Origin of the sequence: Novosphingobium profundi (assembly GCF_018491765.1) — a bacterium.
GTDB lineage: Bacteria > Pseudomonadota > Alphaproteobacteria > Sphingomonadales > Sphingomonadaceae > Novosphingobium > Novosphingobium profundi.
In genome coordinates, this window is record NZ_JABWCU010000002.1 from 115,344 (window position 1) to 168,954 (window position 53,611).

Genomic DNA, 53,611 nt, shown 5'->3' on the forward strand with positions numbered 1-53,611 from the left:
GCGCAGGCGGGCTTTTCCGACGGCTACAAGTTCCTTGAATCGGTCAAGAAAAAGGAAGGCGAGGAAGTCGAGCAAGCGCTCATGAAGGCGCCGCTCATCGTCAATTCCAAGGACGTCACCACCGGGGAGACGGCGCTTCACATCGTCGTTGAGCGCCGCGATCTGACCTGGCTTCGTTACCTTGTCGAGCATGGCGCGAAAGTGGACCTCGCCGATGATCATGGGCGCACGCCCTTGCAGGAAGCGGTCAATCTGGGCTGGCGCGAAGGCGCAGTCTACCTGCTCGAGCGGGGCGCGCGCACAAACGACTCGAACGACGCTGGCGAAACGCCGCTGATTTCCGCCGTCCATCGCCGCGACACCGAACTCATGAAGGCGCTTCTCCAGGCCGGCGCAGACCCTGACCGGGCCGACAATTCGGGCCGCAGTGCGCGCGACTACGCCAAGCAGGACGGGCCCACCAGCATGCTCGTGCGCACCATCGACGAGAACAAGCGCGCCGATGCCGGCAAGAATTCCAAGCCGGTCTACGGTCCGACGTTCTGAGGGAGTGCACGATGGCTGACGTGGAAACTCTCGCGCAACTTCGCTGCGTCCTCGCCCCGGCCGTGGCCGAGGCGGCCGCCTTCGATGGCTGGAGCGCGCAGGCGGTCGAACAGGCCGCACACCAGAACGGCGTCGACCCCGAGCTCGCCGCCTTCGCCTTCGGCGGCAAGCAGATGGCGATGATCGAGGCCTGGGTCGATGCGATCGACCTGGCCATGGTCACTACGGTTCCCGCCGAGTCGCTCAAGGGCGTGCCCGTGCGCGAGCGCATCCGTCGCCTGGTCATGGCGCGCCTCGACGCCGCGGCGGGCAAGGAGGAGGCGCTCCTGCGCGCGCTGACGATCATGGCAATGCCGCAAAACCTAGCGCGTGCCACGCAACTGGGCTGGCGCAGCGCGGACCGGATGTGGCGGCTCGCGGGCGACACCGCGACCGACTACAACCACTATACCAAGCGCACCACGTTGGCGGGGATCTATGCCGCGACGCTCCACGTCTTCGCGCGCGAGAAAGACCCCGAGAAGCCGGAAACCCGCCGTTTTCTCGAACGCCGGATCGACGGGATCATGCGCTTCGAGAAGGTCAAGGCGCAGTTCACGCGCCGGCCCGAGGAGCGTTTCAGCGTGACCCGGCTGCTGGGGCGGCTGCGCTATCCCGCACGCTGAAGCGTAAGCCCGAGGCGCGGCTGCCGTGCCTCGGGCCTCGCCCGCGACAAGGTGATACGCGATTGCTTATTGCGAAGCAGTTGCAAAGGCGCCCCTAATCTGGCAGCGCAAACCCATGACTCTCGATCAACAACCCATCGACCGCAAGGTCCGCATCGTCTCGGTCGACTGGAGCAGGCTGGTTCCCGAAGAGGCGCGGCGCCTCCAGGCGCTCGGGGTCGATGCCGGTGCCCAAGTCTCGGTGTCGCAGCGCGGGGTGTTCGGCGGCTGTGATCCGATCGCGATCCGCATCGGGCGCATGATTGTCGCGGTCCGCCGCGCGCATGCCCAGGCGATCGAGGTCGCCGACGCGGAGACGCTTTTCGCATGAGCCGTCCCCGCAAGATTGCCCTCGTCGGAAATCCCAATGCCGGCAAGAGCGCGCTGTTCAACGCGCTGACCGGTGCGCGCCAGAAGATCGCCAATTATCCCGGCGTGACGGTCGAACGCAAATCGGGGCGGCTGGTCCTGCCCACCGGCGAGCCGGTCGAACTGACCGACCTTCCCGGCGCCTATGGCCTCGATCCGACCAGTCCCGACGAGGAAGTGACCTCCAAGGTCATACGTGGTCAGTTTCCGGGCGAGGCCGAGCCCGACGTGCTCGTCATCGTGCTTGACGCCTCCAATCTCGAACAGCATCTCGTTTTCGCACAGGAATTGCTGGCTCTGGGCAAGCCGAGCGTGATCGCGCTCAACATGGTGGACCTTGCCGAGCGCGACGGGCTGGTGCTCGACCCTGCCGTGCTCGAGGAGGAACTGGGCGTGCGCGTGGTGTCCACCGTCGCGGTGCGCCGGCGCGGTCTCACCGAACTGGGCGAGGCGGTGGCATCGGCGACGCTGCGTGCGCCGGGACCCAGTCTGACCGAAATCGGCGCCGTCGAGCGGCGCGTGGCCGCCCATGCGATGGCGGGTGCGGCGATCCTTTCGGAAACCCGCCAGCGCCGCATGCACGCGCGGCTGGACGCCTTGTTGCTCAACCCCTGGCTGGGGCCGCTGGTGCTTTTCGCGCTGCTCTTCGTGATCTTCCAGGCGGTCTTCGCCTGGGCGACGCCGTTCGCCGACGCGCTCGAGGCCGGAGTGGGCGCGCTGCACGATGCCGTGCGCCAGACATTGCCCGACAATTTCCTGCGGGACCTGCTGACCGAAGGCATCATTTCGGGCGTGGGCGCGGTGGTTGTCTTCCTGCCGCAGATCGTCATTCTCTTCGCCTTCATCCTGGCGATGGAAGCCTCGGGCTACATGGCCCGCGCGGCCTTCCTGATGGACCGGATGATGGCGAGCGTGGGCCTGTCGGGACGCAGTTTCATTCCGCTCCTGTCGAGTTTCGCCTGCGCGATTCCGGGCATCATGGCGACACGCTCGATCACTGACCCCAAGGACCGCCTGACAACCATTCTGATCGCGCCGATGATGACCTGCTCGGCGCGCCTGCCGGTCTACGCGGTGATCATCGCGGCCTTCATCCCGAACGAAACCGTGGGCTGGGGCATCGGCCTCCAGGGTCTGGTCCTCTTCGCGCTCTACGTCGCGGGCGTGTTGGGGGCGATGCTGGTCGCGCTGATCCTGCGTCGCTCGATCACCAAGGGGGCGGCTTCGGGCTTCATCATGGAACTGCCCAAGTACCAGTTGCCACGCCTGGGCGATCTGGCGCTGGGCCTGTGGCAGCGCGCCTGGATCTTCCTGCGCCGCGCGGGCACGATCATCTTTACCGTCACCATCGTCTTGTGGATCATGCTCAGCTTCCCGCGTGCCGTGCCGGGCCAGAGCCAGGTCGACGCCTCGTTCGCGGGCAAGATCGCCAATGGCCTTGCGGTCGTCGTCGAGCCGATCGGCTTCAACCGCGACATGGCGCTGGCGCTCATCCCCGCCATGGCCGCGCGCGAAGTGGCGGTCTCCTCGCTCGCGACGACTTATGCCGTGGATGCCACCGACGAGGACAGGGAAGCGGCCGAGCTGGGCGACCAGCTCAAGGGGCACTGGACGCTACCGATGGCGCTCGCCTTCCTCGCCTGGTTCGTCTTCGCGCCGCAGTGCATGTCGACGATCGCGGTGACGCGGCGCGAGACCAATGGCTGGAAGTGGCCGGCGTTCATGCTCGCCTACCTCTTCGGCCTGGCTTACGTGGCGGCGGGCGCGACCTACTGGCTGGCGGTCTGGGCAGGATTGTAGAAAACCCTTAGCTACGACTCGCGCGTCGAGGGGCTATTCGCTAGGTCCTCGGTTCGAAAGTGCAGAGGAAAGCGATTCAACCATGGCAGGCAGCGTCAACAAGGTCATTCTCGTCGGCAACCTCGGGGCCGATCCCGAAGTCAAGTCGTTCCAGAACGGCGGGCGCGTTGCCAACTTGCGCATCGCCACGTCGGAAAGCTGGAAGGACCGCGCGACCGGCGAGCGCAAGGAGCGCACCGAGTGGCACTCGGTCGTGATCCAGAGCGACGGTCTCGTCGGCGTCGTCGAGCGCTTCCTGCGCAAGGGCTCCAAGGTCTACATCGAAGGCCAGCTGCGCACCCGCAAGTGGCAGGACCGCGACGGCAACGATCGCTACACCACCGAGATCTCGGTCGGCGGCATGGGCGGCGTGCTGACCATGCTCGACGGTGCGAGTGGCGGTGGCGGTGGCGGTGGCCAGCGCGGCGGCGGTTCGGGCGGGAGCTCGGGCGGTGACTGGGGCCGCGGCGGTGGCTCGTCGGGCGGTGGCGACGATTGGGGCCGTTCGGGCGGCTCCTCCTCCTCGGGTGGCGACAGCTGGGGCAGCAGCGGTGGTTCGTCTTCGGGCGGCAGCGACTGGGGCCGCAGCGGCGGCAGCTCGTCGAGCGGCGGCGGCTTCGGTGACGATCTCGACGACGACATCCCGTTCTGAGATGCACCTTGCAGAGTTTTTGTAGTTCGAAGGCTCGTCTCCGGCAGGAGGCGGGCCTTTTTCGCAACGGCTTCAGGCGCGCGCACCCGGTGCAGGAGCGGGGTGCGCGCAATGTGTACCGGGGCCGTGGCTGGCTGCTCCTCCGGAAGGTGGGCAAACTCCTGGCATCTGACTATTGTGGGCTGGACGCTGAAATAGTCGGCCCATTTCCGCCAGGTCTGGAGTATTGCGTTCGCGGCGCCCGGCTGGGACGATAGGCCTGGCGATTTGGATTGTATGGGTGTTCCAAGATGACGACTGGTAGATGTGTTCTCGTCACAGGGGTGGCTGGCTTCATCGGTTCGGCTGTCGCCGAGGCCTTGATGGCGCGCGGACAGGCGGTTGTCGGCATTGACAACCTCAATGACTATTACCCCGTTTCGCTCAAGCGCGATCGGCTTGATCGCCTGAGCCGGCAGTACGGCGCGGCCTTTCGATTTCTCGAGTTGGATTTCGCCCACGAGGAGCCCCTGGAACGCTCGCTTGCGGAGTTCGACTTCGAGGAAATCGTGCACCTCGGAGCTCAGGCGGGGGTGCGCTATTCACTGGAAAATCCCCGCGCTTACGTCGCCTCGAATCTGGCGGGCCACGTCAATCTGCTTGAGATCGCGCGCGCGCGCGGCGTGCGCCACATGGTCTACGCCAGTTCAAGCTCGGTCTACGGGGGCAATACCAAGCTGCCCTTCGCGGTCGAGGACAGGGCCGACCATCCGGTCTCGCTCTATGCGGCGACCAAGCGCGCCGACGAACTGATGAGCGAGACTTACGCGCACCTCTTCCGCATTCCGCTGACCGGCCTGCGCTTTTTCACCGTCTATGGGCCCTGGGGACGGCCGGACATGGCGCTGTGGAAGTTCGTCGAGCGCATGTTCGCGGGACGCGCGATCGATGTCTACAACCATGGCCAGATGCAGCGCGACTTCACCTACATCGACGACATCGTCGGCGGGGTGCTGGCGTGCCTCGATCGTCCTCCCGCCGACGATGGGGCGTTCAAGGCCGGCGGAAGCGTCAAGCCCCACGCGCTCTACAACATCGGCAACAATCGCTCCGAAGAGCTCATGCGTCTGATCGCGGTGCTGGAAGAGGCCTGCGGGATCAAGGCCAAGCTCAACATGCTGCCGATGCAGCCGGGCGACGTACCGGCTACCTATGCCGATATTTCCGCACTTACCCGTGACACCGGCTATGCGCCATCGACCCCGATCGAGATCGGCGTGCCGCGCTTCGTCGACTGGTTCCGGGCCTATCACGCGATCGGGTGACGGGCCCGGCTCGCAATAGAGCCCGGCCGCTGCGGGCTTTCGATCACTTGTGGAAGATCCGCTCGTGGAAGAAGCGGCGATAGGGGTAGCGTTCGAGCGAACGGTACACGCCTTGGGTGAACAGCAAGGTCAGCGGGATCGTGCAGCCGAGGAAGAGCGCCATCGAGCCGACCCAGTTCGCGGTGAAAAGCCCGGCTTGCACGAACAGCGCGCGCAAGGCGAAGTAGGTGTAGGGGTGGCACATGTAGAGGCTGTAGCTGACCGTCCCGAGATAGGCTGTCGCGCGGTTGGCGAGAATGCGCGAGCTCAGGCTGGCGGGGCCGATTGCCATGTAGAAATAGGCGATCGTGCTCAGGAACAGGCCATAGGTGCGCACGTCCCGCAGGTCCTCGTGCCCGAAGGTGTAGTGCCGCACGGACGCCAGGACGAGGCAGCATCCGAATGTCCCGATTTCAAGCCAGGGGCGCAGGCGCTCGGGCGGCCAGGCCCGGCGTTCGTGGAGCAGGCGCACCGCGATGCCGCCCAGGAAGAAGGCCATCGCCGGGTAGCGCCACACGAAGGCCAGCGAGATGACGCACAAAAGCAGCGTTATCGTCCGGTTGCCCGTACGCAGGCCCGCGTGGACGATGAGGCAACACAGCGTGTAGAACACGACCTCGTAGCTCAGGCTCCAGGCGTTGGGCGTGAGCTGTTCGGTCTGGGTGACCAGGTTTATCATCAGCAGCGCGGGAATGATCGTGCGCCAGTCGTTGAGGGCCGGATAGGCGTTGGTCAGCGCGTTGGTGAGGATGAACACGAGCGAGAAGGCGAGAAACAGCGGGTAGAGGCGCAGCAGCCGGCGCAGCGCGAATTCGGATGGCGAATAGCGCAGCACGCTGGGCAGGATCACGAAGCCGCTGATCACGAAGAACAGCCACACGCCCCACCGACCGAAGTTCCAGGGCGCCAGCGTCAGCCTCAGGTAACCGGGAACCTCTGCGTAAATATGCTCACCCACGCCGCCAAGCATATGTGCGAGGAAGACCAGCATCGCGGCAATACCGCGCAAGCCGTGGACGGTGGCATTGAAGGTGCGCTCGTTCGAGGCCGGGCGTTCCCGGGGGCACGTCGCCTTTTTGCGCGCCAAGCGTTCGGTCGCAGCATCCGTGGCGCTGGCGTAGAGCCGCGCGTCGTCATACGGCGCAGTGCCGCTGGTCCCATCCTGGATGCCGGGGTCGAAGGGAGGAGGCTTGGCCATGGGCGGATCGGTTTACGTTCATCTCTCAGGTGTGGGCACGAAGGGGATGCTGCCGCTTAGGTGGCCCCGGTGCAGGGGCGCGCGGTCGCGCCAAGCTCGGCCCGATCCGGTACCGGGTCAATTGTCCTGAATTGCCGGACGGCATATCGAAAGACGAAGGCTTCAAAGTGGCGTCGCGACTCTTTGGGCGGCTACCGAAAGGAACGCATAACCATCCCTTTGCGCGCTTGTATCACCACCCGTCAGGGCGCAACCTGTCACCTCGAAGTGGTCCGCTCCAGCCTGGTGGACACCCCCATTCTCGGGAGATTCGCGTTGTCTGCGAGGTCTTCGGCCGGGCGTGCCGCCACGCCGTACTGGCCGGTTCAGGGTTGGCCCCCGTTTCCGGCGGGCGCATGAGCCGGCGGCGCAATACCGACATTCGGGAGGAGGCGTGGCTGGCGCTGCGCTTCGGCCTGGTCGGCCTTGCCAATACGGCGATCGGCTATGGTCTCATCGTGGCCTGCCTGTTCGCGGGGCTCGGGGACTACGGCGCCAACCTCCTGGGTTTCGCGATGGGCTTTCCGATATCCTATGCCTTGCACCGTCGGCTGACCTATCGGCGCCAGGATGCGATGAACTTGCGCGACATGCACGGTTATGCGGCCGCTTTCGCGGCAGCCTACGGGCTCAACCTGGGGGTTGTCGCGCTTGGCCGGGCCATGGGCCATGCCGGCAGCCCCCTCGTACAGGCCCTGGCGGTCATCGCTTATGCGCTCTGCCTGTTCGGGCTTACTCGTTGCTTTGTTTTCCGTTCGGGACGAGCGAGACGACCGGAGGGAAATTGAGCTGGCTTTCCACGATGGGCTTGATCTCGGCCTTGGCCTGCAGGAACAGTCGTCCCACGTACTCGCCTAGGATTCCCATGAAGATGGCGTTGATCGCGATCGACATGAGCAGCAGGATCGTGGTCGTGGCGAAGCCATCGGGCCAGGCCTGCCCGAAGACGAGGCGGCCCACCAGGTAGACGAAGGTCAGTACGAGACTAAGCAGCCCGGTCAGCATGCCCGCGATCGAGGCGAGGCGCAGCGGCACCAGAGAGTGGTTGAGAACCCCGTCCACGGCCAGCGAGATCATGGATTTCAGCGGGAACTTGCTCTCCCCTTCGGTGCGCCCCATCCGGTCGTACTCGAGCCCGACCTGCGAGAAGCCCATCGTGCTGATGAGCCCGCGCAAGTAGGGCGAGGCATCGTGGACTTTCTGCAATTCGACCAGGATGCACCGGTCGACGAGACGAAATTCGCCCACGTTCACCGGCAACTCGTCTTCGCTGATCACCGCGATCAACCGGTAGTAGAGACGCCTGAGACTGGCGACGAGGAAGCCGTCCTGGAGGCTGCGGCGGATGCCGTAGACGACCTGATGGCCGATGCGCCAGAGTTGCAGCATCTTGGGGATCAGTTCGGGCGGGTCCTGGAGATCGCAGTCGAGCTGGATCGCACAGGCGCCCGATGCCGCCTGATAGGCGGTCAGGAGCGAACGCTGATAGCCGTAGTTGCGTGAAAAGCGGATCACCTTGAGAGCGGGATCTTTCGACGCCAGATCCTCGAGCAGGCTGAAGGTCCGGTCGGTCGAGTGATTGTCGGTGACGATGATCTCGTAATCATAGTCGGGCAACTGGCGGAACACCGTGACGATGGTCTCGTAGCAGCGCACGACGTTGCCTTCCTCGTTGTAGGCGGGAACGAGAATGGAAACGAGTGTCTTGATCGACATGCTCATGCGCGCGCCTCCATGCGTAGGGCCGCAGCCAGCGCGACCTCGCGGGCGCGGCGCTCTGCTGCGAGGGTACGGGCCAGACCTTCTTCCAGGCCGATTGCGGCGCGCCACCCCAGGCGCCGCCATGCGAGCCTGGGGTTCATCTGCAATTCGGAGGCGCGACGCGGCACGACCGACGCGGCGCGGCGGACGAAATCCGGCGGCAGACCGACCAGAATACGGATCATCTCGAGCACGTCTTCCATGCGCGGGGCATGCCCGGTGCCGATGTTGAGGACCGGACTGTCGGCAGGGATGACCTGTGCGATCCTGAGCAGACCCGCGACGGCATCCTCGACGTGCATCAGGTCGCGGCGGTCATCGGGATGGGCCAGGGTGACCGCTCGCCCCTCGAGCAGGGCATGGATCGCCTCGGCCACGAGAAACGAAGGGGACTGGTCCGGCCCATAACACAGCGCCAGGCGCGCACTTATGACCGGGAACGGCAGGCTTGGGGCAAGCACGCCGAGCGCGGCGGTGGTCGCCAGCATGCCCGCACCGTAGGCCGTTTCGGGTCGGGGAAGGGTCTCTTCGTGGGAAGCTGTGCCGGTCGGACCGTATTCGGCCAGTGTCGCGGCCCTGACCAGGACGCGTGGCGGGCGGTGCAATGCGGCGAGGGCTTCGACCAGGGTCAGCGTGGCCGAAAGGTTCGCCTGTGTCGCACCGCACACGGCGGTGAAGAGCGAGGTGGCGCGCGGGCGCGTGTCCGCGGCAAGATGGTAGACGTGGCCGGGTGAAACCTGCGCAAGGCAGGCTTCGAGGGCCGTGGCATCGGCCAGATCGAGGCGATGCACCGTAATCTCCTGGAGAACCGGGAACAGTCGGTCGAGCCGGGTAGACGGGCGCACGATGACGTGGACCTGCTTTCCTTGGCGCACGAGCTGGTGCACCAGGTGCGCCCCGATGAACCCGGCCGCACCTGTCACGAGAGAGACACTGAAAGGCACACGCTTCTCCCGCAGGCGACTTCAGATCAGTCGGGGGTATGGCAAGGGCACCAGGAACTTGCCGCCCCGGGCGCGGAACGCCGCCTGCTGTTCGAAGATCTCGTCGAAGAAGTTCCAGGCGAGGACGAACAGGACATCGGGCGCCTCCTCCTCGATCGCGCTGACAGGCTTGATCGGGATGCGCGTATTGGGGGAGTAGAGCCCCTGCTTGAGGGGGTTCTTGTCGACCAGGAAGGCAAGATACTTCGTTTCGATGCCGAAGTGCGTGATGAGGGTGTTGCCCCGGGCGGAGGCGCCGTATCCGGCGACCTTGAGACCCTGCGCCTTCAACTCGTCGAGCATTGCGCGTGTCTGCCGGCCGATCTCGGTAACCCGCGAGGTAATGTCGTCATAGGTCTGGCGCTCCAGCATCCCGGCGCCGATTTCCTCGGCGAACATGGCCGCGACCCTGTCTCCGGGGACCCGCCCGCTTTCCCGGCGCGCCAGGAACACCCGCATGGAGCCACCGTGGATGTCGGGCAGCGAGAGCGCGTCGATCACTTGGAGGCCGAAGCTGTCGGCCAGCCTCGCGATCGAGAGCAGGCTGAATTCGGAGACGTGTTCGTGGTAGATGTTGTCGAATTCGGTGTGCTCGATGTACTCCTTGGCGCGCGGCACCTCGATCACGAAGGTTCCATCGGGGGCCAGAAGCACGTCGATCGCTTCCATGAAGCCGTGCAGGTCGCCGATGTGGTTGAAGGTGTTGGTGGTGACGATCACCTGCGCGGGGCCGCGCTCGTCCAGAACCTGGCGGGCGGTCTTTGGGGTGAAATAGGCGATGAAGGTCTCGACCCCGTTCTCGGCCGCGAGCGCGGCGATGTTCTCGGCCGGATCGAAGCCCAGCGTCGTGCACCCCAGCTTGTTGCAGGCGGCGAGCAGGAGGCCGTCGTTGCTGCCGATGTCCACGATCAGGCCCTCGCCCGCGAGGTCCGCGAGGACCTTGGCGAAGTCACCGAAGTGGGTGTGCATGCGTGCCGCGCCGGAGGGCACGTAAAGATAATGCCGGAAGAAGTCGGCGGGAATCTGGTCGGCGATCTCGATCAGCCCGCACTCCAGGCAGACTTGCGTGTTGAGCGCAAAGGCGGGCTGATCGCGGTCGAGTTCGTCCGGGCGGATCAGCATTTGTGCGGGGGCGTGATTGCCCAGCGGAAGGAAAAGATAGGGATCAGGTGCCTTGCACGCCCGACAGGATGTGAGCAGGGGGGCGGGGGCGAGCTTCTGTGCGGTATTGCTGTCAGGCATTGGATACCTCCCGGTCGTGCAGGTTGGCGAGGGAACGGCTGAATTCCTCGAACCGTTCGTGCATGTAGTCGAGATGCGCCTCCTCGAGGCCGTGGTGGCAGGCCAGGAGAATGCCTCCGCGCATGACATCGTCGGCGATGGGGTAACCGGCCGGATCGCGACGGACATTGACCGACGCCATGGCGGGCTGGCGCAGGATGTTGCCGGTGAAGACCGGGCGGGTCTGGATGTCGCACCTTTCCAGCCAGGTTTGCAACTGGCGCCGGGTGAAGGGCGCGTCGGCGCGGATGGTAAGCGGGAAGGCGAGCCAGCCAGTGCGCGAGCCGGGCATTTGGCGCGGCAGTTCGAACCATTCCTCGTAGGCCTTGAAGAAGGCGTACTGGCGTTCGAAATTGTGCTCGCGCGCGGCGATGTTGCGCTCCAGCTTGCCGAGCTGGACCAACCCGAAGGCCGCGCCGATTTCGGAAGGCTCGACATTGAAGCCCAGCTCTTCGAACACGAACTTGGCGTCATAGCTGAAGCCGTCGAGTTCAACGTTGAAGCGCGTGTCGATGCTTTCGGAATCGACGTAGAGCGAACTCGTGCGGCCCCATGAGCGCAGCAGCAGCGCGCGCCGGGCGAGGTCCGGGTCCGAAACGCACAGCATCCCCCCATTGCCGGCGGCATTGATGACGTGGCTGCCGTAGAAGCTGGTCGTCGAGATGTGCGAGCGGGTCCCGGTGCTGCGTCCGCGCAGCGTGGCCCCGAGCGTGTCGGCGCTGTCCTCGATGACGGTGAGGCCATGTCTATCGGCGATTTCGCGGATGCGGTCCCAGTCGGGCAGGTTGCCGATGAGCGAGGGGATCATCATGGCCTTCGTGCGCGGCGTGATCATCGCCTCGATCCGCTCGACGTCGATGTTGTAGGTTCCCGCTGCGGCATCGACGAAGCTGGGAACCAGGCCAGCGCGCACGATCGGGGCAACCGTGGTTGCGAAAGTCAGGACCGGAGTAATGACTTCGCTTTCCGCCGGAAGGTCGAGCAGCTCGATCGCCAGATAGTTCGCCGAGGATCCGGAATTGACCATGATCCCGTGTTCCTTGGCGAAGAGTTTCGAAACGCGCTCCTGCATCTCGCGCACCTTGGGCCCCATCTGGGTCGAGGTGCGCAGGACGTCGAGCACGGCGGCGATTTCCTCCTCGCCGTGGACGGTCTGGCCATAGTTTACGCGCATGCTGCTGCAGCCCTTTCGATCGATGTTGGAATCGGGAGGAGGGACCTCTGATGATTTGCGTAGCGGGCGATCTGGGCGAGGCTGAAGGCGCGCATGTCCGTGTCTTCGCGACAGGCCTCGCGGTACCAGGCGACGCTCAGGCGCACCGCATCGGCGGTGGTGAGGCGCGGCGCCCAGCCGAGCACGGCGCGCGCCTTGCTGCTGTCCAGCGTGAGGTGGCCCGCCTCGTGCGGGTCCTGCGCACGCTTGCCGAACGTGATGAGGGGAGCGCCTTCGCCCCAGGTCGCGACGACCCGGCGGGCCAGGGTTTCCACATCGATGAAGTCTTCGGCGCTGGGGCCGAAGTTCCAGGCCTGGGCAAAGCGGTGGCCGCCTTCGTCCATGAGACGCGCGCCGAGCAGCAGATAGCCCGCAAGGGGTTCGAGTACATGCTGCCAGGGGCGTATGCTGGCGGGATTGCGGATCGTGACCGGGCGGGCGGCCAGCGTCGCGCGCACGATGTCCGGGAGCAGCCGGTCGCGCGAGACGTCGCCACCGCCGATGACGTTGCCTGCGCGTGCGGTAGCGATCTGGCATCCGCTTGGCGCGCTGAAATAGGAGCGGCGAAAGGCCTGCGCGACCAGTTCGGTGCAGCCCTTCGAGGCGCTGTAGGGATCCGCTCCGCCCAGCGCGTCCGTCTCGCGATAGGGCCAGTGCCATTCGCGGTTGTCATAGCACTTGTCGCTGGTCACCACGACCACCGCGCGCGCACTGGCCATGCGTCGGACCGCGTCGAGGACGATCGCGGTCCCGGTGACGTTGGTGGCGAACGTTTCCACCGGCACTTCGTAGGACGGGCGGACCAGCGCCTGCGCGGCGAGATGGAAGACGATCTCGGGAGCGATGCCCGAGCAGCCCTTCGCGAAGGCGCTTTCGCTGCGGATGTCGGCAAACCGGCTATCGATCAGCTCGGCAAGGTCCACGCAGGTGCCGAAATCGGGGCCTCTCGCATCCGTCGGGAGGGCGATCCCGGTGACCTCGGCGCCCAGTGCCCGCAGCCAGAGGCACAGCCAGGCGCCTTTGAAACCGGTATGCCCGGTGACCAGCACCCGTTTGCCGCGGTACGCATCGGCAAGCGCCTGTCCCAGGGTGGGGGACTCAGACATTGAGGAGCTTCGTTGCCACGTCCGAGGTCAGCACCGCCTGGCCGTTGACGAAGTCCATCCAGGGCGGAATCGTGCGCGCGGCCAGCGCCTCGAGCGTGTCGCGGTCGCGCACGGTGTCCATGGGATGCCAGAAGCCCTTGTGCTGGTAGGCCATGAGTTCGCCATCGTGGGCGAGCCGGGTGAGCGGCGCCTGTTCGAGGGGTTCCTCGTCGCCCAGCAGGTAGTCGAGCACGCCTGGTTCGAACACGAAGAAGCCGCCATTGATCCAGGTTTCGTACTTGCGCACCTTTTCGGTGAATTCGATGACCTGCCCGTCCTCGATCTCGAGATTGCCGAAGCGGGCCGGCGGGCGCACCGCGGTCACGGTCGCGAGCCGGCCGTGCGAGCGGTGGAAGGAGAGGAGTGCCTCGATGTCGATGTTGCCCACGCCATCGGAGTAGGTGACCATGAAGGGTTCGTCGTCGAGCCAGGACCTCAGGCGACGCAGGCGTCCCCCGGTCATGGTGGAAAGGCCGGTGTCGACAACCGAGACCCGCCAGTCGATCTTGGTGGTGGGGCGCAGTGCCATCTCGCCGTTGCCGATACCGACCGTGAAGTCGTTCGACATGAGGTGGAGATCCTGGAAGAAGCTCTTGATTGCCAAGGCCTTGTAGCCACACGCGACGATGAAGTCGTTGTGCCCCCAGTGGTCGTAGATATCCATGACGTGGAGCATGATCGGCCGCCCGGCGACTTCGACCATCGGCTTGGGAACGCGGACGGTTTCTTCGGCCAGACGGGAGCCCAGGCCCCCTGCGAGCAACACGACTTTCATCTTCCAAAACTCCGATCAAGGTGCGGGGGAAGCGCTCCGGAAGGCCTCGCTTCGGGAATGGGAGAAGACTAAGGCCTGCGCCGGATGCGGAGAAATGGGCATCGGGGGTAGGCGGGTTTAGCCAGGGGGGCTACCAAACGGTTAGTCATTGCCCCGGTCGGAGCATTCGCGCGTCCGCGTGCGGGCGTCGGAAGAGTTCGATGCGCGCGCGCTTGCGAATGCGCTCGAACCTTTCGTAGCCGTGCGATAGGGCATAGGCCTTGAGCGGCTCTTCCAGGCTTTCCTCACCGCTGATGAGAATGGCGGGCGGCGGTGCGGCGTCGAGATAGCCGACCAGCTCGGCCGGTGACGTCGTGGTGTAGACGTCCCGGTCCGCCGGAGGAATGAAGGGGGCGACGCGGTACACGAACTGTCCGGCGGCGAATTCGGGGGGAACCGCGAGGTTCCCGGCCAGCGCGAGGGCGGGGGTCAATGTCGCCACGCGCTCGCCCCCGCGGAGGCCCGCTTCGCGCGTCAGTGCGCGCATGTCGCGATAGAGGCTGATGGTCTCCCACTGGTGCGGCCGCGCGAGCTGGACGAGCCCCGGCAGGATGCGCGAGGCGGAACCTGCCAGGGCGAGCAGGGCCATGGCGGCGAGAACCGCGTGGGCGCCCGGCAGGTCGGGCGTTGCGCTGCGGGCGCGCAGCAGGATCACGGTCAGGATCAGGAACGGGATCGGGGGCGCGAAATACTGCGGAAAGGAGGGCGAGGGCACGAAGGAGACTACACACCCCATCGCGGCGATCGCGATTGACAGGACGATCGGCCAGGCCCTGACGAGATTCAGGCTTTCGCGGGCATTCGAGCGCATGGCCGGAAGTAGCGCCAGCGTGGCCAGCCCGAGCAGGCTGAGCAAGGTGGTGCCCGCCCCCCAAATGCTTTCGGCCAACAGGAACTTGGCCGCGGTCGTTGCGACCTTGGGTTCGCTCGAAGCGGCCCAGAAGGCGGGCTGCAACTGGGTGAAGTAGCGAAGGGTATGGGCAAAGAAGCTTCGGCTATCGAAAACGACGTACCACAAGACAGGGAGCCCGGCCAGGAGGCCCCCTGCGGCCAGGGGCAGCGTGCCGAGCAGCAGGCGCGCGGTGATCGTGCGCGCGGACGGGGCCAGAAGCGTTGCCAGCGCAAAGAGCGGGGCGAGGAAAATGTAGTTCGCCTTGAGTCCGATCGCGCAGGAGACGAGTACGCCGGCCAGAAAGCACGGCAGAGCGGACGGGCGCGGCGATCCGAGCCCGCAGACAAGCGCGTGGAAGGCGAAAAGCGCGGGCGCGATCGGCAGGAGGTTGTTGGTCGCCAGCATTCCGGTCGGCCCCAGCAGCAGGACATTGCCCATGAACAGGCTGGCGGCCGTGAAGAAGGCGAGGAAGCCGGCCTCGGTGCGCCGGGCGATCAGCCAGAACGCCGCGAGGGCGGCGATCCAGCCGCCCAGCACGAGAAGGCGCGCGACCAGGAGAAAGTGTTGGCTTCCCAGCAGCTCGAAAAGACCGCCCAGCAGCCAGGGTAGGAAGGGAAGGTGGTTGTAGCCCAGGTCTCGGTAGATATCCTGGGTTTGGCCGAGGCGAGCGACGGTGATGAACAGGTTCTCGTCGCGGTTGAGGGGAAACGACATGAGCCGTCCCGCAAGGCCCGCGAGCATCACGCCCAGCACCGCGAGGCCCGCCAGCTCGGGCCCGGTCAGGGCCTTGTAGCGCGGCCGCACGTAAGTCGCGTATTCGTGATGGGGACGCAGCTCGAACGTGTCCTCGGCGAATTCGATCCGTTGCATCGCGGCTCTCTGATCGGGGTGGTGAACCGCGCAAGCTTGACGGAAGCCACCGTATCGAGGCGAGCGCGATTCGGGCGTACCCATTCCGGGTAGCGCCTCGCGCCGGGCGAGTGCGCGGATACCTTCGGAACGGTGAAGGCGGACCCGCCGTCTCATCCCCGGCATGCGGCGGGGACAAAAGGGGTAGACCGTATGCCCAGACTGGAAGCGGCCACGATCTGGTAGGCTCGGGTCCGAGCGGCAGACCTGCCGAACGGAGCGGAACAGCGGATTGTGCAGCGTGCCTTCTAGCCAGCCTCATCCTCGACACATCGTGATCGTCACCGCGGGGCTAGGCGCCGGCGGAGCCGAGCAGGTGATCGCGCAACTGGCGCACCACCTCATCGAGTCCGGGCACGAAGTGGACGTGGTCGCCTTCGATATGCAGGAGGAGCGCGTCTACCACGCGTTGCCGGTCGCCTGTAGGGTCTTCCGGCTGGGTGGGCGGAGCGGATTGACGGGCATCGCGGGCCGGGTGATGGCCTTGCGCGGCCTCGTCGCCCGGCGCCGACCCGATGTCGTTCTGTCGTTCCTCACCAAGATCAACCTGATTGCCGCGCTTGCGGTCCAGGGCCTCGACATCCGGCTCATCTGCGCCGAGCGCAACAACCCGGAGAGGCAACAGTTGCACCCCCTCTGGAACCGGGCCCTGAGCGTGTTCTACCGTCGCGCGGATACCATCATCTGCCAGACCGAGGGGGTGCGCCGATGCTTCGGCCCGTCCCTTCACGATCGCCTTGTCACCATCCCCAATCCCGTGCCGGGACCCGACGTCGCGCGCTCCATACAGCCGACCCGGACGGTCTGCGCGGTGGGGCGGCTGACCTACCAGAAGGGGTTCGATCGACTGATCGACGCGTTCGCGCAGCTCGCACCCGCGCATCCCGAATGGCGCCTGGCCATCTGGGGAGAGGGGCCTGACCGTGCCACGCTGGAAGCCCGTATCCACGAGAAGGGTATGCACGATCGCATCAGGCTTCGCGGCGTGAGCGAGCGCCCCCGCACATGGGTGCACGAGGCGGAAGTCTTTGCGCTCAGCTCGCGCTACGAGGGTTTTCCCAATGCCCTGGCCGAAGCGATGTCGGTAGGCCTGGCCGTGGTCGCGACGCAATGCGATTTTGGGCCGGAGGATCTGATCCGCGATGGACAGACCGGTCTGCTGGTCGGCGAAGAAAGTCCGGCGGCGCTGGCGGCCGCTCTGGAGAGACTGCTGTCCGATGCGGATCTGCGCCGCAGTCTCGGGGAGGCTGCCGCGCGGTCGATGTTGCGCTTTCGGCCTGCCTACGTGCTGCGTCGCTGGGACGAGGTTCTCGAGCATCCACCCGGACATGGGCTGGCCGGGAGCACGCGCCGGGGGAAGTCGGAACAGGTGCGGGCCGGTCTCGCGCGGACCTTGGTCGGGGGGGAATGAAGGCGGCTATGGTGCGGATCCTGTTCACTTCGGCTGGCCGCCGCGTCGGATTGACCGAGTGTTTTCGCCGGGCTGGCAAAGTGCTTGGTGTCGCGGTGGAGATCCATGCCTGCGATCTGGCACCGCACCTCAGCGCGGCGTGTCTCGCGGCCGACGCCAGCTTCGCCGTCCCGCGCTGCAGCGATGACGACTATATCCCGACGTTGCGCGCCTATTGCCGCGAGAATGCGATCGATATCCTCGTCCCGACCATCGATACCGAACTCGAGGCGCTGGCGATGGCGCGCGAGGAACTGGCACGCGAGGGGACGCTCGTGCCCGTGAGCGCACCCGAGACCATCGCGATCGTGCGCGACAAGGTCCGCACGATCGAGGTGTTGCAGGACGCTGGGGTTCCGGTTCCGCGCACCACGCCGATCGAGGCAGCGCGGGCGCGGCCCGGGGACTGGACCTGGCCGCTGTTTGCAAAGCCGGTCGGTGGAAGCGCCAGCCGGGGCCTCGCCGTGCTCGATGGACCCGAGGCCATTTGCGCCGCCTACGACGAGCCGATGCTGGTCCAGGATCGCCTCGAAGGGCCCGAATATACGGTCAATATCTATCTCGATGGCAAGGGCCAGATGCTTTGCGCCATTCCGCACCAGCGCCTTTCGGTGCGCGCGGGCGAAGTCGAGAAGGGGCGTACCTTGCGCGATCCGCGCATGATGGCGATTGCCGCAAGCATCGCGCAGGCGCTGCCCGGCGCCGAGGGACCGCTCTGCTTCCAGCTTATCGACGATCCCCGCCATGGCCCGCGCGTGTTCGAGATCAACGCGCGCTTCGGTGGTGGCTACCCGCTTGCCGACCATGCCGGGGGGCGCTTCGCCGAGAACCTCCTGCGCCGGGTTCTGGGGCGCCCGCAGCTGGCCGTTTCGGACTGGCGGGAGGGGGTGACGATGGTGCGGTACGACGAGGCGCGTTTCGTTGGGTGAGGGTGAGCGCGCCGCGTCCGGCTGCGGCCCAGATCTTACCGGGCGGGTCCTGGTCTTCGATCTCGACGACACCCTCTACCTCGAGCGCGACTTTGCCTTCAGCGGCTTCGCCGCCCTTGAGCCGCTTGTGCGCGAGCGAACCGGCCGGAGCGGTTTTGCCGCGAACTGCCGCGATTTTTTCGACCGTGGGGTGCGCGGCGTCATCTTCGATGGCGCGCTGGCGCGCATGGGGTGCCAGCGCACTGGCGCGCTGATCCGTGACCTGGTCGAGGCTTACCGCATCCATGCCCCCCGCATTGCCCTCGCCCCCGACGCGGCGCGATTTCTCGCCCGCGTTCCACGGTGGGAATGCGCGCTGATCTCGGACGGGCCGGCGGTCATGCAGCGGGGCAAGCTGCGCGCGCTCGGGCTGCAAAGCGCGCTTGGCCGGATCGTGCTGACAGGAGAACTCCCCGCGGGATGCGCGAAGCCCCATCCCATGGCCTTTGCCCATGTCGAAGAGTGGTCTCGCCGACCCGCGCCCGCGCATGTCTACATCGCCGACAACGCGGCGAAGGACTTTCTCGAACCACGCCGACGGGGCTGGAAGACGATCCAGATCCTGCGTGCCGAGCGCGTTCACGACGGCGGGCCTCCGACTTTGGCGCATGCGGCCGAACATGTGATCCACTCGTTCGACGAACTGGTGCTGGCCGGGCGCGAAACCGGGCGCGCGCCCACGGTCTAGGGCAACGGCACCGGGGTTGCCGGCTCGTCGACAGCCTCCGACGAAGCCCGTTCGCGAGGCCGGGCGGCGCGCCGTTCACCACCGATCATGACCCATAGAGTCCGCGCCAGGATCTGGAAGTCGAGGCGCGGACCGGCGTTCGCGATGTAGTGCAGGTCAAGTTCGACCTTTTCGTGAAGCGAGAGCAGGGTGTTCCCGTTGACTTGCGACCAGCCGGTCAGTCCGGGGCGCACGCGGGCGCGTTCGCGGCCGCTCTCCCCTAGCTGCGCGATCGTTTCGGGAAGCAGGGGGCGAGGTCCGATGAAAGCCATGTCGCCACACGCCACGTTCCACAGGCCGGGGAGTTCATCGAGCCGGCTGCGTCGCAGGAAACGGCCGAAGCGTGTCACCCGCTCCGCGTCGGGCAAGGGGTGTCCGTCGGCGTCGAAGGCGCTGCGCATCGAGCGCAGCTTGAGGAGTGTGAAGCCTTTCTGCCCGAGCCCGGATCGCGCTTGCCGGAACAGGATCGGCCGCCCCATCGTGATGCCCACACCCAGGCCGAGCGCGACGAGGATTGGCGCACAGGGCACGAGGAGCAGCGCGGCAAAGATGCGTGGCAGGAAGCGCGAATGTGCGGCGTTCGCGCCCGTGGGCTTGCGGGGCATCGGCGCTCAGGCCGCCTCGGCCTGGGCATCCGCGCGTCCGAACAGGGCGCGGAGGCGATCGGACAGGGTCGGCGGTTTCGGGACGTCGGTCTGGTAGTAGTCGCTTGAATGGCTGTAGAATTGCACCGCATCGCCGTAGCGACGGCGGGCATGTTCGGCGTAGTCGACCTGGTCGTATATGACGCCGTGGATATTGGCGCCGTCCATGACTTCGAAGGCCGCGCGCATCTGGTCGATCGTGGTCCTGCCCCAGCGCGCGATGAGCACGGTCTGGTCGGCAAGATCGCACATCGCGCGCGCGTCGCGCACCGCAAGGGCGGCCGGCGCGTTGACGACGATGAGATCGAAGCGCTCGCGAAGCTGTTCGAGCAGGGCGGTGAGGCGCCGCGAGGACAGGAGGACCGCGGGTTCGGCGACAGGCTCCTTCGCGCTGAGCAGATAGATGCGGTTGTCGGCGCGGGTGCCGTTCAGGACGCCGGCGATGTCGCGCTCGCTCTCGTCGGGACCCTCGACCGTGCGATGAGGGATTACCAGGCCATCGAGGTTCGCGCGCCCGGTCACGATGTCGATGAGGTCGGGCGTCAGCGACTGCTGCTGCAGGCGCTGGAGCAGGCCGTGCTTGCGCAAGTCGAGATCGAGCACCACCGTCCGGTCGCCCATGGCCACGCCGGCCGCGGCCAGCGAGAGCGAGACCGTCGACTTGCCGTCGCCGGAAACCGGGGAGCTGATGAGGACGACCTGCGAGCTCGTGCGGTTCGGGCGCAGGGCGCGCACCTCGCAATACGTCGAGCGCGCCTCTTCGGCGAAGAGCGATTGCGGTTCGGTAAGGACGACGCTGTTCTTGGGGTCCTGCGACAGGCCGCGGCTGAGGAGGGGGAGCATGCCGAGCGTAGGCCGGCCGAAGACGCGCCGGATCTGGGCTACCGTCCTCAGCTTGTTGTCGAGGAATTCGCGGGTGAGCGCGGCCATGAAGGCCACCAGGGTGGAGCCCAGGAACGCGGTCACAGTCATCTTGAGCGGGGCGGGTGAGGTCGGCGAATAGTTCGGCACCGCGGGCGAGACGATCGACGAGGCGACGCCTTCCATCTGCATCTGGGCACCGACCTGTTCCACGCGGGCGGCGAGCAGCTTGTAGGCTTCTTCGGCCAGCTCCGACTGGCGCACCAGCTTGCCGAGTTCCACGGTGTTGCGGGTGTTGCGGTAGGCATCGGAGGAGAGGCTGCCCACGACGCTTTGCAGGCGCGCTGCGGAGGCCGCCGCTCCGGCGGCTTCGCTGCGGGCGAGCTGGGCCATCCTGTCGCCTTCGGCGCGGGCGACGGCCTGGGTCGCGGCCTGCACCTGGTTGTGCTCCTTCGTGATGCTGGCGTCGATTGTCGCGAGCTGGGAATTGACCCGGCGCACGTCCGGGTGATTGGGCCCCAGACTGGCCCCGAGCCTGGCCTTCTCCGCGACGAGCTCGCCGCGCTGGCGTTGCAGCGCGTCGAGCGCGGTCGAGGTGGCCGTGGCCGTGCTCTGCATCTCGCTGGCCAGTGAAATCCCCGCGCTGCGGGCGGCCGATCCGTCGCGCGCGGCGTTGGCCGCCGCGCTCTGCAACGCGATGCGGTTGATCTGTTCGAGATCCTCGGCCCCTCCGGCCCCGACCAGCATGCGGTTGCGATGGCGGAAATCGGCTACTTTGGCGGAGGCATCGAGCGAGGCCTGTTCACGCGCATGCAGCTCCTTCTTGAGCGAGCCGAGAAGTTCCAGGCGCCGCTCGTTCAGCTTGTCCTTGCGCAAGGTGCCCACCGATACGGGCAACTGGTTGGCGATGTCGGCCGCGAGTTCGGGCGAACGCGAGGTCACTTCGATCTGGATGAGGTCGGAACCGCCCTCCGACGTGATCGAGAGCATGTCCAGCAGGCGGTCGATGGCCAGTTGCGTCAGCGCCTTGCCGGTCAGGTTGTTGTTGCCCAGTTCGTGCCGGAAGCTCTGATTTTCGAGCAGATCGAGATCCTTTATCACGCGGCCTGCAGCGGAACGCGAACGGTGCAGGCGAACCGCGTTCGCGACACGTTCGGCGTTGCGCGAATTGACGTCCGCCTGGTTGGTGCCGACTTCGTCGATGAGTTCGACCTGCACGTTGGACGTCGAATGGTAGATCGGGGGCGCGGCCAGTTGCTGGGCGAGGACGCCAAGGGTGATCACGCCCACGATGGCGAGGATCATGGCGCGGTAGCGGTGGAACAGGCGAACCAGCTCTCTGGGGCCGATCTGGTCGGATGCGGGGGGCATCGTCCTGTCGTCCGGGAACGGAGAGGTTCGGTACAGGTGGCCCGGTGCGTCGGACTCCTGTCGTGCGATCGAAGACGCCATTTCCCCACTCCTCTCGGCATGCTGTTGAGCGGACGGCCGGATACGGTTCCGTCGCCGGGTAGTATGATCCGCTCGAAGCCCGGTTCAAATCGCGCATCGGAACGGTTGCCCGTTCCATTCCAGACTAGCCCATATGGACAGGGTTGGAGCGAATGAGGGATTCGTAGAGCTCGAGGTGGCGCTGTGCCGAGGCGTCGAGGCTGAACCCCAGGTTCGATGCCAGAGCCCCTTTCGAGTGCGAGCGGTAACAGGCCAGGTTGTGGCTGAGTCGGGTGATCGCGCTGGCGTAGCTGGCGGGCTTGTCGGGCGGGCACAGCGTGCCGTTGCGCCCCGTGACCACCAGCCCCCGATTGCCGTCGACATCGCTTGCCACCACCGGCAATCCCATCGACATGGCCTCGTGAATGGCGATGGAGGCCCCTTCGTAGCGGGATGTGTTGAGGTAGATGTCGCTGGAGGCGAGCAGATCGCGAATGTCGGTCCGCTCGCCCAGAAAGTCGACCATGTCCTCCAGTCCATAGGCGAGCACCTTGCGGCGCAAGCGCTCGAGGTCCTTGCCGCCGCCTGCGATCCGCAATGCGAAGACCGGCCTTGTGCCCGGGCGCTGCAGGCGCAGCAGGTGGGCGATCTCGATAAGCAGGTCATAGTTCTTCTGCTCGCTGATCGCCCCGATGCTGAGGATCCGGCAGGGCGATCCGACGCTGTCGCGCGGTGCCTCGGCGCGGAAGCTCGCGGCGGGCGCGTTCGGGATCAGCGTGAAGGGACGGTGCGAACGCTTGCGATAGATCGCGGCGGTCTCGTTGCTGATCGCGACATAGTGGTCGACCGCAAGATCGAGAAGGCGAAACGCGGGCGCAGGGAACGAGAGACGGCTGTTGTGGTGGGTGAAGACGACGGGACCCCGGAACCCGGAGAACATCAGCATGAGGACCGCCCGTACGGTATGGGCATGGACGAGGTGGGGCCTGGTATCGCGCAAGTGGCGGCGCAGCGCGCGCGTGCCCTCGATCAACCTGCGCCGTTCGGTCAGCGCAAGGCTTTCGAAGCGGGCGCCCGCGCTTTCGATGCGCTGTGCCAGGTCGGCTTCCATCGTCCGCGAATTGCCCAGGGCCTGGGCATCGCACAAGGCGGTGACCGTGGCACAGGCGCCGCGCGCCGCGAAAAGCTGGTTGAGGTTGGTGATGAGGATCTCGGCACCTCCCGAGGTCAGGCTCGTGAGGATCGAGCAGATCCGCAAGGAATCGGGGGCGCTCCCCGAAGTGCCACCGGCCCCGGGCCGGTCGCGGAAACGCGAAGCGGGGGAGTGGATGGTCATTGCGCGCTATCCTCGATCGGGGCGGTGGGCAGGGTGGCTGTGCGGGAGCGGTGCAGCCGGATATGCAGGGCCATGTCGAGAAGCAGGGCCATGATGAGGCCGAAGACGACGTGGGCGAAGTTGGCTCCGATCGCGCCGTAGAGAGGCAGGAGGATCGCCGCCGATGCAAAGAAACCGATGGTGGCGAGCACGCTGCAGGAAAGGACGAAAGTCGGATGGTTCATGGCCAGCAGGGCCGAGCGGGCTGGCGAGGAATGGATCAGGAGCATGATCGCGAGGAGCTGGGCGAGGAGCATCGGAAAGCTCCCGGCGAAATCCTGCCCGAACAGCAGGTCAAGGGCGGGCTTGCCCAGAAGCCAGCACAGCGCAAGGGCGAGCAGGCCGATCGCTCCGAGCGTCAGTTGCAGAACGATCACCAGCCTGCGCACGGCCTTGCGAGACGCCTGGCTCCAAAGCCGGGCGAGATCGGGATAGATGACGGTCTGCAGGAGGTCGCCGGCCGTCTGGACCACTTTCGCGACGCGGCGCGAGAGGTAGTAGATCCCGACTGCCGAGGGGCCGACGAAGGCGCTTACGAGCAGTGTGTCCATCTCGTGGGTCAAGGTCCGCAGGCCCGAGGACAGGTTCGTCGATACCGCGAAGCGCAGGAAGCCGGGGAAGCGGTTTCGAAGGTTGCCAAGATCCGCCTGCCAGGGAGCCGGAATGCCTCCTTGGCGCAGGGTACGCAGGCCAAGGGCATTGAACAGGGCGGCATCGAAAAGTTGGGACACGGTCCAGGCCAGCACGAACTCGGGTAGTCCCCGGCCCAGCAGATATAGCAGGCCAGCCAGCGCGAAGCGCAGCAGGAATGCGGCCATCTGGACGTAGGCGAGGGTCCGGAAGTGGCCGGCGAGCCGCAGCGCTGCGCTCGACATTCCCCGCAAGTTGCCCGCGATCGCCGGGGCGTAGATCGCGACGAGGTAGCGATGCTCGGCGGCGAGGCCGATGAGGGGGCCCAGCACGAGCGCTGCAGCGATGCTGAGAAGAGCCGCGCCAAGGGCGCTCACGAAGTCGAGCATGGCGCCGTAGGCGTAAAGCGAGGCCAGGCGTTCGGGCGAGGCGGTGCCTTCCTCTGCGGTGACGAAGCGGATGAGCGGCTGCCAGGATTCGAAGCGCAGCAGGCGCTCGCAGGTTCGCGCGACGGTGAGCACGATCGCGAAGGTGCCAAAGTCCCGCGGTCCCAGTGCGCGGGCGGCAATGCCGAGTGTCACCAGCATCAGGATCGCTCCGCCCATGCTGCCGGACAGGAGGTGCCCCAGGCTGATGATGCGAGGGCGCAGGAGTCGGCTCTCGTGCCAGCGCGCGAGCAGGCCGGCGAAGCCCGAGGGGCGCGTCGGATCGTGCCGGGCGGGCGTTTCCTCCTGGCACGCGGTCAGGCTTGCGGGACCGGACATGTCGGCCATCAGCGGTACGGTTCGCCGTTCGGCGCGAACGCGGCTTGTGCCCCTGCATGAAAATGGCGCGTGGCGACCCAGGCCAGGGCGAAAAGGAGCATGACCGGCGCGTTCCAAAGTCGGGCGAACATGTGCGGAAGCGACATCGTGTAGATGAAGAAAACCCCCAGGATCGCGAGGCAGGCGACCCCTTCCACCCGGTTCACGCGGGCTATTTCCTGGCCCTGCAGCAGCAGCGCGAGGGCCATCAGGCACAGCCCGAGGATCGAGACCAGGCCCCCTTCGTTGAGGACCAGAAGATAGAGCTGGTGGACCGGCATGCCATGCGGGCTGGCGACGCGGTAACCGTCGCTGCCCAGGCCGACGAGGAGGTTGTCGTCGGCCATCTGCCAGGCCTCCGCGATGAGCGCGGAGCGCCCGACGAACGTGCCTGCGCGGGTCGGATCACCGGTCAGGACAGCGTCGCCGACGCGTTCCTCGAATACGCTCGGGACAGGGCCTCCAAAGCCGACGTAGGCGGCCAGCACGAGCGCCAGGGGAACCGCGATCGCGATCGAGGTGCGCAACCGCGAAAGGCCCAGGATGAAGGCGCAGGTCAGCAGTGCGGCGAATGTGCCGGTGAACGTCGCGCTATATACAAGGCCCGCGATCAAGGCGAGAGCGAGCGCCAGCGCATAGGGCATCCGCAGGTGCCCGGTCATGACCCCGCGGATGAGGAAGACGAGCGCGAAGGCACACACCGCGCCGTTCGAATTGGGCTCCCCGGTCATCGCCCCAAGGCGTCCGTTTCCGGTCACGACGAATTCGTTGACGAGTGCCGTGATGCGATCGCGTTCGAGCAGGTTGACGAGCGTGATCCCGATGACCTGCGAACTGGCAACGCCCAGTATATAGGCGTTGGCGCAGCGCTCCAGCACGCGGTGCGGGCACGATACCAGCACCATCGGCACGAGCAGCATGGCAAACGTGTATTGCCCGGCGACGACCGGCCAACGCACGAAATCGTCATGGGCCAGCGATCCGATCAGCATGCCTTCCAGCAGCATCGTCAGGCCGGTGACCCAGATCGCGGTGAAGCGGGAGAACATCCGCGCGTTGAGGCCGCCCAGACTGAGCGCCAGCACGGCCGCGAGCGAGAGCAGCACGTCCGAGATCGATATGTTGACGCCGGGGATCCGCCCGGCCTGCCACCACGAGAGGAAGAACGCGGCAGTTGGCATGAGGATCGCGAGCGCGCGTTCCTGGGGCAGGGGCGCAAGGGGAAGGGCGCTGGACGGCACGGGTACGTACCGGGCATTCGCAGGCAGGATCCTGGCGTGCAAGCCAGCGGGATGGGGAGGACAGGTCGCCATGGCCGTACAATGAAACCGCGATAGCCGCGAGGCAAAGGCGAGTGTGGGGATTGCACGGCGCATTGTCGGTAACGCCAAAGGGGCATGGCGAAGGCGGACTTACGCCCAAAGGATGACTTGTGCGGGGTGGACGCGGCTCGCACACTCGGCCTTCCGGGCAAAGCCAAGTTTGCATCGGGCAGGCCCTCGCCGGGCCTTGCGGCGGACGCGATAGCGCGCCGGGAGAGGAATTGCCGGGCTTGCCGCGCTATGCGGCTTGGCCCGGCTCGGACCATGCACGTCAAGCGGGCAGTCGACGGGAGTGCGCGATGCACAAAGCTACGGAGGATCGTGTGGGCCATGAAGGCAGGCGGCCGGGCCGCCATGCTCTCTTCGTGGTCGGGATCATCGCGGCGGCGCTGGCCGATTGCGCGCTGCCAAGCGTTGCCGCTTCGCCTCCGGTCGTCAGTACGCCGTCGGGGACCAAGGCATTCCCCGGCGCCGTGGGCTATGGCGCGGTGAGCGCAGGGGGGCGTGGCGGAAGGATCATCTACGTCACGACGCTGGCCGACGGTGGTCCGGGATCACTGCGCTCGTGCATCGACTACAAGTTTCCACGGGTCTGCGTCTTTAGAGTCAACGGCGTGATCCGCTTTACCCAGCGCCCGCCGCGCATCGCCTATCCATTCATCACGATCGCGGGGCAGACCGCTCCGGGCGGGGGTATCACGCTCAGCCACAACGGCGGTGCCAACGGGCAGACGCCGCTGGTGATCAAGAACGCGCACGACGTCGTCATCCGCCATATCCGGGTGCGCAACGACAAGGCTGGTCTCAACCGCGTGGCCGAGGACAACATCACCATCGAGAACAGCTACAAGGTCCTGATCGATCATGTCAGCACCTCCTGGTCGCGCGACGAGGACATCAACGGCTATGCCGACAACGACATGGTCACGATCAGCAATTCGATCTTCGCCTGGGGTGTTCCCTCCCACGACAAGTGCGCGCTCCTTGCCAGCGATCCGGTGGACAAGCAGAACCTCAGCTTCGTGAACAACATCTGCGCGCACAACGGCGACCGCAATCCGGACATCAATTTTCCGCCCGGCTCGTGCGTCGAGGTCGTGAACAACATCCTCTACAACGCCCAGTCGGAATTCGCCGAGGTCTGGGAAAGTTACGGCGGCTCGCCGGTCTCGATCGTGAACAACACGTTCCTGGCCGGCAACAACACCAACACCAGCAGCCGCGGTATCGCGCGCGAGACGGTGGGATCGACCGGGCGCGCGAAGATCTATCTTTGGGGGAATGCCTTTTCGGGCAACTTCCATCACGTCAGCTCGGAAGTCGAGCCGAGCCTGGTTTCCGCCGGTCCCTGTCCGCTGACCGCCGCGCCGCAGACCGCGAATGCCTCGTACTACACCGTGCTTGCCCGGTCGGGCGCCTTTCCGCGCGATGCCATCGACGAGGAGATCGTGGCCGACGTGCGCAACCAAACCGGCCAGATCGGCTCGCCCGCGCCAGCGATCCCGGTCCAGCCCGCGGCAACGCCCTATCCCGACGCGGACCTCGACGGCATGGACGACGGGTGGGAAGCGAGCCACGGTGCAAATCCCGCCAAGTCGGATGCCTGGGGCGATGCGGACGGTGACGGTGTATCCAACTTCGAGGCCTTCCTGAGCTATCGCGAGCGGGGTTTCGGGCTTTGAACGAACCGGCCCCGGCTCTTCCCGTGCTCGAGCGGCCCTGGCGCAGCGGCCAGATCGGCCGAGCGCTGACGATCTGCTTTCCCTTCAGCGGAGACGAATTGGGGGGAAGCCACATGTCGGTTCGCGGCCTTCTCGAGCAGCTCGATCCCGAGCGCTATCGCGTGCTGGTCGTGCCCGAAAAGCCGGGCGGCGACATTTCCGAATTCTTCGCGCGATGGCGACAGATCGCGGATCCCGCACCGCCGCGCCGCTCGCTCGTCCCGGGGGCCCCGATCGGCCCGGTCAAGGCGCTGGGCGCGCTGGCGGGCATTCCCGCGCGCCGCCGCTTCCTCAAGGAGCAGGGCGTGGACATCGTGCACACCAACGATGGGCGCAGCCATGCCGGTTGGGCGCTTGCGTCCCGGCTCGCCGGCGCTCGGCTCGTGTGGCACCATCGGGGCGATCCCTCGGCCCGGGGGCTGCGGTTCGTGGCTCCGCTCCTGGCCGACCGCATCCTGACCGTCTCGCGCTTCTCGTTGCCGGCGCAGGGTTCGCGCGCGGCACAGCGGGCGCAAGTGGTCCACAGTCCCTTCGATACGAGCGTGACCGCCAACCGCGAAACCATGCGGGCACGCATCCTCGAGAGGATCGCAGGCCCGGCCGATGCGTTGTTGTGCGGCTACTTCGGGAATTTCATCGAACGCAAGCGCCCGTTCGGCTTCCTGGATTCGATCGAGGCCCTGGCAGGGCTGGTCGACCGTCCGGTCCGGGGCCTGCTTTTCGGTGATCCGCGCAACAGCGAATACGGCGAACGCCTGCCCCGGCGGGTCGAAGGAGTGCGTGGCAACGCGCGCGCGCACATGATGGGCTTCTGTTCGCCTGGACACGCGTGGCTGGCCGGATGCGACGTGCTTTTGGTCCCGGCTGCGCGCGAGCCCCTGGGACGCACGCTGGTCGAGGCCATGCTCGTTGGAACGCCGGTAGTGGCGACGCGCTCGGGCGGCAACCCGGAGGCGCTCGAAGGGGATTGCGGGATCTTGTGCGAACTCGACGATTCGCGCGCGATGGCGCGGGCCGTGGCCAGGTTGCTTGCCGATCCGGACCGCTGCGAGGCTATGTGTGCGCGTGCCAGGCGTACCGCGCGCGCGCGTTTTTCGATGGGAAACCATGCCGATCGGGTGAGCGCGGTCTATTCCGCGCTGGCACCGGGCGGGTCGGCGGCGGACTAGCGCCTTTCCGGACTGGCAGCTCGCTGCGGCGAGGTCAGAACCGGGCGCGCAGGCTGATCCCGCCGCGGAAGCGTTCGAAGCGCGCCACGACACGCTCGCTGGTGCGCTTCGCGATTTCGCCGCTGAGGCTGAGCGAGAGGTTCGGTCCGACAACGTATTCCGTCTGCGCCGACAGGGTGGCGGTGTTCTCGGCAATACCGGTGCCCACGAACGTGCTCTTGCGCCAGCCGGCGCTCAGGGTCGCGAAGAAATTGTGCCGGATCTCCTGCTGTACGCTTCCGCGCAGACGGGTGTCGGTACGGCCTTGCGCGCCGGTCCGAAAGGTCGCGACGTCGCCGTTGAAGGCATCGAGGAGAAGTGCGGTGCGCCGGGAGGGGCGGTAGATTAGGGCCCCCGTCAGCGAGAGGCCGGTGCGCTTCGGCATCGTCGGTTCGTCCGGGTCGAAACGGAAGATGCCCAGGCCCAGGCTGCCCTCGAACAGGCCGCCCGGTTCGAAATTGACGCCGATCTGGCCACCGATGGTGGTCGAGTCGCGCTCGAACCCCGCTGGCGTGCGCGAAAGCCGGAATTCGCGCCGGTTCACGAAGCCGCTGGCGGTTGCGAAGAAGGTGCCGCTGAGGCGCAGGCCGAGGGTGGCCTGCCCGTTGATGGCCGTAAAATCGCGGTCCGCGTCGATCGCGGAGAGGGCATCGAAGTGCGTCGCGCTGGCCTGGACGTCGAACAGGAGCCTGCCCGGCAGCGCACGATAGTGGAACTCGGCACCGGTGATATCGAACTTGCGCGGCCCACTGTCCGGATCGGCGCGGGCTTCGGTATCGCTGCGATCCTCGATCGCACGCTGCCAGAGCGCGCGCACCGACAAGGCCGAGCCCGGAGAGGGGGACCACTTGGCCGTCGCGTCGAGAAGCCAGCGGTCCGAGTTCTCGGTGCTCCGGCTTGCGTAGCGCCGCAAGGTGGCGGTGGCGTTGCCGGTGATCGTCAAGGGTCCCGAGCCATGGTCGGCGCGCAACTGGCCGGAAAGGTCGGTATAGACATCGTCCTGCCGGGCGGTGTGGGCGGCGTAGACATTGCTGTCGTATTCGATCCGGACGTTGGCTGCGGTAGTCAGGCTGAGGCCGCCCAGCCGCAGCGGAGCGGAGCGGTACGCGCCGTCATCGGGGTAGACCGAGGGTGCGGTGCTGCCGATGGTCTCGGTCTGCGCGAAAGCCGGGCAACCGAGCGCGACGAGGTCGAGGACCAGCGCGGCAAACGCGTGGCGGGCCTTCACGATCAGAACCAGCGTTCGTAGACCTGGATGCGGTCACCGGGCTGGACCGGCGTGGTCTCGGTGGCCTTGGCGACGACGTCCCGTCCATCGACCAGGCGCGTGATCGCAACCTTTCCCGTCGAAGCGCGGTAGGTATAGCCTCCTGCCGCCGAAAGGGCCGAAAGCACGGTCATCCCATAGCGGTAGGGAAATTCACCGGGATGGTTGACCTCGCCCGTCACGTAGAACGGGCGCAGTTCGACGGGGCGTACATTGACGATGGGCTGGCCGACAAGGATACCATCGGAAATCAGCTTACGGGCTATACCCTGCTCGATCTCGCGATAGCTCAGGCCAGCGACCGGCACGTTCATGATGAGCGGAAGCGAGATCGTGCCGCCTTCCTCGACCAGGTAATCGCCATCGACGTTGGCCAGATCCTGGACCGCGATATGGATCTTGTCGCCCGCCGCGACCTGGTAGGGCACTTGCCCGGTCTCGGCGAGAGCGGGAAGCGAGCCGGTGGGGGAGGCGCAACCGGCCAGGGTCGCGCTGGAAAGGGCGAAGCCCATCAGCACGGCGCGTACGAAGGTACCGGCAGGGCGGGGTGTGGACGGCGCGGTCTCAGACATGGCTGGCTCCTGCAACGCTTGGCACGGCCCCGGCACGCGCGCGCCATGCGGCGCGAAGGGCATGACCAAGAAATGGATACGATCGCGACAGGCTATCGCGCCTTGCCGCAGATCCCAGATGCTATTCGGGGCTAGGCGCCCCCCGAATTCGAACCGCGCCATACCCATTTTGGAGCGGGACGTCCCAGGATCGGCCCACTGACCGGCGGCTTGGCCGTCGCGGGTGCGTGGCTGCCTTGCCAGGAATGCAAGGGCTGGCCGATCAATCGTTGGAGCGTCTGGGTGTCGCTTGCGTAATATTCGGACAAGTGCGCCCGCAGGCTTTGGCTCAAGGCTGGATACCGTATCTTGCGGGCAACCAGGGCGCGGGCGCTTTCGAAGATCGGGTTGCCGCGCCAGGGACGTACCGCCTCCTTGAAGGGGCGCAACGCGCGGCGCAGCGGCAGCGGCAGCACCGAGGCTCGGCTGCTGTTCTCACGGGCGCGCGCCGCACCGGGGGAAAAGAACGGCTCGACGCCGATGTGACGGGATACCTCGGCCACGATTTCGCGCGGCCGGATCGCCAGGTCCTCGTAAAGGTAGACGAGAATCTGCTCGCGCGGGAAAACATCCAGCCAGCGCGCCAGATGGCGCGCATAAAGTCCATCCTCGAGAAAGCGGGGATAAGGCCCTTGGGGATCGCAGAGGTAATCCTCGGGAGGGCCGTCGATGGTTCCGCGCCGGTAGAACATCTTGTAGTCCGAATAGGCCCGCTCCACCGGATCGCGTAGCTGGAGCACCAGACGCGCCTGCGGCAGCATCCGGGCCAGCCGGGCGGGCGCCTCGGGATGTGCGAGGTAATCGGCCGACTTCTCCCCTATATGGGTGACACCTGAGGGGATGTTGCGGAAATAGCTGCGGTAATGGAGCGGCCCCGAGGCGAACTCGGTGCTGAAGAAATGCGGCTCGGGGTCGGGCATGTAGATCGCGGGATTTTCCTGGAGGCGGGCCTGGATCCAGGTGGTCGCGGCCTTGACCGCTCCGATGATCACGAAGTCGGGCTGCCATTTCGGCTCGCCCGGAGGCTGCGCGGAGCTCATCGGGCCAGCACTTGGGCCAGGGCGTCGGCCATGCGGGCCATGTCGGACGCCGCCAGCGTCTGGTCGCAGGGAAACATGAGCGTGCGCTGGCCAAGGGCCTGGGCCGTTGCAAGGCCTGCGTCACTGCGCCAGGGCCACCGGGCGAGCGCGTGCTCGCGGCTCATGTCCGGGCATGCGCCGCTCCCGGCCGGAATGCCCCTTTCGTGCAGGGCCGCGATGATGGCCATGCGCCGCCGGGCCTGGTCCTCGTCGAGCTGGACATAGAATTTATACCAGGCATGGCGCACGTGCGGAGGGGGCGCGGGAAGGGTCAGGCCGGGAATTCCGGCAAGCGCACGGTGCAGGGCCTCGGCGTTTTCGCGTCGCCGGGCGAGCCAGCCTTCCAGTTTCGCAAGCTGGCAGCGGCCAAGCGCCGCCTGCATTTCGGTCATCCGATGGTTCGAGCCGGGACGCTCGTGGACATAGCGGAATTCCCCAGGGCGCCCCTGTCCGTCATGGAGAAGCGCGTGGTCCTTGCCGTGGTCCTTGATCGACCAGGCCGTCTCCCAGACCGCCGGATCGCGCAGCAGGATCAGGCCGCCTTCGCCGCCGGTCGACATGATCTTGTCGGTGCAGAAGGAGAACGAGGCGGCAGCGCCAAAGGCACCGACCCGGCGTCCGCGCCACTGGGCGCCGTGGGCCTGCGCGCAATCTTCGATCAGCGAAAGACCATGCGCTTCGCATAGGCCGACGAGGCGATCCATGTCGCAGGGCCATCCGGCGAGGTGCACGCAGATCACGGCGCGCGTGCGTGGGCCGATCAGCCGTTCGACGGACGCGGGGTCGATGTTCTGGCTGACCGGCTCGACGTCGGCGAAGGCAAGGCTGGCGCCGCTCGCCATCACGGCGCTGGCGGTCGCGAAGAAGCTTCGCGCCGGGACGATCACTTCGTCGCCGGGACCGATCCCCAGCGCCTTCAGCGCGATCTCGAGCGAGACCGTCCCGTTGGCGACGCAGACGCCCGATGGCATGCCCACATAGGCGGCGAACTCACGGGCGAATTCGCGGGTGTGCTCGCCGTGGACGAGGGCGTTCACGCGGCCCGTTCGCAGGACTGCGCAGGCCGCAGCAATTTCGTCTTCCTCGTGGCAAGGCCACCGCGAGCGCAGGGCCTCTATCGGCAATCGCGTTTCTCGCGCAGCGGCAAGGGCGGTCGAACTCATCCTCTCTTGCCTCCTCATGCCGGGGCATGTTCGTTCGCGCGCGGCATCTCGCCCATCATCGCGGTGTTCTCGATGACCTGGAACGACGTCACGCTGCTGGGCATCTTGACGAGTGCGTGGGTTATGCGCCGCGCTTCGGTCTGGTCGCCTGCCTGCACGGCCCGCGCGAGATCATCGATGCTGCGCGAGATCAGCGGCAGCGGAATGGGGCGCGACTGGGCTTCGAAGATGCCCTTGATGCGCGAGGAGGTCTGTTCCTCGCAGATGTCGAAAAGCTCCTCGTAGAGCTTTTCTCCGGGCCGAAGGCCCACGAACTGGAGAGGGACGTCGATCTCGGGCTGAAGCCCGTAGAGGCGGATCATGCGATAGGCGAGATCGACGATCCGCACGGGCTTGCCCATGTCGAGAACGAAGATCGTGCCACGCTGCGACTGTTCGCTGAGCGCCGCGGCGCTGCTTTGCAGGATGAGTTGCACCGCCTCGCGCACGGTCATGAAGAAGCGTTCGATATCCGGATGGGTCACCGTAAGCGGGCGCCCTTCGCGCAACTGGCGCTGGAACAATGGCACGATCGAACCGCTCGATCCCAGCACGTTGCCGAAGCGCACGGTCATGAAGCGCGGCGCGTCGGGGTCGTCGATCCCGCACATGTCGAGCGCCTGGCAGTAGAGTTCGCCGACCCGCTTGGTCGCGCCCATCATGCCCACCGGGTTCACCGCCTTGTCGGTCGACACCTGGACCATCGCGGTGGCGCCGAACTCGCACACCGCGTCCGCGACGATGCGCGTGCCCAGGATATTGGTGTGGACCCCCGCGCAGGGGTTGGTCTCGACGATCGGCACGTGCTTGAGCGCAGCGGCGTGGTAGACGATGGCGGGCCGGTGCCTGGCGAAGATGTTGCACACTTCCGCGCGTTCGCGAATGTTGCACAGCTCTGCCTTGATGTTGATGTTGGGGAAGCGTTCCCGCAGTTTCATCTCGGCGGCGTACAAGTGGTATTCGCTGTGATCGAGCACGACCAGGGTGGAGGGGCGAAAGCTGGCCAGCTGCCAGCACAGCTCCGAGCCGATCGTACCACCGCCGCCCGTCACCAGCACGCACTTGCCCGAGACCTGGCTGGTGATCTGCTCGCTCTCGAGGGTGAATTCGCTGCGGCCCAGTAGGTCCTTGACCGAGAGTTCCTCGGGGACCGCGCTTGCACTGCGCTGGAGAATGTGGCTCCAGCAATCGCGGATCCGCGAGAGTTCCAGGTTCAGGTGATGCGCTCGGCTGGTCAGGCGCGCCATCTCGCGATTGGTGAGGTCGTTGCCGTCGTCGCTGGCGATGACCAGTGAGGGACGGTGGCCCTTGGCCTCGAGGCGTTCGATCGCGCTGACGATGTCCTCGTGGCAGCCCAGGACGGGAACATTGCCGATCTGCATCAAGGTGTCGTGGCGATTGGGCAGGAGTACGCCCGAAATGACGAACGAGGGCGTCGTTTCCCGGCGTAGCATCTCGATGATCGAGAGCACCCAGTCGGGCGAACCCACGAGGAGGGCACGGGGGAGCTGGCGGTCCGCGGTATGGCGGCGCTGCACGCCGTTGCCGTGGGTCAGGCGCTCGTGTGTCAGGCGGCGCAGGGCGCGCAGCATGACGAGGCCCGACGTGGCAAGGAGCCAGTGGATACCCATGACTGCCAGGAGATTGGAGTGCTCCATGCGCACTGTCGGCGAAAGCAGCGCGATGGCCCAGCCCAGGCTGATGCAGGGCAGGGTCAGTACCACGAGATGGATCGAGTGGGCGAAGCTGAAGAACCGCCAGCTACGGCGGTACAACCCGCTCAGGTAAAGGCCGATGACCGTGACGATGGCCATTCCGGCGGTCGTCCACGAGATCGCGTCGCCACGAAGGAAAGGGCCTCGGCCGACCAACACGAACGCCGCGATGAACGTCGAGCCGATGGCGAGTGTGTCGAAGCTGATCAGCAACTGGCTGCGCAACGTGCGCCGCAGGCTGAAACGTTCAATCGCGGTGCGATCACGCGAGCCGTCGAACTTTCGGACCCTGAGCATCGGCCGGGGGCGCCGTCGCTCGACGGGTGACGCGGCACGGTCTGCAACAGTTTGGCGCATGGGGGAGCCTTCGCAGTTGTGACGATCCAGACAAGGCGAGACGATCGCGGTCAGGAGACGCGACGGCATCTGCGGTTGCAAGGCTATGGCAGTGGGGAGGCCGGCGCACGTGATCTTAAAGCCATAAGTCGGAATCGTCGCAGGCTGTGGAAGTGATTCGAAAGGTGGTCTGCAATTCTCAAGTTTACCTATGTAAACCTATCTAAATTTCCTGACGCTATCGAATGGGTGATCAACCTATTGCGTTCTTGATGTTTGGAGGCTCCGGATCATTATTGTCTGTGAATTGAGGGTGTGACCGGTGGGAGGGCCTGTTCGGGCGAGATGTATTCTCTTTCGAATGGTGTCTCCCTGCTGCGGCCTTGATCTGTGGCGGATCCAAGATCGCGATGTTTCGTGCAATGCGAGTCCAATGGGTCCCCGTCGTTTTGCAATCAGGGGGCAGAACCGCGTCATGAAAATTCTTGTCCTTTCCAGTCTGGCCTATTCGCTGACGAATTTTCGCGGATCCTTGTTGCGCGAGCTCGTGGCGAACGGGCACCAGGTCGTGGCCGTCGCGCCGGACCGGAACGAGGACGTGGTGCGTGAACTGGATGCCTCGGGGATCGGCTTTCGCGAGGTCGGCATGCAGCGCACGGGCACCAGCGTGCTAAGCGACCTGAAGCTTCTTCATGACTACGTTCGGTTGATGCTGCGCGAGCGGCCCGACCTGGTGCTGGCCTATACGCAGAAGCCGATTATCTACGGGGGTATCGCGGCGCGCCTGTTGTGCGTGCCGCGCTTCTATGCGCTCATGTCGGGCCTGGGCCATGTCTTCAGCGATGCCAGCCGAAAGCGCGCCGTTCTGCGCAAGGTCGTGAGCTTGCTCTATCGCGAGGCGGTGCGCCGTGCCCGGGCCGTGTTCGTGTTCAATAGCGATGACCGCAAGGAGATGATCCGCCTCGGGATCGTGTCGGAGACGGCCAACGTCGTTCAGGTCCCGGGTTCGGGCATCGATCTGGAGCGTTTCGCGCAGGCCCCCTTGCCGCGCCAGAAGCTGCGCTTCCTGCTGGTCGGGCGTCTCATGCGCGATAAGGGGATTTACGAGTTTCTCGAGGCCGCGGCGCGGATCAAGGCCGACCACGACGAATGCGAGTTCCGGGTGCTCGGCCACTACGAGCTCAGCAATCCGACCGGAATCGATGCGGCGCAATGCGCGCGTCTGGCCAGCCAGTATCCGGTCACTTTCATCCCAGGTTGTTCGGATGTCCGCCCCTACCTGGAGGCGTGTTCGGTCTTCGTGCTGCCTTCCTATTACCGGGAAGGGCTACCGCGAACGATCCTGGAGGCGATGGCTGTCGGACGCGCGGTCATAACCACCGACATGCCGGGATGCCGGGAGCCGATCTTCGAAGGTGAGAACGGTTATCTCGTCGAGGCGCGCAACGTCGAGGCCTTGTGCGCGGCGATGCTGCGTTTCGTCGAGGCGCCCGAGCGTATCGCGGTCATGGGCGGCCGCTCGCGCGAGATCGCCGAGAAGATCTACGATGTACGCAAGGTCAACCGTCAGTTGCTGGACGAAATGGACCTTTTGCAGGCCCCCTGGGGGCAGGTGGACGACGTGGTGAACGCGCGAACGCAAGCGGTCGCCTCCCTGCCGGCCATGCAGCCGGTGCTCGAGGCGAGCGCACAGGTAACGGAGATATCCGTTGAGGATGCTCGGCAGGACCGGGCTTGTTCCTATGCCCGGTGAAGACTTGCTGAGGCAGCGGTTGGACCGGCCCGGCTCGAGCCGGTTCGCGGCACGGGCAGACTTAGCTATCTCCCCGCTGGCGGCAGAGGTGAAGAGCACCGCGCAGGCAGGCTCTGTCAGGGCCGTCGTCGTTGGCGCTGTCGGTAGCACGCAGGTTCTGCTCGAGGAACTGCGCGAGGCCCCGGGATGGGAGGTGCCGCTGGTCCTGACCTTGCCTCCTGAATTGCACACGCGCCATTCGGATATCGTGGACCTTGCACCACTGGCGCAGGCCCTGGGGGCAGGCATTGGCCACGCCGCGAAGAGCAATGGCGAGGACGTCCTGGCGATGGTCCGCGCCGCGGCGCCCGACTATGTCTTCGTCGTCGGCTGGTCGCAGATCGTGCAGGAGGAATTCCTGGCGATCGCGACCTCGGGGACCATCGGATACCATCCCGCTCCCTTGCCGCGCCTGCGAGGTCGTGCCGCCATTCCCTGGACAATCCTGCTTGATGAGCCGATTTCCGCGTCTAGCCTCTTCTGGATCGGGCCGGGGGCGGACACGGGGGATATCCTGGCGCAGAGGTTCTTCCATGTCGCGCCCGATGAAACGGCGCAGGGCCTCTACGACAGGCACATGAACGCGCTGCGGGGCCTGCTGCGCACAAACCTGCCGCTTTTGGCCGAAGGCCGCGCGCCGCGAGAAAAGCAGGATGAACGCTTCGCGACGTGGGCGGCCCGTCGCACGCCCGCGGACGGTCGGATCGACTGGCGGGCCGATGCCGCGCAGATCGACCGGCTCGTGCGCGCGGTCGGGCGGCCCTATCCCGGCGCCTTTTCGATGTGCGGCGCAAGTCGTCTGACAGTCTGGGCGACGCGGCCTTGCGGCGATGGGTGGCACCATCACGCCCTGCCCGGTCAGGTCCTTGGCTTCGAGGGCGGGACAATGCGGGTCATGACCGGCTCGGGACCGATCGACGTCGTCGAATGGGAGAGTGCCGACGGAGCGGCGCCCAGAATCCACGCCATATTGGGGGCGAGGTCATGACGTTGAGCCATTTCGGGCGGGTGCTGGTGGTTGCGCCCCATCCCGATGACGAGATTCTGGGGTGCGGAGGGACGATCGCGCGTCTGGCCGAGGAGGGGCACGAGGTGGACGTTTGTCTCGTGACACGCGGTCACCCTCCGGATTTCGCGGAGGACGCGGTGCTGCGGGTCATCGCGGAAATGGAGCGCGCCCATGCGCATATCGGCGTGACGCGTACGCACCGTCTCGATCTTCCAGCTGCCCGTTTGGATACGGTGCCTGCCTGGCGGATCAACCAGGCCATTGGCGAAGTCGTCGAGGCGCTCGCGCCGGATACACTTTTCCTGCCGTTCGTCGGCGACATTCACCTCGATCACCAGCTCGCGTTCCTGGGGGCGATGGTGGCCGCACGCCCGCGCCGAGAGCACGTGCCGGTACGAATATTGTGCTACGAGACTTTGTCCGAGACCAACTGGCTGGCGCCGCCCATCACGCCTGCGTTCGTTCCCAACTGTTTCATCGATATCGCCGGCACGCTCGCGCGCAAGCTCGAGGCTTTCGCGATGTTCGAGAGCCAGGTGAAGGAGTTTCCCGATGAGCGCTCGCTCAAGGTCATCGAAAGTCTGGCGGTGGTGCGGGGGGCGAACGTCTTTGCGAAGGCAGCCGAAGCCTTTGTCATCGTGCGCCAGATCGAATGCTAGTTCTCGGCATTGGCTGCGGAGCAAGGGTCTTCGCTGCGATGTCGACGGAGAAGATCGCTTTCGCAATCGTTTGCATCGTCCGCGCGCGAGCGAACCGGATGTGCGGTTCGATGTCATGGTTTTTCTTGGATAAATTTAGGAACTTCGCAAAATTTATACATTCTAGTTTAGTTATATAATAGCATCGACTCTGTGTGTATATTGTGTTCTATTGCTGGCCGCGATATTTCAGATTCGATTGTAATGATGCATACAAAGATAAATATTAAACATTATTGTAATTTGACCTGGGTGAGCCACGCTCCTAATTCTTGAGTGATTGGATATATCTACCTCCAAGGAGGTGGGTATTTAAACACGTGTGCGTGTTTTCCATAATATCGCATATTATGCGCATTTCTCAATATGCGCGCGTGAAGATGGCTATGAGGCATTGTCTGCCTTTTGGGTCGCCCGTAATTTTATCATTTGGGGGAGAAGAAAGATGTCGTCTCTATACCCAGTTGTGGGCGTTTCAATCATTGGTTTTACATCGATCATCAGGGAGGGGATCGGCAAGATCCTCGAGGGAAGCGAATTTTCCTGTTCGCATTTCTTCGCTTCTTGCGCGGATGCGCTTGATGACGAGCACGTCGCGGATTTCGATTTGGCGATTCTCGACCTGGCAGCGCTTGATGGCGATATAGACAGTCTGCAGCCGCTCAAGGAGTGCTTCCCGGACTTGCGTATTGCCGCGTTCGTGGACAATTTCGACTTCGGCCAGATGGTCGAGGCCTTCAATCGGGGAGTGGACGCCTACCTGCTCAAGGAGATCGCTTCGGACCCTCTGCTGGGGTCGCTGCGACTTGTGCATCAGGGTGAGAAGGTCATGCCCAGCGCCCTCCTGGAGCACCTTGCGCACAGGCGTCCGCCGATCGAGGGGGAAGCCGAGGTCAAGGTCGAGCTGGGTGAACTTCTTTCCGAGCGCGAGATCGACACACTTCATTGCCTCGTGATGGGCTATCCGAACAAGGTGATCGCCTACCGTCTCGATATCAGTGAGGCGACCGTCAAGGTCCATGTCAAGGCGATCCTGCGCAAGCTCATGGTCCAGAACCGCACGCAGGCCGCGATCTGGGCGGTCAACCAGGGGCTGGTCCTGCCCAGCACCCGTTTCACGGATGCGGGCGACATCTTTGCGCCGAAGGAGGCGGACGCGCCGATGGTTGCCATGGCGAACTAGGCAGAGAGCGATCCGAAGGATATTTCCAACCGCTGGATGGTCGCCTTGCCCTTCAGGGCCTTGAAAGTAGGCGCTGAGCGTTCACCCGGAGCCGTGCCGATGCTTCCCTGCACAAGCATCAGAGGGGCCTCGAGGCTGGACGGCTGGTAGCGCTGCTGGACGTACCATTGCCCTTCCGATCGCCCCGCGCGATCGAGAAGCCATCGGTCGGGTCGCGCGTGCGGCCCGATCGCGTTTCGGGCTCTCGTATCGCAGATCGTTCGCGGTGCAGCGCGCCGGCAGGATCAATCCTTCTTGGTCGTCAGGCCCTTGAGCGCGGCAAACGGGCCCAGGTCCTCGGGCTTGCTCAATCCGGCTTCGGCACGTGCGGCCTCGGCGTCTGGCACCGTGAGGTAGGGGTCGATGCAAAGCGCGAGCGACTGGGCGACCGCTTCGCCAAGGTCCACGTGGGTGCCGGTGTATTCGATCTCGTCGAGATCGTCGCTGTCGAGCTCGATCTCGGTGTCGGGCGCATAGTCGGTGAGTTCGGGCACAAAGCGCAAGTCGATCGGCTCGCCCGACACGGAGACGGGAAGTTCCTCGGCCGAGATTGCGCACGTCTGCACCCAACTCGCCTCGAGCGTGCCCGTGACCGAGACCGTGCGGTCCTTGCGGCTTAGCTCCAGGTGCGCGACGAGGCGGTCGAGCCGGACGAGCGTGAAGCGACGCGCAAGAGCTTCGCGCTCCTGGGCGTTGGCCTCGAGAGTGGGGGTGAGACCCTCGACCTGGCGCACGTCGACGGGGCGGGAGAATTCAGGAGCCGGGTTGGGCGTGGTCATCGCGCGATCCTTGCAGCAAGAAGGTCTTCATCGGAAAGGGACTGGAGCTGCGCGTGGAGGCCACGCACGGCCGCGGCAAGAGGCTCGACGGGCGCATCCGGGACACGCGTGACGTTGCGTTCGAGCACGGCCCCGAGCATCTCCTGTTCCTCGGCCGGCGCAGGGTCGCCGAGCGCGGTGCGCAGCGCGCCAATCCGGCCGCCGAGCACGCTGACGAGCTTGCCCATGCGCTTGCCCACCACCAGGTCGCCTACGCCCGACTGGCGCAGCTGGCCGTCCATGTCCTCGACGAAAAGCTCGGTGAGCCGCGCCGATGCGGCTACCAGCGGTCTTTTGGTGTTGCTCCCCTCGGCCCCGTTACCGCGCTCCATGCGCAGCATGACGAGCGCCATGACGAGCGTTACGGCATCGAAGCGGCCCGAAACCGTGTCGGCGATCCCGCCCGCCGCGTACCACTGTTCTTCGCGGGCGATGGCGACGATGCGATGCCAGAGCGGGCGCACGCTCTCGCGCGAAGCGGATGCGGACGTGAAAAGGCGGGAAATCAAGGACACGTGGGCTGGCACTCCTTTTCCGTTCATCGGCAATTCAAACGCCGCGCGCCAACGCGGACAAATCGCCGCGAAGTCTGCGTACAGCCATTGCACGCTTGGCTTCGGGGCCTTAAGGCCTGATGCCGATATATGGGCGGCGGGCCTGCTGGCAAGGATCAGTCACGGCCGTGTCCCCGAGGTTTTGGAGTGTTTTGATGGGTAACCGTGGTTTGAAGCTCAGGTCGGCAGGAGTGATTCTGGCGCTCAGCGCGCTGGTCGCCGGCTGCTCTTCGATCAAGGACCATCGCGGGTATATCGTCGATCAGACCTTGGTCGACACGGTTCAGCCCGGCGTCGACAACCGGGAATCGGTTGAAAAGACGCTCGGTCGCCCGACTTTCGAGAGCCAGTTCGGCAACAAGGACTGGTACTACGTCTCGCAGACCGTCAAGACCCCCGCCTTCCGCAAGCCGCGCACCGACCAGCAGGTCGTGCTGCGCGTCCAGTTCGACGACAAGGGCAACGTGCTTGATGTCCAGCGCCGCGGCATGGAGCAAGTCGCGCGGGTCGGACCCAACGGCGACGAGACGCCCACGCTTGGCCGTCACCGCAGCCTGCTCGAAGATCTGTTCGGCAACATCGGTTCGGTGGGTGCGGGCGGCATGGGCGGCTCGGCGCAGACCAGCGGGCCGGGACCGAACGGCAGCTGATCGTTCAGCGCAAGCGTCCAGAACACCTGCAAAAGGCCCGCGCGAACCCGTTTCGCGCGGGCCTTTTGCATCGGGCGGAGCGATCGCGTCTGCCCATGCCTTGAACCCGGGGAGCGCGGGCATATATCCTCGCCCATGAATAACGATGCAGCGAGCCACGGCCTGGTACAGTGGCATGGGACGACCATCATCGGCGTGCGCAAGGGCGGCCGCACGGTGATCGCCGGTGACGGACAAGTCTCGATGGGCAACACCGTCATGAAGCCCAATGCGCGCAAGGTGCGGCGCCTGGGCGAGGGCGGTAATGTCATTGCCGGCTTCGCGGGCGCGACGGCTGACGCCTTCACCCTGTTCGAGCGCCTCGAGCGCAAGCTCGAACAGCACCGCGGGCAGCTGATGCGCGCGGCGGTCGAACTCGCCAAGGACTGGCGCACCGACAAGTATTTGCGCAATCTCGAGGCGCTGATGATCGTGGCCGACAAGGACGTTCTGCTGATCCTGACCGGCAATGGCGACGTGCTCGAGCCCGAGGCGGTCACCGACACGCAGATCGCGGCGATCGGGTCGGGCGGCAACTACGCGTTGGCGGCGGCCCGCGCGATCGACGCCTACGAAGGCGATGCCGAGCAGATCGCGCGCAAGGCCATGCAGGTCGCCGCCGACATCTGCGTTTTCACGAACGACCGCGTGACGGTCGAGACCATCTGAGTTTGCACCCCATCATGAACGACAATCTTACCCCCAAGGCGATCGTCGCCGCGCTCGACGAGCACATCGTGGGCCAGACCGAAGCCAAGAAGGCCGTCGCGGTCGCGCTGCGCAACCGCTGGCGCCGCCAGCGCCTGTCCGACGATCTGCGCGACGAGGTCACCCCCAAGAACATCCTGATGATCGGGCCCACGGGCTGCGGCAAGACCGAGATCAGCCGGCGCCTCGCCAAGCTGGCCGATGCGCCTTTCGTGAAGGTGGAAGCGACCAAGTTCACCGAAGTCGGCTACGTCGGGCGCGACGTCGAGCAGATCGCGCGTGATCTGGTCGAGGAAGCGATCCGCCTCGAGAAGGAGCGTCGCCGCGAATCCGTGCGCGAGGCCGCGAGCAAGGCGGCGATGGATCGCCTGCTCAACGCGCTCGTGGGCGAGGGCGCCTCGGAGGCGACCCGTGCCGCCTTCCACCAGCGCATCACCGAGAATGCGATGAACGAGACCGAAGTCGAGATCGAGGTCGAGGACGCGCCCAACGCGCCCATGGAGATCCCCGGCATGGGCGGTTCGGTCGGCATGATCAACTTGTCCGATATCATGGGCAAGGCCTTCGGCGGCCACAAGACGGTGCGCCGCAAGATGAAGGTGCCCGACGCCTGGGACAAGCTGGTCGACGAGGAATCGGAGAAGCGGCTCGACCAGGACGACGTCCAGCGCGTCGCGATCTCCGATGCCGAGCGCAACGGCATCGTCTTCCTCGACGAGATCGACAAGATCGCGGTCTCCGACGTGCGCGGTGGCTCGGTCAGCCGCGAGGGTGTGCAGCGCGACCTTCTGCCGCTGATCGAGGGCACGACCGTCTCGACCAAGTATGGCCCGATGAAGACCGACCACGTGCTGTTCGTCGCCTCGGGCGCATTCCACGTCTCCAAGCCTTCGGACATGTTGCCCGAACTGCAGGGGCGCCTGCCGATCCGGGTCGAGCTCAAGGCGCTGACCGAGGCCGATTTCGTGCGCATTCTTTCCGAGACGCGCGCCAACCTGGTTGCCCAGTACAAGGCCCTGCTGGGTACTGAAAAGCTGACCGTGGAGATGACCGAAGGGGCCATCCGCGAGGTGGCTCGCATCGCCGCGCTGGTCAACGAGAGCGTCGAGAACATCGGCGCCCGCCGCCTGCAGACGGTGATGGAGAAGCTCTTCGAGGAATTGAGCTTCGAGGCCGAGGATCGCGTCGGTGAAAGCGTGACGATCGACGAGGCCTACGTGCGCGAGAAGCTCGAGGGCCTCGCCGGCAACGCTGACCTTTCGAAGTACATCCTGTGAACGCGCTCGAGCCGGGGGATCGGCCGCAACCGTTGCGCGAGGCGCGCGCGATGGTTGCGGGCATGAACCCCCGGCTCGACCCGCGCCACTACGTCTTCTGCACGGGCGCTGCCCACCACCCCGAGGCTCTCGCGACGTTTCGGGAGGACGAGGGGCTTTCGCAGATTCTGCCCCTGGAGGCGGCGCGGGCGGCGCAGTTCCCGGTCGACCTGGTCATGCGCCGGATCGTGCTCGAGGTCTTCTCGGCGCTCGACGGCTTCGGCCTCACCGCCGCCGTCGCAGGCGCGCTCGCCGAGGCCGGCATTGCCTGCAACATGGTTGCGGCTTTTCATCACGACCATGTTTTCGTCCCCGCCGATGAGGCGGGCCGCGCCATGGCGGTCCTCTCGGCGCTGCAGGGCGCAGCGGCAAGCCAGGATGGCAAAGGGTAGCCAGTAAAGTCGAGCAACCAGGACTTGCCTGTCGCCCTGTAACGGCTAGGCATCGGCGCCTGATAAACCGCAAGATGCGAAACGGGAAAGGAAGCCTTCGCGATGTCCGAGTATGAAACCCCCGAGGATCGGCCGATCTATCGCCTGCTGACCGGCAAGGACGACCGTGCCTTTTGCGAACGGGTGTCCGAAGCGCTCGAGCAAGGTTGGCGGCTCTATGGTTCGCCCTCGCTTAGCTGGGATACGGCCGAAAATTGCATGAAGGCGGCGCAGGCCGTGGTCTGGCACGAGGCCGACGTCCTGAAGTGAAGTCCTGACCCCATCGGGCTTTTAACCCGGGGACGCTCAGTCGCGTACGTTGATCGTCCAGTGGGCGATGTGGCTGGAGACGGTCCGGATGTCCTGTTTTTCGACCTTCTCGGCGGCGTCGGCGGGGATCGTCATCAGCACGGCGGCGGCGGGAGCCAGCGCGGCGATGACGAGGAGCGCCGAGGGCCAGTCGGGCAAGTAGCGAAACGAGGACTTAGCGGACGGGGACTTCACGAGCTCGGCTCCAGGGGATTTCGAAGGGTCAGTTCGATGTTAACCCTCGAAATCCCGTCTGGTTCCTATGAAAAATAGGCAAGCGCCGGTGATCAGTGCGGAACGGTGCCCAGTTCGAAGCCGGTCTTGTCGTGCGCGGCGAACTTGTCGACGATGTCCGCGCTTGCCGTGTTGTAGCCCACGACGCGCACGTCGGCGCCACCCCGGGCGAGTTCGGCTACGACCTTGTCGAGCGCCTCGACCGAGGAAATATCCCATAGATGCGCGCCGCTCATGTCGATGACGACCTTGGGGCAGGTTTCGGCGGCGGCGTCCATCTTCTCGATGAAGCGGTGGACCGAGGCGAAGAAGATCTGCCCGGTGACGCGGTAGGTCGCGGTTTCGCCGTCGACCACGCGTTCGAGCGCGAAGAAGCGCTGAACCTTCTGCGCGAAGAACACGCCGGAAAGCAGCACACCCACGATCACGCCCTTCGACAGGTCGCTGGTGGCGACCACGGTAACGACCGTGGCGAGCATCACCACCGAGCTCTGCCAGGGGTGGCGGCGCAAGTTGGGGATCGAGTTCCACGAGAAGGTGCCGATCGAGACCATGATCATGACCGCGACGAGGCTGGGCATCGGCACCTGGCCGACCCAGGGGCCGAGTGCGGCCAGCAGGATGAAAAGGAACACGCCCGCAACCAGGGTCGAGAGCCGGCCCCGCCCGCCCGAGGTGACGTTGATCACCGACTGGCCGATCATCGCGCAGCCGCCCATGCCGCCGAACAGCGCGGCAACGATGTTGGCGATGCCCTGGCCACGGCATTCGACGCGCTTGTAGGAATCGGTGCCGGTCATGTCGTCGACGATCTGCGCGGTAAGCAGCGTCTCGAGGAGGCCCACGGCCGCCATCGCGAGCGCGGTGGGGGTGATGATGCGCAGCGTCTCGAACGTCAGCGGGACATTCGGAAGGCCGAAGCCCGGCAGGCCTTCGGGCAACTTACCCATCTGCCCGACGGTGTTGACCGGCACGTGCCAATAGATCGAGATCGCGGTCAGAACGCCGATTGCGACGAGCGGTGAGGGGACGAGCGTCGTCACACGCGGCAGCAGGTAGATGATCGCAAGGCCGCCCGCGATCATCGCGTAAGTCTGCCAGGTGACGTCGGTGAGCTGCGGCAACTGCGCCATGAAGATCAGGATCGCGAGCGCGTTGACGAAGCCGGTGATGACCGAGCGCGAGACGAACTGCATCGCAAGATTGAGGCGCAGGATGCCGGCGATGATCTGGAACAGGCCCATCAGGATCGTCGCGGCGAAGAGGTAGTCGACGCCGTGTTCGCGTACGAGCGGGCCAACGAGGACGGCGACGGACGCCGTCGCGGCCGAAACCATGGCGGGGCGTCCACCGGTAAAGGAGATTACGATCGCGATCGCGACCGAGGCCCAGAGGCCGACCGCGGGATCGACGCCCGCGATGATCGAGAAGCCGATGGCCTCGGGGATCAGGGCGAGGCCGACGACGAGGCCGGAGAGGACATCGGCACGGATGTTCGTCCGCCATCCCTGGCGATAGTGGGCGAGAAAGCTGGTCATTTCGAAATTTTCCGCATCAGGCACATGGGAGCGCCGGGTTGTTGAAATCCGGCGGTTCGGTGATGGCATGTGTGTGATGTTGCCCGGCGGATCGGCGGCCGGGATAGCCACCCGGAATTGCACCGGGTCCTTGCGAATGCGCGGCCTTTTGCCGGTAAGCGGGCCGGATGGCAACCCCTGGCGCCTCTTGCGGGTGGAGCGAGGGAAAGCGCCACACCCACCAGAGGCGCGTATCAGGCGAGTTCGGGCGTCTCGTTCAGGTCGGTCGCCTCGATCGCCTGGCGGGCCCACATCTCGGCGTAGAGCCCGCCAAGCGCCAGCAGTTCGGAATGGCTTGCGGTTTCGACGAGGCGCCCTTCGCTGAGAACCAGGATGCGGTCCGAAGAGGCAATCGTCGACAGCCGATGGGCGATCGAGAGCGTGGTGCGGTTCCTCGAGACGCGGTCGAGTGTGGCCAGGATGTCCTTTTCCGTGCGCGTGTCGAGCGCGCTTGTGGCTTCGTCGAGCATGAGGATCGGCGGGTTCTTGACCAGTGTGCGCGCGATCGCCACGCGTTGCTTCTCGCCGCCCGAAAGCTTGAGTCCGCGCTCGCCCACTTCGGTGTCGAAGCCTTGCGGCAGGCGCTCGATCAACCCCATGAGAGCGGCACCGCGGGCGGCGGCTTCCACGTCCTGCGATCCGGCACCGTCGCGCCCGTAGGCGATGTTGTAGCCGATGGTGTCGTTGAACAGCACCGAATCCTGCGGGACGATGCCGATGGCGGCGCGCAGGGAAGCCTGCGTCACCTCGCGGATGTCCTGCCCGTCAATGAGGATGCGCCCTTGCGTCGGGTCGTAGAAGCGGAACAGCAGCCGCGCGATCGTCGACTTGCCCGCGCCCGAGGGGCCCACCAGCGCCACGTTGTGCCCGCCGGGTACGTGGAAGGAGAGGCCCTTGAGGATCGTGCGGCCCGGCTCGTAGCCGAAGACCACGTTCTCGAAAGTCACGCTCGGCTCGCGGATCGCCAGTGCGGGGGCGCCTGGGCGGTCGGGCACTTCGACTTCGGTGTCGAGCAGGCGGAACATCTCGGCCATGTCGATGAGGCCCTGGCGAATGGTGCGGTAGACCATGCCGAGCATGTCGAGCGGGCGGAACAGCTGGGTGAGATAGGTCTGCACGAACACCAGCTGGCCGGCGGTGTAGTCGCCCTTGTACCATCCCCAGACGGTCCAGGCGAGCGCCCCGGCCATCAGCAGGTTGGTTACCATGCCTTGCGCGATGTTGAGGAAGCCCAGCGAGTTCTCGCTCTTGACCGCGGCCTGCGCGTATTCGCGTGTTGCCGCCGCGTAGCGGGCTTCCTCGCGCTTTTCCGCGCCGAAGTACTTCACCGTCTCGTAGTTGAGCAGCGAATCGACCGCACGGTCGAGCGCTTGCCCGTCGAGGCGGTTCATCTTCTGGCGCAGCGCGGTGCGCCACTCGGTGATCGTTCGGGTGACCCAGATGTAGGCGACGATCGCAAGCGCCGTCGCACCGACGAGCCCGAGCCCGAAGTTGAAATAGAAGATCACCGCGACGATCGTGAGCTGGAGCACGGTGGGCGCGATGTTGAAGAGCATGAAGTAGAGCATCGTGTCGATGCTCTTGGTGCCGCGCTCGATGGTCTTGGTGATCTCGCCGGTGCGCCGCGAGAGGTGGAAACGCAGCGACAGGCGGTGGAGCTGGGCGAAGACGTTCTCGGCCAGCGCGCGCGTGGCGTCCTGCCCGACCCGCTCGAAGACGATGTTGCGCATGTTGTCGAAGACGGTCTGGAGCAGGCGTCCGGCGGCGTAGCCGAGCACCGTCCAGAGCACGAGCTGCACCATCTTGGGCCCGCTTGCCCCCATCGCGTCGACCGCCCAGCGCAGCAGGTAGGGCAGCAGAAGCTGGGTGGCCGTGGAGGCGAGGATGAACAGGCAGGCGATGACGATGCGCAGGCGCAGGCCAGGATTGTCGCGTGGCCACAAGTAGGGAAGGAAGCGCAGCAGCGTGCGCCATCCGTCGTGGCGGGCCTGGGGCATTTCAGTGGCGGTATCGGGAGGCATCGTTGCTATTTAGGGACCCGGTGCCGCGCTGCAAACGTTCGTTTTGGTTGCCGGCGGCATGTCGCGGCGATCATCCGGGCAAGTCGAAGAGGATCGTGTTGCGATGGAAGTCGATCGCGATGCGCTGGAAGACGCGCAGTTCGCGCATTCCCAGGAACATTGCGGGGCGTTTGTCGAGCCCCAGTTCACGAAAGGCAGGGCCGTCGGCAAAGGCGAGGAAGAGGTTCTCGACCTGGATCGCGCCGATCGTCAGCTTTTGCCCAAGGCTGTACTCGGCCTGGAGCTGATGCCCGGTCACGCTCTCGAGCTGCAATTGGCCGAGAACTTTCTCCTTCAGCGCGCGGCGCAGGGCGAGGTTGCCCACGCTCGTGCTCGAGCCGGTGTCGATCACCACGCGTACGGTAACTCTCCCGATCCGTGCGTGTGTCATGACGAGCCGCCCCGAGCGGCTGCGCGCACGCACCACGATCTCGTAGTCCTTGTCCGCGCGGGGGGCGATGCTTTCGCTGACGGTAATGCGGTTCGTCGTAAAGTCGAACAGCACGCGCCGGTCCTGAAGGCTGTCGGTGCCGATGATGCCGTCGGCGCCGATATGCGCATAGTCGAGCAAGGGCGTGGTAAGCCCGCCGAGCAGCAGCGAGCCGATGGCGAGGTTGTCGACTTCGGCGGTGGCCGCCAGCTGGGTTCCCGCCATGCCGGTTATGGTGATGGAGGGGCCGGCCGGCAGGCCGAGCTCACCGGCGAGGCGCTGTGAAAGCACGGTTGCCTGCGAGCCGGTGTCGAGCAGGAAGTGGTACGGGCCGCTGCCCTCGACGAGGACCGGGATCGTCATGCGCGCATCGCGATCGGCATCGCCCTGCAGGAGCTCGTAACTCTCGGGTGGGGCATTGGCCGGCGGCTCGCCTTGCCGGGCGTGGGCAGGCAGGGCGAGCCCGAGTGCCGCCGCGACCACGATGGAAAGTGGGCGGTTGGATAGCATGACATCCTCTCATGCGATCCGCCTTGTCGTGCCATCCCTAAGGGGGCGGGCGGTATCGCGAGGAGGACTATAGCACCAATTGGTGAACGAAGCTCTCCGATCAGGGGGGCGGGGCGATGTCGCGTCCGGTCATCCCGGCGTCCTCGAAAGCGCGGGCCAGCGCGGCGTCGCGGGTGAAGCGCGCCGGGTCGTGGTCGACGGCGTCCCAGCGTTGCTCCTTCCACCCCTTCGAGATTGCGCGCATGTGCCGAAAGGCGAATTCGCGCGAGATGTGCGCGTTGTGGCGCGAACCGAAGAGATTGTGGACCGACCACGAATGGCGCCGGGCGTGGGTCTTGGCCGGGACGAGGCACCATTTGGCAGGACACACCGTGGGATCGAGGCCATCGCGCCAGGAGAACTCGGCATGCCGCGCGCCCGAGGCGCAAAGCGCCAAGGGTGTCGTCGCGGAAATCCAGAAGCCCTCGAACTTCACGAAGCCGGAGCGGCTGGCTTCGGTCGCGGCGAAGATCGAGCGGCCACGATCGGACAGGACGAGTTCGTCGATGTCGAGGTTGAGAACGCTGCGTGCGCGGCGCAGAAACCGGAAGCGGGCGTGCTGGAGCATGCCGGTCTGGCAGAAATCGCTGTCCCAGGGCGCCTCCACACCGTTGACCGCGCCGGCGGGCCCGCCCGAGGGGCCATAGGGAAAGGGCCAGGAAACGACGACGATACGAATGTCCGGGAACCGTGCTCGCAGGCGTTCCTGGAGCGTGCGCCAGTGATAGGCACTCGAGGCGTTGTCGTAGAGCAGGACGGCCTCGGCGCCGTGGATGCGGGTATAGAAGCGGATCCAGTCCTCGATCCACTCCGGGTCGTTGTCCTTTGACAAGGTGGTGAGAACACGTCGACCGGCGAAAAGTTCGGCGCCATCGGGCTGGACTGCGATCTCGTGGCGGCCGAGCGCGCCGTCGAGCGTGAAGTGCGCGGCATCGCTGCGCAGCCAGATCTCGCCCCGCTTCTTCGTGCTCACGTGGCGGGCCTTGGGGAAGAGGCCCGCGAAAGCGCGATCGAAGGGCGAAGATTCGCGCAGCCGGTCGAGGAAGGAGAACAGTGGTGGCCCCTGGAACACGACCTGGCGATCGGCGCGGTAGACGTCGTAGAACAGCGTGTCCCAGTCGTACTGCGCGGCGTAGCGTGCGTTGCGCAGTTCCTCCGGGCGCGGACAGTCGCGGGCAAGGCCGCATTCGGCAGGGACACGGCAGGCGGAGAGGGCGATGTCTTGGGACATCACATCTTCTCCAGCAGCGCGCCGAGGCGCGTCTCGGGGGCGATGGCGCGCTGGAGAACGGGCAGGCGGATCCCTCGGGCCATGCCATAGAACTCGCCGAGCACCGGGTGGCGCACGAGAAGAAGCGCAAGCAGCCAGCACAGAACGCCCGTGAGCACGCAGGCGAGCAAGGGGCCGAAGGTGATCGTCTGCGGGCCGTGCCAGAAGAGATAGGCGAGCGTCAGCGGGGCAAGGGCCGCGAGCGTGCCGGCCAGGCTCTTGGCATAGAGCTTCAGCCAGTCCGACACTGCGAAGCCGACGAGCCGGTGCATGAAGCCGAAGTAGAGGGCAAGCCAGAGCACCCCGTAGACGAGCCGCGAGGCCGCCGCACCCTCGACGCCCCACAGGCAGCCGAGCGCAAGAAGGCCGATCGAGAGCGCGGTATCGATCACGTTGTAGGCGAGCAGGCGGTTCATCCGGCCCAGCAGGATCGGCACTTCGCTCACCATCGGCAAGGCGATATGCAGCGTCGCGTTGAAGGCGACGAGCGAGAGCAGGGGCGCGACACCAAGCCAGCTCTCGCCATAGAGCATGCGTACGATCGGCAAGGCGGCAAGGGAAAGCCCGGTCATGCCCGGCCAGACGATCGCCGAATAGCCGGCGCAGACGCGCAAGTACGCAGGACCGAGCGCCTCGCCCCGATCGCGGATGCGCGCGAAGGCCGGATAGAGCACCGATCCGATCGCGCCCGAGATCAGCATCTGGAACTGGTCGGAAAGGCTTACCGCGCGGCTGTAGAGACCGACCGCAGAGAGCGAGAGAAGCTTGCCCACCACCATGTCCGGCGAGCGCGTCCCCAGCGCTCCCGAAACGTAGAGCGCCGATGAGCGGGTCCCGAAGGCGAAGACCGCGCCGGAGCCGGTCAGGTGCAGGCGCCGGGGCAGGGCCGGTCGCAGGATCTGGGCGATCGTCCCGCGCGCCAGGCCCGAGGCGACCGTCGCCCAGGCCAGTGCGAACGAGGAATAACCCGCCGCGGCAAGGCCGAGCGCGACCCCTGCCTGCGCGCAGGCCCCGCCAACATTGACGGCGAAGTGCCCACGAAACTGCATGTCGCGCGCCATCAGCGCGAGGGGCACGATGGCCAGCGGCAGGAAGAAGTAGCTCGATCCGATGACCACCAGCAGCGGTGCGAGGTCGGGCATCGCGTAAAGGCGGGCCAGTGGCCAGGCCAGCGCCATGACCACACCGGCCACAAGCAGCGAAAACAGGAGGGCGATCGAACTGCAGCGTTCTATTTCGGCGTGCTCCAGTCGCGGTAAGCCGGAGATGTAGCGCGAGAGCCCGAAATCCTGGAGCACGGCAACCAGCAATGCGGCCGCCATCGCGATCGAGAACAGGCCCACTTCGGCGGGCGTCAAAAAGAAGCGCGAGATCAGCACCGAGCTCGCGAACTGGAGCGCGAAGGCGAGGTACTGGCTCGCCATCGCCCAGATGGCCGCTCCGCGCACACTCATCGCCGGCGTGGGGGAGGGCGCTTCGGTCATGTCGGGATTGTCGGACATCGGGCAATTCACCCCAGCGCCAGAAGCGCGGCGAGGTGGGCGGCCTTGCGCGGCATGCCAAAAGCGGCAAGCCGGGCCGCCGCGCGCCACAGCCCGGGGGTGCGGCCACCTTCGCGAACATATTGGCAGAGCAGGGCGAAGCCGTCCTCGGCCATCGCCTTGCGCGAATAGAGCAAGTTGGGGGCGACCTGGCGGCGAACCTCGCGCGCGGTGCCCTCGCGTCCGAACAGAGCGTCGAGCGTGTCCAGCGAGGGCAGTTGCGCAAGGGTGGCGGTCGGGTCGGGTCGTCCTGCCGATCGTTCCCGGTAGGCCGTCTTGGCGATGGCGGCGCCGATCTGCTGTTCCGTGATGTGGCGGCTCGAGACCTGCTCGTCATAGTGGCGATAGCGGACCAATCGCTCGGGTATGTTGCCAAGCCGGGTGACACTGGCGAGCCGCAGCCACAGGTCGTAGTCCTCGCAGTGGCGAAAGGCCGCGTGGTATCCCCCGACCGAGCGGACGACGTCGCGTCGCATCATGGCTGCCGGATGGCAGATGAGCGGTTGATCCTTCTCGATGGCTTCGAGGAAGGAGGCGTGGTCGACGGGATGGTCGCGGCCGTGCAGGCGGTACGGCTTGCCGGCTTCGTCGATGTCGAGAGTCCAGGTCCCGACCACACCATAGTCGGGATGGGCCTCGAGGAAGGTGTGCTGTGCGCCGAAGCGCTCGGGCAGGCAGACGTCGTCCGCGTCCATCCGCGCAAAGAGCGGGGCCTGCGCGCGCTCGAGCAATTCGTTGAGGCTGGCGATCAGGCCGCGGTTTTCGCGAATGACCGGGCGAATGCGCGCGTCGCGTCCGGCATAGGCGCAGATGATGTCTGCGGACCCGTCGGTCGATCCGTCATCGACGATGAGGAATTCGAAATCCGCGAAGCTTTGCCCGAGTACGCTATCAATGGCGTCGGCCAGGAAGCGCTCGGCATTGTAGACACTCATTGCAACGCTGATTGCCGGCACCGGCATGCGAACGCCTCTTTCGCTGGATAGCTTCGGGACGCTCCCGAATAGCCCTCGGGAATATCCATAAGAGGGGCGCGGTAAACATTCCATGAGGTAGATTGGCTAGGCGCAAGCACATTCCGGCGTGCTCGCTCGCCACGAATTCTGCAAACCGCGCAAATCTGCGGTTGGGCCCGACACCATGCCTTGAAAATGGCCGGCAGCGCCCCCATCTTCATCCATGAAAGGCGCGCAATTGCGTACTTTTTCAAAAAAATGCCGTTCAGATGAACTTTTTTTGAAAAAGGGGTTTGACCGAATCAGATCGGTCGCTTAGAGGGCCTCTCACCGCAGCGGAACACGCCGCCAACAACGGCTTCTACCGCGGTCGCCACGATAGTCGGACAGCTAGTCCCCCGGGTCTTAGG

General features: G+C 65.8%; 48 protein-coding genes and 1 other annotated feature (1 of these 49 running past the window's edge). Of the genes, 21 read left to right on the top strand and 27 right to left on the bottom strand.

Annotated features, from left to right (window positions below; translation table 11 throughout):
* The 6 genes from HT136_RS02300 to HT136_RS02325 form a co-directional block, all read left to right on the top strand.
* Positions 1-546 carry the 3' portion of an ankyrin repeat domain-containing protein gene (locus tag HT136_RS02300; protein ID WP_343222083.1) on the top strand. 99 nt of this gene lie to the left of the window's left edge, so the window shows 546 of its 645 coding nt (coding positions 100-645); its start codon lies beyond the left edge, outside the window; it ends in the stop codon at positions 544-546.
* An 11-nt stretch (positions 547-557) separates the two neighbouring features.
* Positions 558-1,211, top strand: a complete 654-nt coding sequence (locus tag HT136_RS02305) for a COQ9 family protein (protein ID WP_214197363.1) — start codon at positions 558-560, stop codon at positions 1,209-1,211.
* Positions 1,212-1,326: 115 nt separating this feature from the next.
* A complete protein-coding gene (locus HT136_RS02310; RefSeq protein ID WP_214197365.1) occupies positions 1,327-1,581 on the top strand; it encodes a FeoA family protein in 255 nt (84 codons plus the stop codon).
* On the top strand, positions 1,578-3,419 hold the full coding sequence (gene feoB, locus HT136_RS02315) for a ferrous iron transporter B (RefSeq protein WP_214197367.1): 1,842 nt from the start codon (positions 1,578-1,580) through the stop codon (positions 3,417-3,419). The genes HT136_RS02310 and feoB overlap by 4 nt, the downstream gene beginning before the upstream one ends.
* Positions 3,420-3,501: 82 nt before the next feature.
* Entirely contained in the window at positions 3,502-4,110 is a 609-nt protein-coding gene (gene ssb / locus HT136_RS02320; protein ID WP_214197369.1) for a single-stranded DNA-binding protein, read from the top strand.
* A gap of 290 nt (positions 4,111-4,400) precedes the next feature.
* On the top strand, positions 4,401-5,414 hold the full coding sequence (locus HT136_RS02325; RefSeq protein WP_214197371.1) for an NAD-dependent epimerase/dehydratase family protein: 1,014 nt from the start codon (positions 4,401-4,403) through the stop codon (positions 5,412-5,414).
* A gap of 43 nt (positions 5,415-5,457) precedes the next feature.
* Here HT136_RS02325 and HT136_RS02330 read toward each other — a convergent pair whose 3' ends face one another.
* Positions 5,458-6,651 carry an acyltransferase family protein gene (locus tag HT136_RS02330; RefSeq protein WP_214197373.1) on the bottom strand — a complete coding sequence of 398 codons (1,194 nt, stop codon included), beginning with the start codon at positions 6,649-6,651 and terminating at the stop codon, positions 5,458-5,460.
* A gap of 395 nt (positions 6,652-7,046) precedes the next feature.
* Here HT136_RS02330 and HT136_RS02335 point away from each other — a divergent pair, with 395 nt between their 5' ends.
* The gene (locus HT136_RS02335) at positions 7,047-7,478 is read left to right on the top strand and encodes a GtrA family protein (protein WP_214197375.1); all 432 of its coding nucleotides are present in this window, start codon (positions 7,047-7,049) and stop codon (positions 7,476-7,478) included.
* Here HT136_RS02335 and HT136_RS02340 read toward each other — a convergent pair.
* The 7 genes from HT136_RS02340 to HT136_RS02370 all read right to left on the bottom strand — a co-directional run bounded on the left by HT136_RS02340 (position 7,423) and on the right by HT136_RS02370 (position 15,649).
* Positions 7,423-8,412: a glycosyltransferase family 2 protein gene (locus tag HT136_RS02340; protein WP_214197377.1), complete on the bottom strand. Its 990-nt coding sequence runs from the start codon at positions 8,410-8,412 to the stop codon at positions 7,423-7,425. The genes HT136_RS02335 and HT136_RS02340 overlap by 56 nt on opposite strands.
* Positions 8,409-9,395: an NAD-dependent epimerase/dehydratase family protein gene (locus tag HT136_RS02345; RefSeq protein ID WP_214197379.1), complete on the bottom strand. Its 987-nt coding sequence runs from the start codon at positions 9,393-9,395 to the stop codon at positions 8,409-8,411. The genes HT136_RS02340 and HT136_RS02345 overlap by 4 nt, the downstream gene beginning before the upstream one ends.
* A gap of 21 nt (positions 9,396-9,416) precedes the next feature.
* Positions 9,417-10,676, bottom strand: coding sequence for a class I SAM-dependent methyltransferase (locus HT136_RS02350; RefSeq protein ID WP_214197381.1), 1,260 nt, complete (start codon positions 10,674-10,676; stop codon positions 9,417-9,419).
* Positions 10,669-11,889 (bottom strand): DegT/DnrJ/EryC1/StrS family aminotransferase, encoded by a 1,221-nt coding sequence (locus HT136_RS02355; protein WP_214197383.1) that lies wholly within the window; start codon positions 11,887-11,889, stop codon positions 10,669-10,671. The genes HT136_RS02350 and HT136_RS02355 overlap by 8 nt, the downstream gene beginning before the upstream one ends.
* Entirely contained in the window at positions 11,880-13,034 is a 1,155-nt protein-coding gene (gene rfbG / locus HT136_RS02360; RefSeq protein ID WP_214197390.1) for a CDP-glucose 4,6-dehydratase, read from the bottom strand. Before rfbG ends, HT136_RS02355 begins: the two co-directional genes overlap by 10 nt.
* Positions 13,027-13,848, bottom strand: coding sequence for a glucose-1-phosphate cytidylyltransferase (rfbF, locus tag HT136_RS02365; RefSeq protein ID WP_214197392.1), 822 nt, complete (start codon positions 13,846-13,848; stop codon positions 13,027-13,029). Before rfbF ends, rfbG begins: the two co-directional genes overlap by 8 nt.
* 145 nt (positions 13,849-13,993) lie before the next feature.
* A complete protein-coding gene (locus tag HT136_RS02370; protein WP_214197394.1) occupies positions 13,994-15,649 on the bottom strand; it encodes a hypothetical protein in 1,656 nt (551 codons plus the stop codon).
* A 313-nt stretch (positions 15,650-15,962) separates the two neighbouring features.
* Between HT136_RS02370 and HT136_RS02375 the strand changes: the two genes are divergently transcribed.
* From HT136_RS02375 to HT136_RS02385, 3 genes are read left to right on the top strand one after another with little or no spacing between them, the layout of a single operon-like run.
* Positions 15,963-17,099, top strand: a complete 1,137-nt coding sequence (locus HT136_RS02375; protein WP_214197396.1) for a glycosyltransferase family 4 protein — start codon at positions 15,963-15,965, stop codon at positions 17,097-17,099.
* An 8-nt stretch (positions 17,100-17,107) separates the two neighbouring features.
* Positions 17,108-18,067 (top strand): ATP-grasp domain-containing protein, encoded by a 960-nt coding sequence (locus HT136_RS02380; protein WP_214197398.1) that lies wholly within the window; start codon positions 17,108-17,110, stop codon positions 18,065-18,067.
* Positions 18,060-18,794: an HAD family hydrolase gene (locus HT136_RS02385; protein WP_214197400.1), complete on the top strand. Its 735-nt coding sequence runs from the start codon at positions 18,060-18,062 to the stop codon at positions 18,792-18,794. The genes HT136_RS02380 and HT136_RS02385 overlap by 8 nt, the downstream gene beginning before the upstream one ends.
* Here HT136_RS02385 and HT136_RS02390 read toward each other — a convergent pair.
* From HT136_RS02390 to HT136_RS02410, 5 genes are all read right to left on the bottom strand, one after another.
* On the bottom strand, positions 18,791-19,438 hold the full coding sequence (locus HT136_RS02390; protein WP_214197402.1) for a sugar transferase: 648 nt from the start codon (positions 19,436-19,438) through the stop codon (positions 18,791-18,793). The two genes, HT136_RS02385 and HT136_RS02390, sit on opposite strands and share 4 nt — an antisense overlap.
* 6 nt (positions 19,439-19,444) lie before the next feature.
* The gene (locus tag HT136_RS02395; protein WP_214197405.1) at positions 19,445-21,709 is read right to left on the bottom strand and encodes a GumC family protein; all 2,265 of its coding nucleotides are present in this window, start codon (positions 21,707-21,709) and stop codon (positions 19,445-19,447) included.
* A gap of 205 nt (positions 21,710-21,914) precedes the next feature.
* Positions 21,915-23,105 (bottom strand): glycosyltransferase, encoded by a 1,191-nt coding sequence (locus HT136_RS02400; RefSeq protein ID WP_214197407.1) that lies wholly within the window; start codon positions 23,103-23,105, stop codon positions 21,915-21,917.
* Positions 23,102-24,547: a lipopolysaccharide biosynthesis protein gene (locus HT136_RS02405; protein ID WP_214197408.1), complete on the bottom strand. Its 1,446-nt coding sequence runs from the start codon at positions 24,545-24,547 to the stop codon at positions 23,102-23,104. The genes HT136_RS02400 and HT136_RS02405 overlap by 4 nt, the downstream gene beginning before the upstream one ends.
* Positions 24,547-25,818 carry a hypothetical protein gene (locus tag HT136_RS02410; RefSeq protein ID WP_214197410.1) on the bottom strand — a complete coding sequence of 424 codons (1,272 nt, stop codon included), beginning with the start codon at positions 25,816-25,818 and terminating at the stop codon, positions 24,547-24,549. The genes HT136_RS02405 and HT136_RS02410 overlap by 1 nt, the downstream gene beginning before the upstream one ends.
* Before the next feature lie 380 nt (positions 25,819-26,198).
* Between HT136_RS02410 and HT136_RS02415 the strand changes: the two genes are divergently transcribed.
* Together HT136_RS02415 and HT136_RS02420 are read left to right on the top strand one after the other, a co-directional pair.
* Entirely contained in the window at positions 26,199-27,581 is a 1,383-nt protein-coding gene (locus HT136_RS02415) for a pectate lyase family protein (protein WP_214197412.1), read from the top strand.
* Positions 27,578-28,789, top strand: a complete 1,212-nt coding sequence (locus HT136_RS02420; RefSeq protein WP_246543283.1) for a glycosyltransferase family 4 protein — start codon at positions 27,578-27,580, stop codon at positions 28,787-28,789. Before HT136_RS02415 ends, HT136_RS02420 begins: the two co-directional genes overlap by 4 nt.
* 34 nt (positions 28,790-28,823) lie before the next feature.
* Here HT136_RS02420 and HT136_RS02425 read toward each other — a convergent pair whose 3' ends face one another.
* The 5 genes from HT136_RS02425 to HT136_RS02445 form a co-directional block, all read right to left on the bottom strand.
* Entirely contained in the window at positions 28,824-30,056 is a 1,233-nt protein-coding gene (locus HT136_RS02425) for an outer membrane beta-barrel protein (protein WP_214197414.1), read from the bottom strand.
* A gap of 2 nt (positions 30,057-30,058) precedes the next feature.
* On the bottom strand, positions 30,059-30,667 hold the full coding sequence (locus HT136_RS02430; RefSeq protein ID WP_214197416.1) for a polysaccharide biosynthesis/export family protein: 609 nt from the start codon (positions 30,665-30,667) through the stop codon (positions 30,059-30,061).
* Between the two features lie 131 nt (positions 30,668-30,798).
* Positions 30,799-31,746, bottom strand: a complete 948-nt coding sequence (locus tag HT136_RS02435; RefSeq protein WP_214197418.1) for a sulfotransferase family protein — start codon at positions 31,744-31,746, stop codon at positions 30,799-30,801.
* Positions 31,743-32,966 carry a DegT/DnrJ/EryC1/StrS family aminotransferase gene (locus tag HT136_RS02440; protein WP_214197420.1) on the bottom strand — a complete coding sequence of 408 codons (1,224 nt, stop codon included), beginning with the start codon at positions 32,964-32,966 and terminating at the stop codon, positions 31,743-31,745. The genes HT136_RS02435 and HT136_RS02440 overlap by 4 nt, the downstream gene beginning before the upstream one ends.
* Positions 32,963-34,999 (bottom strand): polysaccharide biosynthesis protein, encoded by a 2,037-nt coding sequence (locus HT136_RS02445; protein ID WP_214197421.1) that lies wholly within the window; start codon positions 34,997-34,999, stop codon positions 32,963-32,965. Before HT136_RS02445 ends, HT136_RS02440 begins: the two co-directional genes overlap by 4 nt.
* 514 nt (positions 35,000-35,513) lie before the next feature.
* Here HT136_RS02445 and HT136_RS02450 point away from each other — a divergent pair.
* The 4 genes from HT136_RS02450 to HT136_RS02465 all read left to right on the top strand — a co-directional run bounded on the left by HT136_RS02450 (position 35,514) and on the right by HT136_RS02465 (position 39,720).
* Complete coding sequence (locus HT136_RS02450; RefSeq protein ID WP_214197423.1) at positions 35,514-36,791, top strand: glycosyltransferase family 4 protein; 1,278 nt, start codon at positions 35,514-35,516, stop codon at positions 36,789-36,791.
* 88 nt (positions 36,792-36,879) lie between these two features.
* A complete protein-coding gene (locus HT136_RS02455; protein ID WP_343222084.1) occupies positions 36,880-37,818 on the top strand; it encodes a methionyl-tRNA formyltransferase in 939 nt (312 codons plus the stop codon).
* Between the two features lie 2 nt (positions 37,819-37,820).
* The gene (locus HT136_RS02460; RefSeq protein ID WP_425516873.1) at positions 37,821-38,498 is read left to right on the top strand and encodes a PIG-L deacetylase family protein; all 678 of its coding nucleotides are present in this window, start codon (positions 37,821-37,823) and stop codon (positions 38,496-38,498) included.
* A gap of 433 nt (positions 38,499-38,931) precedes the next feature.
* Positions 38,932-39,720 carry a LuxR C-terminal-related transcriptional regulator gene (locus HT136_RS02465; RefSeq protein WP_214197429.1) on the top strand — a complete coding sequence of 263 codons (789 nt, stop codon included), beginning with the start codon at positions 38,932-38,934 and terminating at the stop codon, positions 39,718-39,720.
* A 284-nt stretch (positions 39,721-40,004) separates the two neighbouring features.
* On the opposite strand, the gene HT136_RS02470 is transcribed toward HT136_RS02465, so the two are convergent.
* Complete coding sequence (locus tag HT136_RS02470; RefSeq protein WP_214197430.1) at positions 40,005-40,538, bottom strand: YceD family protein; 534 nt, start codon at positions 40,536-40,538, stop codon at positions 40,005-40,007.
* On the bottom strand, positions 40,535-41,092 hold the full coding sequence (locus HT136_RS02475) for a ubiquinol-cytochrome C chaperone family protein (RefSeq protein WP_343222085.1): 558 nt from the start codon (positions 41,090-41,092) through the stop codon (positions 40,535-40,537). The genes HT136_RS02470 and HT136_RS02475 overlap by 4 nt, the downstream gene beginning before the upstream one ends.
* Before the next feature lie 194 nt (positions 41,093-41,286).
* Between HT136_RS02475 and HT136_RS02480 the strand changes: the two genes are divergently transcribed.
* The 5 genes from HT136_RS02480 to HT136_RS02500 all read left to right on the top strand — a co-directional run bounded on the left by HT136_RS02480 (position 41,287) and on the right by HT136_RS02500 (position 44,545).
* Positions 41,287-41,781 (top strand): outer membrane protein assembly factor BamE, encoded by a 495-nt coding sequence (locus HT136_RS02480; RefSeq protein ID WP_214197434.1) that lies wholly within the window; start codon positions 41,287-41,289, stop codon positions 41,779-41,781.
* Between the two features lie 135 nt (positions 41,782-41,916).
* Positions 41,917-42,489 carry an ATP-dependent protease subunit HslV gene (gene hslV, locus HT136_RS02485; protein ID WP_246543285.1) on the top strand — a complete coding sequence of 191 codons (573 nt, stop codon included), beginning with the start codon at positions 41,917-41,919 and terminating at the stop codon, positions 42,487-42,489.
* Between the two features lie 14 nt (positions 42,490-42,503).
* Complete coding sequence (hslU, locus tag HT136_RS02490) at positions 42,504-43,805, top strand: ATP-dependent protease ATPase subunit HslU (protein WP_214197436.1); 1,302 nt, start codon at positions 42,504-42,506, stop codon at positions 43,803-43,805.
* Entirely contained in the window at positions 43,802-44,236 is a 435-nt protein-coding gene (locus HT136_RS02495; RefSeq protein ID WP_343222086.1) for an ACT domain-containing protein, read from the top strand. Before hslU ends, HT136_RS02495 begins: the two co-directional genes overlap by 4 nt.
* A 102-nt stretch (positions 44,237-44,338) precedes the next feature.
* The gene (locus HT136_RS02500; protein ID WP_214197438.1) at positions 44,339-44,545 is read left to right on the top strand and encodes a DUF1737 domain-containing protein; all 207 of its coding nucleotides are present in this window, start codon (positions 44,339-44,341) and stop codon (positions 44,543-44,545) included.
* 36 nt (positions 44,546-44,581) lie between these two features.
* On the opposite strand, the gene HT136_RS02505 is transcribed toward HT136_RS02500, so the two are convergent.
* The 7 genes from HT136_RS02505 to HT136_RS02535 form a co-directional block, all read right to left on the bottom strand.
* Positions 44,582-44,779, bottom strand: a complete 198-nt coding sequence (locus tag HT136_RS02505) for a hypothetical protein (RefSeq protein WP_214197440.1) — start codon at positions 44,777-44,779, stop codon at positions 44,582-44,584.
* 92 nt (positions 44,780-44,871) lie between these two features.
* Entirely contained in the window at positions 44,872-46,356 is a 1,485-nt protein-coding gene (locus HT136_RS02510; RefSeq protein WP_214197442.1) for a SulP family inorganic anion transporter, read from the bottom strand.
* Between the two features lie 77 nt (positions 46,357-46,433).
* Positions 46,434-46,489: a sequence feature (sul1 is cis-regulatory element that is thought to sense ions involved in sulfur or methionine metabolism; They are found in Alphaproteobacteria), on the bottom strand.
* A 100-nt stretch (positions 46,490-46,589) separates the two neighbouring features.
* A complete protein-coding gene (locus tag HT136_RS02515) occupies positions 46,590-48,416 on the bottom strand; it encodes an ABCB family ABC transporter ATP-binding protein/permease (RefSeq protein ID WP_214197444.1) in 1,827 nt (608 codons plus the stop codon).
* Positions 48,417-48,486: 70 nt separating this feature from the next.
* On the bottom strand, positions 48,487-49,395 hold the full coding sequence (locus HT136_RS02520) for an aspartyl protease family protein (RefSeq protein ID WP_214197446.1): 909 nt from the start codon (positions 49,393-49,395) through the stop codon (positions 48,487-48,489).
* 100 nt (positions 49,396-49,495) lie between these two features.
* The gene (locus HT136_RS02525) at positions 49,496-50,665 is read right to left on the bottom strand and encodes a hypothetical protein (protein WP_214197447.1); all 1,170 of its coding nucleotides are present in this window, start codon (positions 50,663-50,665) and stop codon (positions 49,496-49,498) included.
* Complete coding sequence (locus HT136_RS02530) at positions 50,665-52,206, bottom strand: oligosaccharide flippase family protein (protein ID WP_246543286.1); 1,542 nt, start codon at positions 52,204-52,206, stop codon at positions 50,665-50,667. The genes HT136_RS02525 and HT136_RS02530 overlap by 1 nt, the downstream gene beginning before the upstream one ends.
* Before the next feature lie 8 nt (positions 52,207-52,214).
* Entirely contained in the window at positions 52,215-53,207 is a 993-nt protein-coding gene (locus tag HT136_RS02535) for a glycosyltransferase (protein WP_214197450.1), read from the bottom strand.
* Positions 53,208-53,611 lie beyond the last annotated feature (404 nt).

What these genes read in the sequence shown, in the direction of transcription:
- HT136_RS02430 (WP_214197416.1), bottom strand. Translation starts at nt 30,667, where the DNA reads ATGTCTGAGACCGCGCCGTCCACACCCCGCCCTGCCGGTACCTTCGTA.
- HT136_RS02370 (WP_214197394.1), bottom strand. Translation starts at nt 15,649, where the DNA reads ATGCAACGGATCGAATTCGCCGAGGACACGTTCGAGCTGCGTCCCCAT.
- HT136_RS02415 (WP_214197412.1), top strand. Translation starts at nt 26,199, where the DNA reads ATGCACAAAGCTACGGAGGATCGTGTGGGCCATGAAGGCAGGCGGCCG.
- HT136_RS02440 (WP_214197420.1), bottom strand. Translation starts at nt 32,966, where the DNA reads ATGAGGAGGCAAGAGAGGATGAGTTCGACCGCCCTTGCCGCTGCGCGA.
- HT136_RS02450 (WP_214197423.1), top strand. Translation starts at nt 35,514, where the DNA reads ATGAAAATTCTTGTCCTTTCCAGTCTGGCCTATTCGCTGACGAATTTT.
- HT136_RS02350 (WP_214197381.1), bottom strand. Translation starts at nt 10,676, where the DNA reads ATGCCTGACAGCAATACCGCACAGAAGCTCGCCCCCGCCCCCCTGCTC.
- HT136_RS02305 (WP_214197363.1), top strand. Translation starts at nt 558, where the DNA reads ATGGCTGACGTGGAAACTCTCGCGCAACTTCGCTGCGTCCTCGCCCCG.
- feoB (WP_214197367.1), top strand. Translation starts at nt 1,578, where the DNA reads ATGAGCCGTCCCCGCAAGATTGCCCTCGTCGGAAATCCCAATGCCGGC.
- HT136_RS02500 (WP_214197438.1), top strand. Translation starts at nt 44,339, where the DNA reads ATGTCCGAGTATGAAACCCCCGAGGATCGGCCGATCTATCGCCTGCTG.
- HT136_RS02525 (WP_214197447.1), bottom strand. Translation starts at nt 50,665, where the DNA reads ATGTCCCAAGACATCGCCCTCTCCGCCTGCCGTGTCCCTGCCGAATGC.
- rfbF (WP_214197392.1), bottom strand. Translation starts at nt 13,848, where the DNA reads ATGAAAGTCGTGTTGCTCGCAGGGGGCCTGGGCTCCCGTCTGGCCGAA.
- hslV (WP_246543285.1), top strand. Translation starts at nt 41,917, where the DNA reads ATGAATAACGATGCAGCGAGCCACGGCCTGGTACAGTGGCATGGGACG.
- HT136_RS02330 (WP_214197373.1), bottom strand. Translation starts at nt 6,651, where the DNA reads ATGGCCAAGCCTCCTCCCTTCGACCCCGGCATCCAGGATGGGACCAGC.
- HT136_RS02390 (WP_214197402.1), bottom strand. Translation starts at nt 19,438, where the DNA reads ATGCCCCGCAAGCCCACGGGCGCGAACGCCGCACATTCGCGCTTCCTG.
- HT136_RS02335 (WP_214197375.1), top strand. Translation starts at nt 7,047, where the DNA reads ATGAGCCGGCGGCGCAATACCGACATTCGGGAGGAGGCGTGGCTGGCG.
- HT136_RS02530 (WP_246543286.1), bottom strand. Translation starts at nt 52,206, where the DNA reads ATGTCCGACAATCCCGACATGACCGAAGCGCCCTCCCCCACGCCGGCG.
- ssb (WP_214197369.1), top strand. Translation starts at nt 3,502, where the DNA reads ATGGCAGGCAGCGTCAACAAGGTCATTCTCGTCGGCAACCTCGGGGCC.
- HT136_RS02310 (WP_214197365.1), top strand. Translation starts at nt 1,327, where the DNA reads ATGACTCTCGATCAACAACCCATCGACCGCAAGGTCCGCATCGTCTCG.
- HT136_RS02480 (WP_214197434.1), top strand. Translation starts at nt 41,287, where the DNA reads ATGGGTAACCGTGGTTTGAAGCTCAGGTCGGCAGGAGTGATTCTGGCG.
- HT136_RS02470 (WP_214197430.1), bottom strand. Translation starts at nt 40,538, where the DNA reads ATGACCACGCCCAACCCGGCTCCTGAATTCTCCCGCCCCGTCGACGTG.
- HT136_RS02340 (WP_214197377.1), bottom strand. Translation starts at nt 8,412, where the DNA reads ATGAGCATGTCGATCAAGACACTCGTTTCCATTCTCGTTCCCGCCTAC.
- HT136_RS02400 (WP_214197407.1), bottom strand. Translation starts at nt 23,105, where the DNA reads ATGACCATCCACTCCCCCGCTTCGCGTTTCCGCGACCGGCCCGGGGCC.
- HT136_RS02515 (WP_214197444.1), bottom strand. Translation starts at nt 48,416, where the DNA reads ATGCCTCCCGATACCGCCACTGAAATGCCCCAGGCCCGCCACGACGGA.
- HT136_RS02405 (WP_214197408.1), bottom strand. Translation starts at nt 24,547, where the DNA reads ATGGCCGACATGTCCGGTCCCGCAAGCCTGACCGCGTGCCAGGAGGAA.
- HT136_RS02325 (WP_214197371.1), top strand. Translation starts at nt 4,401, where the DNA reads ATGACGACTGGTAGATGTGTTCTCGTCACAGGGGTGGCTGGCTTCATC.
- HT136_RS02445 (WP_214197421.1), bottom strand. Translation starts at nt 34,999, where the DNA reads ATGCTCAGGGTCCGAAAGTTCGACGGCTCGCGTGATCGCACCGCGATT.
- HT136_RS02510 (WP_214197442.1), bottom strand. Translation starts at nt 46,356, where the DNA reads ATGACCAGCTTTCTCGCCCACTATCGCCAGGGATGGCGGACGAACATC.
- rfbG (WP_214197390.1), bottom strand. Translation starts at nt 13,034, where the DNA reads ATGTCTGAGTCCCCCACCCTGGGACAGGCGCTTGCCGATGCGTACCGC.
- HT136_RS02395 (WP_214197405.1), bottom strand. Translation starts at nt 21,709, where the DNA reads ATGCCCCCCGCATCCGACCAGATCGGCCCCAGAGAGCTGGTTCGCCTG.
- HT136_RS02520 (WP_214197446.1), bottom strand. Translation starts at nt 49,395, where the DNA reads ATGCTATCCAACCGCCCACTTTCCATCGTGGTCGCGGCGGCACTCGGG.
- HT136_RS02380 (WP_214197398.1), top strand. Translation starts at nt 17,108, where the DNA reads ATGGTGCGGATCCTGTTCACTTCGGCTGGCCGCCGCGTCGGATTGACC.
- HT136_RS02355 (WP_214197383.1), bottom strand. Translation starts at nt 11,889, where the DNA reads ATGCGCGTAAACTATGGCCAGACCGTCCACGGCGAGGAGGAAATCGCC.
- hslU (WP_214197436.1), top strand. Translation starts at nt 42,504, where the DNA reads ATGAACGACAATCTTACCCCCAAGGCGATCGTCGCCGCGCTCGACGAG.
- HT136_RS02535 (WP_214197450.1), bottom strand. Translation starts at nt 53,207, where the DNA reads ATGCCGGTGCCGGCAATCAGCGTTGCAATGAGTGTCTACAATGCCGAG.
- HT136_RS02435 (WP_214197418.1), bottom strand. Translation starts at nt 31,746, where the DNA reads ATGAGCTCCGCGCAGCCTCCGGGCGAGCCGAAATGGCAGCCCGACTTC.